46 protein-coding genes, 4 tRNA genes and 1 pseudogene are annotated in these 56,331 nt (G+C 71.3%); 43 read left to right on the top strand and 8 right to left on the bottom strand.

Annotation, left to right across the window (positions count from 1 at the left end; genetic code table 11):
- The first annotated feature begins 373 nt into the window (after nucleotides 1-373).
- The 3 genes from ACFWP3_RS25145 (at nucleotide 374) to ACFWP3_RS25155 (ending at nucleotide 2,604) form a co-directional block, all read left to right on the top strand.
- The gene (locus tag ACFWP3_RS25145) at nucleotides 374-1,813 is read left to right on the top strand and encodes a pyridoxal phosphate-dependent decarboxylase family protein (protein ID WP_384225031.1); all 1,440 of its coding nucleotides are present in this window, start codon (nucleotides 374-376) and stop codon (nucleotides 1,811-1,813) included.
- Nucleotides 1,810-2,259, top strand: a complete 450-nt coding sequence (locus ACFWP3_RS25150) for an HD domain-containing protein (RefSeq protein ID WP_384225032.1) — start codon at nucleotides 1,810-1,812, stop codon at nucleotides 2,257-2,259. Before ACFWP3_RS25145 ends, ACFWP3_RS25150 begins: the two co-directional genes overlap by 4 nt.
- A gap of 150 nt (nucleotides 2,260-2,409) precedes the next feature.
- The gene (locus ACFWP3_RS25155) at nucleotides 2,410-2,604 is read left to right on the top strand and encodes a hypothetical protein (protein WP_362296899.1); all 195 of its coding nucleotides are present in this window, start codon (nucleotides 2,410-2,412) and stop codon (nucleotides 2,602-2,604) included.
- A 62-nt stretch (nucleotides 2,605-2,666) separates the two neighbouring features.
- Here the strand turns inward: ACFWP3_RS25155 and ACFWP3_RS25160 are convergent, their stop codons facing one another.
- Both ACFWP3_RS25160 and ACFWP3_RS25165 read right to left on the bottom strand, forming a co-directional pair.
- Complete coding sequence (locus ACFWP3_RS25160; protein WP_384225035.1) at nucleotides 2,667-3,128, bottom strand: hypothetical protein; 462 nt, start codon at nucleotides 3,126-3,128, stop codon at nucleotides 2,667-2,669.
- A 128-nt stretch (nucleotides 3,129-3,256) separates the two neighbouring features.
- Nucleotides 3,257-3,327: transfer RNA gene (locus tag ACFWP3_RS25165), tRNA-Gly, on the bottom strand.
- Between the two features lie 225 nt (nucleotides 3,328-3,552).
- Between ACFWP3_RS25165 and ACFWP3_RS25170 the strand changes: the two genes are divergently transcribed.
- The 5 genes from ACFWP3_RS25170 (at nucleotide 3,553) to clpX (ending at nucleotide 8,264) form a co-directional block, all read left to right on the top strand.
- Nucleotides 3,553-3,629 (top strand) — tRNA-Pro (locus ACFWP3_RS25170).
- A gap of 187 nt (nucleotides 3,630-3,816) precedes the next feature.
- Nucleotides 3,817-5,205, top strand: a complete 1,389-nt coding sequence (tig, locus tag ACFWP3_RS25175) for a trigger factor (RefSeq protein ID WP_384225037.1) — start codon at nucleotides 3,817-3,819, stop codon at nucleotides 5,203-5,205.
- 275 nt (nucleotides 5,206-5,480) lie between these two features.
- Nucleotides 5,481-6,098, top strand: coding sequence for an ATP-dependent Clp protease proteolytic subunit (locus ACFWP3_RS25180; RefSeq protein ID WP_069920280.1), 618 nt, complete (start codon nucleotides 5,481-5,483; stop codon nucleotides 6,096-6,098).
- 60 nt (nucleotides 6,099-6,158) lie between these two features.
- On the top strand, nucleotides 6,159-6,824 hold the full coding sequence (locus ACFWP3_RS25185; RefSeq protein WP_030710839.1) for an ATP-dependent Clp protease proteolytic subunit: 666 nt from the start codon (nucleotides 6,159-6,161) through the stop codon (nucleotides 6,822-6,824).
- Between the two features lie 153 nt (nucleotides 6,825-6,977).
- Nucleotides 6,978-8,264: an ATP-dependent Clp protease ATP-binding subunit ClpX gene (gene clpX / locus ACFWP3_RS25190; RefSeq protein ID WP_361751229.1), complete on the top strand. Its 1,287-nt coding sequence runs from the start codon at nucleotides 6,978-6,980 to the stop codon at nucleotides 8,262-8,264.
- Between the two features lie 82 nt (nucleotides 8,265-8,346).
- On the opposite strand, the gene ACFWP3_RS25195 is transcribed toward clpX, so the two are convergent.
- Nucleotides 8,347-9,264, bottom strand: a complete 918-nt coding sequence (locus tag ACFWP3_RS25195; RefSeq protein WP_384225041.1) for a hypothetical protein — start codon at nucleotides 9,262-9,264, stop codon at nucleotides 8,347-8,349.
- A gap of 128 nt (nucleotides 9,265-9,392) precedes the next feature.
- Between ACFWP3_RS25195 and ACFWP3_RS25200 the strand changes: the two genes are divergently transcribed.
- Nucleotides 9,393-12,044, top strand: a complete 2,652-nt coding sequence (locus ACFWP3_RS25200; RefSeq protein WP_384225044.1) for a valine--tRNA ligase — start codon at nucleotides 9,393-9,395, stop codon at nucleotides 12,042-12,044.
- Between the two features lie 81 nt (nucleotides 12,045-12,125).
- On the opposite strand, the gene ACFWP3_RS25205 is transcribed toward ACFWP3_RS25200, so the two are convergent.
- Nucleotides 12,126-12,671: a vitamin K epoxide reductase family protein gene (locus ACFWP3_RS25205; protein ID WP_384225047.1), complete on the bottom strand. Its 546-nt coding sequence runs from the start codon at nucleotides 12,669-12,671 to the stop codon at nucleotides 12,126-12,128.
- Nucleotides 12,672-12,823: 152 nt separating this feature from the next.
- Between ACFWP3_RS25205 and ACFWP3_RS25210 the strand changes: the two genes are divergently transcribed.
- On the top strand, nucleotides 12,824-13,978 hold the full coding sequence (locus ACFWP3_RS25210) for a sensor histidine kinase (RefSeq protein ID WP_384225050.1): 1,155 nt from the start codon (nucleotides 12,824-12,826) through the stop codon (nucleotides 13,976-13,978).
- Nucleotides 13,979-13,988: 10 nt separating this feature from the next.
- On the opposite strand, the pseudogene ACFWP3_RS25215 reads toward ACFWP3_RS25210, so the two are convergent.
- A pseudogene (locus ACFWP3_RS25215) lies at nucleotides 13,989-15,023 on the bottom strand (rod shape-determining protein); the annotation flags it as partial.
- A 117-nt stretch (nucleotides 15,024-15,140) separates the two neighbouring features.
- Between ACFWP3_RS25215 and ACFWP3_RS25220 the strand changes: the two are divergent.
- The 18 genes from ACFWP3_RS25220 (at nucleotide 15,141) to galE (ending at nucleotide 39,704) form a co-directional block, all read left to right on the top strand.
- Nucleotides 15,141-16,694, top strand: a complete 1,554-nt coding sequence (locus tag ACFWP3_RS25220) for a bifunctional folylpolyglutamate synthase/dihydrofolate synthase (protein ID WP_384225053.1) — start codon at nucleotides 15,141-15,143, stop codon at nucleotides 16,692-16,694.
- A gap of 2 nt (nucleotides 16,695-16,696) precedes the next feature.
- Nucleotides 16,697-17,065 carry a DUF4233 domain-containing protein gene (locus ACFWP3_RS25225; protein ID WP_384225056.1) on the top strand — a complete coding sequence of 123 codons (369 nt, stop codon included), beginning with the start codon at nucleotides 16,697-16,699 and terminating at the stop codon, nucleotides 17,063-17,065.
- A gap of 64 nt (nucleotides 17,066-17,129) precedes the next feature.
- On the top strand, nucleotides 17,130-17,540 hold the full coding sequence (gene ndk, locus ACFWP3_RS25230) for a nucleoside-diphosphate kinase (RefSeq protein ID WP_361751243.1): 411 nt from the start codon (nucleotides 17,130-17,132) through the stop codon (nucleotides 17,538-17,540).
- Nucleotides 17,541-17,828: 288 nt separating this feature from the next.
- The gene (locus tag ACFWP3_RS25235) at nucleotides 17,829-18,848 is read left to right on the top strand and encodes a rod shape-determining protein (protein ID WP_008738981.1); all 1,020 of its coding nucleotides are present in this window, start codon (nucleotides 17,829-17,831) and stop codon (nucleotides 18,846-18,848) included.
- 134 nt (nucleotides 18,849-18,982) lie between these two features.
- Entirely contained in the window at nucleotides 18,983-19,930 is a 948-nt protein-coding gene (gene mreC / locus ACFWP3_RS25240) for a rod shape-determining protein MreC (protein ID WP_384225059.1), read from the top strand.
- A 13-nt stretch (nucleotides 19,931-19,943) separates the two neighbouring features.
- Nucleotides 19,944-20,648: a rod shape-determining protein MreD gene (mreD, locus tag ACFWP3_RS25245; RefSeq protein WP_384225062.1), complete on the top strand. Its 705-nt coding sequence runs from the start codon at nucleotides 19,944-19,946 to the stop codon at nucleotides 20,646-20,648.
- Nucleotides 20,649-20,661: 13 nt separating this feature from the next.
- Complete coding sequence (gene mrdA / locus ACFWP3_RS25250; RefSeq protein ID WP_384225065.1) at nucleotides 20,662-22,842, top strand: penicillin-binding protein 2; 2,181 nt, start codon at nucleotides 20,662-20,664, stop codon at nucleotides 22,840-22,842.
- A 14-nt stretch (nucleotides 22,843-22,856) separates the two neighbouring features.
- On the top strand, nucleotides 22,857-24,056 hold the full coding sequence (gene rodA, locus ACFWP3_RS25255; protein ID WP_384225068.1) for a rod shape-determining protein RodA: 1,200 nt from the start codon (nucleotides 22,857-22,859) through the stop codon (nucleotides 24,054-24,056).
- 61 nt (nucleotides 24,057-24,117) lie between these two features.
- Nucleotides 24,118-25,686 (top strand): CHAD domain-containing protein, encoded by a 1,569-nt coding sequence (locus tag ACFWP3_RS25260; RefSeq protein ID WP_384225071.1) that lies wholly within the window; start codon nucleotides 24,118-24,120, stop codon nucleotides 25,684-25,686.
- A 72-nt stretch (nucleotides 25,687-25,758) separates the two neighbouring features.
- Nucleotides 25,759-27,684 (top strand): TIGR03960 family B12-binding radical SAM protein, encoded by a 1,926-nt coding sequence (locus ACFWP3_RS25265; protein WP_384225074.1) that lies wholly within the window; start codon nucleotides 25,759-25,761, stop codon nucleotides 27,682-27,684.
- A 121-nt stretch (nucleotides 27,685-27,805) separates the two neighbouring features.
- Nucleotides 27,806-29,215 (top strand): hypothetical protein, encoded by a 1,410-nt coding sequence (locus ACFWP3_RS25270; protein WP_384225077.1) that lies wholly within the window; start codon nucleotides 27,806-27,808, stop codon nucleotides 29,213-29,215.
- A gap of 126 nt (nucleotides 29,216-29,341) precedes the next feature.
- Nucleotides 29,342-30,121 carry a TIGR03936 family radical SAM-associated protein gene (locus ACFWP3_RS25275; RefSeq protein ID WP_384225080.1) on the top strand — a complete coding sequence of 260 codons (780 nt, stop codon included), beginning with the start codon at nucleotides 29,342-29,344 and terminating at the stop codon, nucleotides 30,119-30,121.
- Nucleotides 30,122-30,356: 235 nt separating this feature from the next.
- On the top strand, nucleotides 30,357-34,397 hold the full coding sequence (locus ACFWP3_RS25280; RefSeq protein WP_384225083.1) for a ribonuclease E/G: 4,041 nt from the start codon (nucleotides 30,357-30,359) through the stop codon (nucleotides 34,395-34,397).
- Nucleotides 34,398-34,683: 286 nt separating this feature from the next.
- On the top strand, nucleotides 34,684-35,004 hold the full coding sequence (rplU, locus tag ACFWP3_RS25285) for a 50S ribosomal protein L21 (protein ID WP_030013082.1): 321 nt from the start codon (nucleotides 34,684-34,686) through the stop codon (nucleotides 35,002-35,004).
- Nucleotides 35,005-35,017: 13 nt separating this feature from the next.
- The gene (gene rpmA / locus ACFWP3_RS25290) at nucleotides 35,018-35,272 is read left to right on the top strand and encodes a 50S ribosomal protein L27 (RefSeq protein WP_008738950.1); all 255 of its coding nucleotides are present in this window, start codon (nucleotides 35,018-35,020) and stop codon (nucleotides 35,270-35,272) included.
- A 177-nt stretch (nucleotides 35,273-35,449) separates the two neighbouring features.
- Entirely contained in the window at nucleotides 35,450-36,895 is a 1,446-nt protein-coding gene (gene obgE / locus ACFWP3_RS25295; protein WP_384225086.1) for a GTPase ObgE, read from the top strand.
- 99 nt (nucleotides 36,896-36,994) lie between these two features.
- Nucleotides 36,995-38,611, top strand: coding sequence for a glycosyltransferase family 2 protein (locus ACFWP3_RS25300; RefSeq protein WP_384225089.1), 1,617 nt, complete (start codon nucleotides 36,995-36,997; stop codon nucleotides 38,609-38,611).
- Between the two features lie 79 nt (nucleotides 38,612-38,690).
- Nucleotides 38,691-39,704, top strand: a complete 1,014-nt coding sequence (gene galE, locus ACFWP3_RS25305; protein ID WP_384225092.1) for a UDP-glucose 4-epimerase GalE — start codon at nucleotides 38,691-38,693, stop codon at nucleotides 39,702-39,704.
- Nucleotides 39,705-39,795: 91 nt separating this feature from the next.
- Here galE and ACFWP3_RS25310 read toward each other — a convergent pair whose 3' ends face one another.
- Entirely contained in the window at nucleotides 39,796-40,968 is a 1,173-nt protein-coding gene (locus tag ACFWP3_RS25310; protein ID WP_384225094.1) for a glycosyltransferase, read from the bottom strand.
- Complete coding sequence (locus ACFWP3_RS25315) at nucleotides 40,965-43,835, bottom strand: CDP-glycerol glycerophosphotransferase family protein (RefSeq protein ID WP_384225097.1); 2,871 nt, start codon at nucleotides 43,833-43,835, stop codon at nucleotides 40,965-40,967. The genes ACFWP3_RS25310 and ACFWP3_RS25315 overlap by 4 nt, the downstream gene beginning before the upstream one ends.
- Before the next feature lie 172 nt (nucleotides 43,836-44,007).
- On the opposite strand from ACFWP3_RS25315, the gene ACFWP3_RS25320 reads away from it, so the two are divergent.
- The 7 genes from ACFWP3_RS25320 to ACFWP3_RS25350 all read left to right on the top strand — a co-directional run bounded on the left by ACFWP3_RS25320 (nucleotide 44,008) and on the right by ACFWP3_RS25350 (nucleotide 50,499).
- A complete protein-coding gene (locus ACFWP3_RS25320; protein ID WP_384225100.1) occupies nucleotides 44,008-45,033 on the top strand; it encodes a glycosyltransferase family 2 protein in 1,026 nt (341 codons plus the stop codon).
- Nucleotides 45,030-45,464 carry a GtrA family protein gene (locus ACFWP3_RS25325; protein ID WP_384225102.1) on the top strand — a complete coding sequence of 145 codons (435 nt, stop codon included), beginning with the start codon at nucleotides 45,030-45,032 and terminating at the stop codon, nucleotides 45,462-45,464. The genes ACFWP3_RS25320 and ACFWP3_RS25325 overlap by 4 nt, the downstream gene beginning before the upstream one ends.
- A 77-nt stretch (nucleotides 45,465-45,541) precedes the next feature.
- A complete protein-coding gene (gene proB, locus ACFWP3_RS25330) occupies nucleotides 45,542-46,669 on the top strand; it encodes a glutamate 5-kinase (protein WP_384225104.1) in 1,128 nt (375 codons plus the stop codon).
- A gap of 84 nt (nucleotides 46,670-46,753) precedes the next feature.
- Complete coding sequence (locus ACFWP3_RS25335) at nucleotides 46,754-47,185, top strand: hypothetical protein (RefSeq protein WP_384225122.1); 432 nt, start codon at nucleotides 46,754-46,756, stop codon at nucleotides 47,183-47,185.
- A 122-nt stretch (nucleotides 47,186-47,307) separates the two neighbouring features.
- Entirely contained in the window at nucleotides 47,308-48,591 is a 1,284-nt protein-coding gene (locus tag ACFWP3_RS25340; RefSeq protein WP_384225107.1) for a glutamate-5-semialdehyde dehydrogenase, read from the top strand.
- A gap of 77 nt (nucleotides 48,592-48,668) precedes the next feature.
- Nucleotides 48,669-49,235 (top strand): hypothetical protein, encoded by a 567-nt coding sequence (locus ACFWP3_RS25345; protein WP_384225109.1) that lies wholly within the window; start codon nucleotides 48,669-48,671, stop codon nucleotides 49,233-49,235.
- Nucleotides 49,236-49,305: 70 nt separating this feature from the next.
- On the top strand, nucleotides 49,306-50,499 hold the full coding sequence (locus tag ACFWP3_RS25350; protein WP_384225110.1) for a hypothetical protein: 1,194 nt from the start codon (nucleotides 49,306-49,308) through the stop codon (nucleotides 50,497-50,499).
- Here ACFWP3_RS25350 and ACFWP3_RS25355 read toward each other — a convergent pair.
- Nucleotides 50,483-51,586, bottom strand: a complete 1,104-nt coding sequence (locus tag ACFWP3_RS25355) for a M48 family metallopeptidase (protein WP_384225112.1) — start codon at nucleotides 51,584-51,586, stop codon at nucleotides 50,483-50,485. The genes ACFWP3_RS25350 and ACFWP3_RS25355 overlap by 17 nt on opposite strands.
- Before the next feature lie 140 nt (nucleotides 51,587-51,726).
- On the opposite strand from ACFWP3_RS25355, the gene ACFWP3_RS25360 reads away from it, so the two are divergent.
- From ACFWP3_RS25360 to ACFWP3_RS25395, 8 genes are all read left to right on the top strand, one after another.
- Nucleotides 51,727-51,894 (top strand): hypothetical protein, encoded by a 168-nt coding sequence (locus ACFWP3_RS25360; RefSeq protein ID WP_384225115.1) that lies wholly within the window; start codon nucleotides 51,727-51,729, stop codon nucleotides 51,892-51,894.
- A gap of 51 nt (nucleotides 51,895-51,945) precedes the next feature.
- Nucleotides 51,946-52,563 carry a nicotinate-nucleotide adenylyltransferase gene (nadD, locus tag ACFWP3_RS25365; RefSeq protein ID WP_384225117.1) on the top strand — a complete coding sequence of 206 codons (618 nt, stop codon included), beginning with the start codon at nucleotides 51,946-51,948 and terminating at the stop codon, nucleotides 52,561-52,563.
- 23 nt (nucleotides 52,564-52,586) lie between these two features.
- Nucleotides 52,587-54,293 (top strand): LCP family protein, encoded by a 1,707-nt coding sequence (locus ACFWP3_RS25370; protein ID WP_384225119.1) that lies wholly within the window; start codon nucleotides 52,587-52,589, stop codon nucleotides 54,291-54,293.
- A gap of 130 nt (nucleotides 54,294-54,423) precedes the next feature.
- On the top strand, nucleotides 54,424-54,870 hold the full coding sequence (gene rsfS / locus ACFWP3_RS25375) for a ribosome silencing factor (RefSeq protein ID WP_030008628.1): 447 nt from the start codon (nucleotides 54,424-54,426) through the stop codon (nucleotides 54,868-54,870).
- Nucleotides 54,867-55,523, top strand: a complete 657-nt coding sequence (locus tag ACFWP3_RS25380; RefSeq protein ID WP_384225125.1) for a histidine phosphatase family protein — start codon at nucleotides 54,867-54,869, stop codon at nucleotides 55,521-55,523. Before rsfS ends, ACFWP3_RS25380 begins: the two co-directional genes overlap by 4 nt.
- Nucleotides 55,524-55,646: 123 nt before the next feature.
- Nucleotides 55,647-55,719 (top strand) — tRNA-Ala (locus ACFWP3_RS25385).
- A 144-nt stretch (nucleotides 55,720-55,863) separates the two neighbouring features.
- Entirely contained in the window at nucleotides 55,864-56,097 is a 234-nt protein-coding gene (locus ACFWP3_RS25390; RefSeq protein ID WP_007264019.1) for a hypothetical protein, read from the top strand.
- Between the two features lie 130 nt (nucleotides 56,098-56,227).
- A tRNA-Ala gene (locus ACFWP3_RS25395) sits at nucleotides 56,228-56,300 on the top strand.
- Nucleotides 56,301-56,331 lie beyond the last annotated feature (31 nt).

Below are 56,331 nucleotides of genomic sequence, written 5' to 3' on the forward strand. Positions count from 1 at the left end.
GCGCCGGGCCCGCGCGGCGCCCGGCCCGCGCGGCGCCCGGCCCGCGCGGCGCCCGGCCCGCGAGGAGACCGGCCGGAGCCGGCGTCGGCCCTGACGCCGGCTCCCTTGCCAAGACCCCTCTGGGCACGGCCGCCTGCCGCGAGGGCCGCCCCTGACGACGGTGCCCCCGGCCCCTCCCGGCAGCCTCCTCACCTCTGTGGCCCCTGATCGGCGCTCCGCCGCTCTCCACCGCGTCTGGCAGCGGCCTTGGCGAGGCCGGGGCGTGCGCGGTCCGAGGGAGCGGGGCCCGGGGCGGGGGGCCCGGGGCGGGGGCCCGGCCACCTGGTGGGGATTGGACCGCCCCCGCGCCCCCGCCGGGGCCTAGCGTGCCCCCATGGACCGCACGCTCGCCGCCGATCTCGCCCGGCTTCCCGATCTCCTCGACGCCACCCGCCGCGCTGCCGCCGACGCGCTCGCAGCCCTGGACGCGCGTCCCGTCGTACCGCCCGCCGGGAAGGCAGGGCCGGGGCCCGACGGCGCGCCCGCCGGGAAGGCAGGGCCGGGGCCCGACGGCGCGCCCGAGCCGCTCCCGGAGCGCGGCGCCGGCGCCGAAGCCGCGCTCGACGCCTTCCGGGAGCGGTGGGAGCCGCGGCTGTCCGCCTCCGCAGGCCCCCGCTACCTCGGCTTCGTCACCGGCGGCGCCACCCCCGCCGCCCTCGCCGGCGACTGGCTCACCGCCGCCCACGACCAGAACTCCAACTCCGCCCTCGACGGCGCCGGCCAGGACCTCGAACGCGAGACCGTCGGCTGGCTGCGCGAGCTCTTCCACCTCTCCGCCGCCCACACCGGCACCTTCGTCAGCGGCGCCACCATGTCCAACACCACCGGCCTCGCCATCGCCCGGGAATGGCTCGGCGAACGCCTCGGCGTCTCCCCGGCCGAGGACGGCGCCGCGGCCCTCGGCCCCGTACGGGTGCTTTCCGGAGCCCCGCACTCCTCCATCGCCAAGGCCCTCTCCGTCCTCGGCCTGGGCCGGAGCAGCCTCGTCAAGGTCCCGACCCTCCCCGGCCGCGAGGCCGTGGACCCGGCCGCTCTGGACCGGGCCCTCGCCGACACCCCCGGACCGGCCGTAGTCGTCGCCAACGCCGGCACCGTCAACACCGTCGACTTCGACGACCTCCAGGCCGTCGCCGCCCTCAAGCCCCGCCACGACTTCTGGCTGCACACCGACGCCGCCTTCGGCGCCTTCGCCGCCCTCTCCCCGGACCACGCCCACCTCACCGCCGGCCTCGACGCCTCCGACTCCCTCTGCGTCGACCTGCACAAGTGGCTCAACGTCCCCTACGACAGCGCCGTCCAGTTCACCCGCCGCCGCGACCTCCAGGCCCGCGTCTTCCAGAACTCCGCCGCCTACCTCGGCCCCCTCGGCGACCACCCCGACCTGGTCCACCTCACCCCGGAGAACTCCCACCGGCTGCGCGCCCTCGCCGCCTGGTTCACGCTCCGCGCGTACGGCCGCCAGGGCCACCGGGAGATCGTCGAACGCGACATCGCCTGCGCCCGCGCACTCGGCGAGCAGCTCTCCGCGGACCCCGCCTTCACCCTGCCGGCCCCGGTCCGCCTCAACGTCGTCTGCTTCACCCTCGCCACCGACCCCACCCCGGCCCGGCTGGCCGCCCTGCGCGAGGCGGCGGCCGCCGAGGTGTTCGTCACCCCGACCGTCTACGAGGGAACCGCAGCCCTGCGCGCCGCGTTCTCCAACTGGCGTACCACGCACACGGATGTGGACCGGGTCGCGCAGGCCCTCAGGACAGCGGCAAGGGAGATCGCATGACGAGCAGCCCCCTGACCCTCATCGAGGTCGAGGCCCTGGCCCGCGAGGCACACGAGGGCCAGACCGACAAGGCCGGCCGGCCCTATGCCGAGCACCTCGCGGCCGTGGCCGAGGGCGTCCGCCTGCGCGGCGGCAGCCCGGAGCAGCAGGCGGCGGCCTGGCTCCACGACGCGATCGAGGACGAGGCACTCAGCCTCACCTGGCTGGATTCCGCCGCCCTGCCGCAGCCCGTCAAGGAGATGGTCCTGGCCGTCACCAAGCGCCCCGGCGAACCGGTCGAGCAGTACGCGGCCCGGATCCTCGCCACCCCGGGCGCCCTGCTGGTCAAGGAAGCCGACCTCGCCCACAACGCCGACCCCGCACGCCTCGCCGTACTGGACGCCCCCACGCGTGAGCGGTTGTCCGCGAAGTACGCGTATGTCCGCTCGCTCCTCGGCCTCACCTAGCCCGGCCGCCGCAGCCGTCGCGTAAACGGAACGATGGCGATTCGTCACGGGACGGATAGGTAGGGCCCGTTGGTGGGAGGATGGTCCATGTGGGTGTGCGTGGCCGCACGCCCCGGGCCGAGCAGGGGACGACCGAAGGTGTGATCAGTTGTGGCCATTTCGCTGTCAGTGGTGGTTCTGTTGGGGGTCATCCTGGTGGTGCTGATCCGCGGCAACCACATCAAGGCGGGCCCCGCCATCGTCGCGGCCCTCTTCGGCTTCTTCCTGGCGTCAAGCTCGATCTCGGACGACGTGAACCGTTTCCTCAACTCACTGGCGACGATGATCGCGAACATCAAGCTCTAGACGCCGCCGCCCCGTCCGGGAGCTGCGGGTCGGCGCTCGTCCAAGGTGGCCGAGTACCTCCCCTACCGGCGTCGCGGGTAAGGCGTATGGATCGTCTGAGGTTCGGATGGGCGCGGCCGGCCCGGATCAAGCCGTGGCAGTGCGTACTCGGGAACGAGGAAGCTGCTGTACGTCTCCGGAGCGGAAGACTCGCCCCAGCACACGGCGCCGGCGACCACGAACCCGCCCAACAGCCGCTCACCGAGGACGAAGGCCCGGGCGTCGTACCAAGGCCCGGGAACCGCTTCGCGCAATTCCGCCTCTTCCTCGGCGGACGCATCGCGGATGGTCAGCGAGGGGTAGCACTCCCGGACGGACAGGGCACTGACGTTCTTGAAGAGCACTTCGAGCGTCGTCGTGAGGCCCTGCTCGTCGTCCTGGCTCCCCCGGAGCAGCAGCTGACTGTGCCCGATGATGTAGGTGAACAACTGGACGGGCCGAGCGAAGTTCACCGGCAGACGGGTCAAAGCGACGTGCCGAGCCACTACTTGCTCTCCCGAACCCGCGAGAAGGCCTGCGTCATCATCCCGGCACTGTACGCCCGAGACATAAGCACGCACGACGAAGGGCCAGGTCGAGGAAGTGTCCTCTGACCTGGCCCTTTGTGCTTCAGAGCGGGTGACGGGAATCGAACCCGCGTAGCTAGTTTGGAAGACTAGTGCTCTACCATTGAGCTACACCCGCAACGCGCGCGCCGCAGGTCCGGGGACCGCGGCACGGACAGCATCCTAGCGGGTCGCGCCGGGGGAGTGCACACCGCATTCGAGCGCGTCACGAGGGCCGGGCTGCGGGTCGGTCCGGAAGTCGGCGGGGATACGGCCGGCGATGCCGCCGGGGATCCCCGTGGGAAACTCCGGAAACCCCGCGCATCGGAGGGTCTCCGGGCATGTACCCTACGTGTCGCACCGACGGGGTGTGGCGCAGCTTGGTAGCGCGTCCGCTTTGGGAGCGGAAGGTCGTCGGTTCGAATCCGGCCACCCCGACCACCAGCAGTGTCCCCTTCGAGATCTGTCGGGGGTTTCCACAAGATCGCGTTGTGGGCTGATTGCCGCTTGCGGTTACTATGCAAGCTGCGTGCCCGTGTGTCTGATGTACCGGGCCGAAGTCCGCTGAACCGCTGAATCGCAGCGTGACGGCAGAATCCCCAGCAGTCAGCCACAAGGAGACCGAACCGTGAAGAGCGCCGTGGAGACCCTGAACCCGACTCGGGTTCGGCTCACTGTTGAGGTGCCCTTCGAGGAGCTCAAGGACAGCCTCGACGCGGCGTACAAGAAGATCAACCAGCAGGTCACGGTGAAGGGCTTCCGCAAGGGCAAGATCCCGGCCCGCGTCATCGACCAGCGCTTCGGCCGCGGTGCGGTGCTGGAGGAGGCCGTCAACGACGCCCTCCCGAAGTTCTACACCGAGGCGGTCAACGAGGCCGACCTGAACCCGCTGGGCCAGCCCGAGGTCGACATCACGGAGCTGAAGGACGGCGAACTGCTGGCCTTCACCGCCGAGGTCGACGTGCGCCCCGAGATCGAGATCCCGGACTACTCCGGCATCGAGGTCGAGGTCGACGCCATCGAGGTCTCCGACGAGGACGTCGAGAAGTCGGTCGAGCAGCTGCGCGGCCGCTTCGCGTCCACCAAGGACGTCGAGCGCGCCGCCGCCGAGGGTGACGTCGTCACCCTGGACCTCGAGGCCAAGGTCGACGGCGAGGTGCTGCCCGACGGCGTCGCCTCCGACGTCTCCTACACCATCGGCTCGGGCGAGCTCCTCGACGGCATCGACGAGGCCGTCAAGGGCCTCGAGGCCGGCGGCGAGGCCACCTTCACCTCGCAGCTGAAGGGCGGCTCCGCCGAGGGCAAGGACGCCGAGGTCACCGTCAAGGTCACCAAGGTCTCCGCCAAGGAGCTCCCGGAGCTCGACGACGAGTTCGCGCAGATGGCGAGCGAGTTCGACACCCTCGACGAGCTCAAGGCCGACAGCCGCAAGCGCCTCGAGAACATGAAGCAGTACGACCAGGCCACGCAGGCCCAGGAGCGCGTCCTGGAGAAGCTGCTGGAGCTCGTCGAGGTCCCGATCCCCGAGAAGCTCCTCGCGGACGAGGTCCAGACCCGCAAGCACAACCTGGAGCACCACCAGCTCGGCCAGATGGGCCTGGACCTGGAGAAGTACCTGGAGTTCCAGGGCAAGACGGTCGAGGAGTTCGACGCCGAGACCTCCGAGCAGGCCATCAAGGGCATCAAGACCCAGTTCGTCCTCGACGCGCTGGTCAACAAGGAGAAGCTGGGCGTCAACCAGGAGGAGCTCACCGAGCACCTCATGCGCCGCGCCGCCTCCTCCGGCATGTCCCCCGACCAGTTCGCCCAGGCCGTCGTCGAGGGCGGCCAGGTCCCGATGCTGGTCGGCGAGGTCGCCCGCGGCAAGGCCCTCGCGGTCGTCGTCGAGGCCGCCAAGGTCGTCGACACCAACGGTGAGGTCATCGACCTGTCGGACGAGGACGAGGAGCAGGCCGTCGAGACGGTCGAGGCCGCCGTCGACGCCGAGGCCGAGGTGAAGGCCGACGAGGCCAAGTAACACCCCGGGCGAAGCCCACTGAGCAGTGCCCCGAAGGGCCCGGACGCCAGCGCGTCCGGGCCCTTCCGCACTGCCCCCGGAAGGGGCCGGGACCTTGCGCTCCGAGCGAACAGTTCGGGAAGCGGGATGGCGTTGTCCTACCTGCGCGTTAGGGTCCATGAATACGAGGGCACGGGAGTAACCGGATGCCGGCGGACTCGTCCGCCCGGCAGGGCCGCGCCCCAGAACGAGACGCTGAGACGGCACATGGCCGTCGGAGACGAGCAGGTGGATACGTGACGAATCTGATGCCTTACGCCGCGGGTGAGCCGTCCATCGGTGGCGGCCTCGGCGACCATGTCTACAACCGGCTGCTCGGCGAGCGAATCATCTTCCTCGGCCAGCAGGTCGACGACGAGATCGCCAACAAGATCACGGCGCAGCTCCTCCTCCTCGCGGCCGAGCCCGAGAAGGACATCTACCTGTACATCAACAGCCCCGGTGGCTCGGTGACGGCGGGCATGGCGGTCTACGACACCATGCAGTACATCCCGAACGACGTCGTCACCATCGGCATGGGCATGGCGGCCTCCATGGGCCAGTTCCTGCTCACCGGCGGCGCCAAGGGCAAGCGCTTCGCCCTGCCGAACACCGACATCCTGATGCACCAGGGCTCCGCCGGCATCGGCGGCACCGCGTCGGACATCAAGATCCAGGCCCAGTACCTGCTGCGCACCAAGCAGCGCATGGCCGAGATCACCGCGTTCCACTCGGGCCAGACCGTCGAGGCGATCATCCGCGACGGTGACCGCGACCGCTGGTTCACCGCCGTGGAGGCCAAGGAGTACGGCCTCATCGACGAGATCATCTCGGCCGCGTCCAACGTGCCGGGCGGCGGCGGCACCGGGGCCTGATCCCGGCCCACCGCCAGTACCGAGCAGCCGACAGCCCGCAGAACGCAGAACGCCACCAGGATGGTGAACACCCAGATGCAGAACAACTTCTCCGCGAGCGGCCTTTACACCGGCCCGCAGGTGGACAACCGCTACGTCATCCCGCGCTTCGTCGAGCGCACCTCGCAGGGCGTGCGCGAGTACGACCCGTACGCGAAGCTGTTCGAGGAGCGCGTGATCTTCCTCGGCGTGCAGATCGACGACGCCTCCGCCAACGACGTCATGGCGCAGCTGCTGTGCCTGGAGTCGATGGACCCGGACCGCGACATCTCGATCTACATCAACAGCCCCGGCGGCTCCTTCACCGCGCTGACGGCGATCTACGACACGATGCAGTTCGTGAAGCCGGACATCCAGACGGTCTGCATGGGCCAGGCGGCCTCCGCCGCCGCGGTCCTGCTCGCCGCCGGCACCCCCGGCAAGCGCATGGCCCTGCCGAACGCCCGCGTGCTGATCCACCAGCCGTCCGGCGGCACCGGCCGTGAGCAGCTCTCCGACCTGGAGATCGCGGCCAACGAGATCCTGCGCATGCGCGACCAGCTGGAGACCATGCTGGCCAAGCACTCGACGACGCCGATCGAGAAGATCCGCGACGACATCGAGCGCGACAAGATCCTCACGGCCGAGGACGCCCTCGCGTACGGCCTGATCGACCAGATCATCTCCACCCGCAAGAGTTCGCACTGATCCTTGCCGCCAGTTGGCGTGGACGCGCCGCCGCATTCGGCGATGTGAACCACGTCAAGGGGGCCCCGCAGGGGGCCCCCGGCAAGGTACCGTCGGATATGAGGCACCAGGAGCGCTGAACCAAGCGTCTCCCAGGCGAAGGGGAAGCACCTCGTGGCACGCATCGGTGACGGCGGCGACCTGCTCAAGTGCTCGTTCTGCGGAAAGAGCCAGAAGCAGGTGAAGAAGCTCATCGCAGGACCCGGTGTGTACATCTGCGACGAGTGCATCGACCTCTGCAACGAGATCATCGAAGAGGAGCTCGCGGAGACCTCCGAGGTCCGGTGGGAGGAACTCCCCAAGCCCCGTGAGATCTACGAGTTCCTGGAGAGCTACGTCGTCGGCCAGGAGCCGGCGAAGAAGGCGCTCTCCGTCGCGGTGTACAACCACTACAAGCGGGTCCAGGCCGGCGAGAACGGCGGCGCGCAGGGCCGCGAGGACGCGATCGAGCTCGCGAAGTCGAACATCCTGCTGCTGGGCCCCACCGGCTCCGGCAAGACCCTGCTCGCCCAGACGCTCGCGCGCATGCTGAACGTCCCGTTCGCCATCGCCGACGCGACGGCGCTGACGGAAGCCGGGTACGTCGGCGAGGACGTCGAGAACATCCTGCTCAAGCTGATCCAGGCCGCGGACTACGACGTCAAGAAGGCCGAGACCGGGATCATCTACATCGACGAGATCGACAAGGTCGCCCGCAAGAGCGAGAACCCGTCGATCACGCGCGACGTCTCGGGCGAGGGCGTTCAGCAGGCCCTCCTCAAGATCCTCGAGGGCACGACGGCGTCCGTCCCCCCGCAGGGCGGCCGCAAGCACCCGCACCAGGAGTTCATCCAGATCGACACGACGAACGTGCTCTTCATCGTGGGCGGCGCCTTCGCCGGCCTGGAGAAGATCATCGAGTCGCGTGCGGGCGCCAAGGGCATCGGCTTCGGGGCGACGATCCGCTCGAAGCGCGAGATCGAGGCGAGCGACCAGTTCCAGGAGGTCATGCCGGAGGACCTGGTGAAGTTCGGGATGATCCCCGAGTTCATCGGCCGCCTCCCCGTGCTGACCTCGGTGCACAACCTGGACCGCGAGGCCCTGCTCCAGATCCTCATCGAGCCGCGCAACGCCCTGGTGAAGCAGTACCAGCGGCTGTTCGAACTCGACGGTGTGGAGCTGGACTTCGAGCGCGAGGCCCTCGAGGCCATCGCCGACCAGGCGATCCTCCGCCAGACGGGCGCGCGCGGCCTGCGCGCCATCATGGAAGAGGTCCTGATGTCGGTGATGTACGAGGTCCCGTCCCGCAAGGACGTGGCCCGCGTGGTCATCACCTCGGACGTGGTCCGCTCCAACGTCAACCCGACGCTGGTCCCCCGCATCGTCCCGAAGGACCAGGGCCCGCACGAGAAGTCGGCGTAGCCGCACGGAACACGCAGAAGGGGTGCCCCCGGCCGGGGGCACCCCTTCTGCATGTCCGGATGTCCCGATGTCCTGCGGACCGCTACTTCTTGACGCGCGAGGTGTTGTAGAGCTTCGCGGTCAGGTCCGCGGTCTGCTCCAGGGTGTAGCCCGACTTGCCGGCGAGCACGGAGGCCATCTCCATCGAGGTGACCGTGCTCAGGGTGCTGTAGTCACCCCAGATGCAGATCGGGAGGGTGAACTCCTTGGGGCCCTTGTTCGACGCGTCCTTGGAGGTGAACTTGGCCTCCTGGCACTTCATCACGGCGCCCTTGAAGCCCGACGGGCTCATCGTCTTGGGGCTGCCGATGAGCTCGACGTTCGTCTTGCTGTCGTCCTTGGTGGCCTCCAGCTTGGCCAGGGCGAAGTAGGCGTCCACGGCCTTCTCCGGATCGGGGATCTCGCCGTAGACGCCCGAGAAGTTGAGGAGCTTGCCGGCCAGCGGATTCGCCGGGTCGCCGGACTGGTAGGTCATGCCGACCTGAGTGGGGTTCTTGACGCCCACTCCCTCGGCTTCCTTCTTGTCCTTGTCGGTGAAGGGCTTGTCCTTGTACTTCGGGTCCTTCTTGAAGTCGTCGACCGACTCCGGGGCCACCAGCTTGTAGCCCTTGGTGTCGGCGGCGATGGAGCCGCCCGCGCCGCCGCCCAGGAAGTACCAGCCGCCGCCCGCGATCACCGCGACCGCGACGACCACGCCGATGACCACGCCGGCCTTGGACTTCTTCGGCTGCTGCTGCGGGGGCATTGCGCCGTACGGGGGCTGCTGGTAGCCGTACGCCGGCTGCTGCTGGGGCTGCTGCGGGTAGCCCTGCGGCGGGACGCCCGGCTGCTGCGGGTAGCCGTAGCCGGGCTGGGGCGCGGGCTGACCGTAGGGGCCCGGCGGCGGCGGAGGAGGCTGCTGCCCGTACGGTCCGGGCTGCTGCGGCTGCTGTCCGTACGGCCCTGGCTGGTTGTAGCTCATTCCGCGTCCCCCAATGAGGTTGCTTATACGTTCCACACATCCTGTCGGAAGGCCCGGGCCGACAGGTCCCCGGGGCACCCCGATTACCGGTTTCATGACTGGACTGTTACGGCCCTAAACTGTGCCTCGTGACCGAGAACACGCAGACACCCAGCAGCCCCAACTCCGAACTGCCGACCCAGTACGCGCCGGCCGAGGTAGAGGGGAAGCTCTACGAGCGCTGGGTGGAGCGTGGGTACTTCACGGCCGATCCCAAGAGCGAGAAGCCCGCGTACACCATCGTCATCCCGCCGCCGAACGTCACCGGCTCCCTGCACCTGGGCCACGCCTTCCAGCACACGCTCATGGACGCCCTGACCCGCCGCAAGCGGATGCAGGGCTACGAGTCGCTGTGGCTGCCCGGCATGGACCACGCCGGCATCGCCACCCAGAACAAGGTCGAGCAGCAGCTCGCCGAGGAGGGCAAGTCCCGCCACGACCTGGGCCGCGAGGAGTTCGTCGAGCGGGTCTGGCAGTGGAAGGAAGAGTACGGCGGCAAGATCCTCGGCCAGATGCGGCGCCTGGGCGACGGCGTCGACTGGAGCCGCGAGCGGTTCACCATGGACGAGGGCCTGTCCAAGGCCGTCCAGACGATCTTCAAGAAGCTCTTCGACGACGGGCTCATCTACCGCGCCGAGCGCATCATCAACTGGTGCCCCCGCTGCCTGACGGCCATCTCCGACATCGAGGTGGAGTACCAGGAGGACGCGGGCGAGCTCGTCTCGATCAAGTACGGCGAGGGCCAGGACACCCTGGTCGTCGCGACGACCCGCGCCGAGACGATGCTCGGTGACACCGCCGTCGCCGTCCACCCGGACGACGAGCGGTACGCGCACCTCGTCGGCAAGCAGATCAAGCTGCCGCTGACCGACCGGACCATCCCGGTCGTCGCGGACACGCACGTCGACCCGGAGTTCGGCACCGGCGCCGTCAAGGTGACCCCGGCGCATGACCCGAACGACTTCGCCATCGGGCAGCGCCACGGCCTGCCCAATATGACGATCATGGACGAGCGCGGTGTCATCACCGTCCACGGCCCCTTCCTCGGCCTGGACCGCTACGAGGCCCGTTCCGCGGTCGTCGGCGCCCTGCGCGAGCAGGGCCGCATCGTCGCCGAGAAGCGCCCGTACCTGCACTCCGTCGGGCACTGCTCGCGCTGCCGCACCACCGTCGAGCCGCGCCTGTCCCTCCAGTGGTGGGTCAAGGTCGAGACGCTCGCCAAGGCCGCCGGCGACGCGGTCCGCGACGGCCGGGTCTCGATCCACCCCGAGGAGATGTCGAAGCGCTACTTCGACTGGGTCGACAACCTCAACGACTGGTGCATCTCGCGCCAGCTGTGGTGGGGCCACCGCATCCCGGTCTGGTACGGCCCGGCCGGCGAGGTCGTCTGCGTCGGACCGGACGACGAGGCGCCGACGGGGGAGGGCTGGGTCCAGGACACCGACGTCCTCGACACCTGGTTCTCGTCCGGCCTGTGGCCGTTCTCGACGCTCGGCTGGCCGGAGAAGACCCCGGACCTGGAGAAGTTCTACTCCACCGACGTCCTGGTCACCGGCCACGACATCATCTTCTTCTGGGTCGCCCGGATGATGATGTTCGGCCTGTACGCCATGGACGGCGAGCCCCCCTTCAAGACGATCGCGCTGACCGGCCTGGTCCGCGACGAGCGCGGCAAGAAGATGTCGAAGTCCTTCGGCAACGTGGTCGACCCGCTGGACTGGATGGACAAGTACGGCTCCGACGCCGTCCGCTTCACCCTGGCCAAGGGCGCCAACCCCGGCACCGACGTCCCGATCGGCGAGGACTGGGTCCAGGCCTCGCGCAACTTCGCCAACAAGATCTGGAACGCCACGCGCTTCGCGCTGATGAACGGCGCGACGATCGAGGGCGACCTGCCGCCGGTCGAGAAGATGTCGGCGACCGACCGCTGGATCCTGTCCCGGCTGAACAAGACCGTCGCGCAGGTGGACGCCTACTACGAGGACTTCCAGTTCTCAAAGCTCAGCGAGGCCCTCTACCACTTCGCGTGGGACGAGGTCTTCGACTGGTACGTCGAGCTGTCGAAGACGACCTTCTTCGCGGGCGGCGAGGGCGCCAAGGTCTCCGGCCGGGTCCTCGGCGAGGTCCTGGACACGACCCTGCGCCTGCTGCACCCCGTGGTCCCCTTCGTCACCGAGACCCTGTGGACCACGCTGACGGGCGGCGAGTCCCTCGTCGTCGCCGCCTGGCCCAAGACTGTGTCCGTTCCTGGGGCTGACGCCCCGGGTGGCTTCCGCGACGAGGCCGCCGAGGCCGAGATCGAGAACCTGCAGGCCGTCGTCACCGAGGTCCGCCGGTTCCGGGCCGACCAGGGTCTGCAGCCGGGCCAGAAGGTCCCGGCCCGCCTGGACCTCACCGGCACGGCGCTGGCCGCGCACGAGGGTGCCATCCGCCAGCTGCTGCGCCTCCAGCCGGAGGGCGACTCCTTCAGCGCCACCGCGACCCTCCCGGTCGCCGGCGCCACCGTCGCGCTCGACCTGTCGGGCACCATCGACGTGGCCGCCGAACGCAAGCGGCTGAGCAAGGACCTGGCCGCCGCCGAGAAGGAGAAGCAGCAGGCCGAGGGCAAGCTCGGGAACGAGGCCTTCCTGGCCAAGGCACCCGACAACGTCGTGGACAAGATCAAGGGCCGCCTGGCCAAGGCCGAGGCGGACATCGCCCGGATCCAGGCCCAGCTGGACGGGCTGCCCCCCGCCCAGTAGCCCGTGGACGCACGAGGAAGGCCCCCACGCCGTCGACGTGGGGGCCTTCCTCCGTATGGCTTCCCCGCGAGGGGGCCGGCGTCACAGCAGGCGGCTGCCGAACTCCGTCACGATCAGCACGGCCACCACCGCGTACGCGGTCAGCGGCACCAGCCAGTGGGGGAGCGCCCGCAGCCGGGAGCCGGGCCGCGACAGCTGCCGGGTGACGTACCAGAACAGCGGGATCATCACCGCCCACACGACCATGCACCACGGGCACAGCGCACCGATCACGTACAGGCACTGGCCGATCAGCCAGACCGTGAACGCGAAACCGGCGGCGACCCCGGCCCACAGCCCCCGCCACAGCCAGCGCGGGAACACCGCCCCGGCGACCAGCGCCACGCCCAGGCCCGAGAGCGCGGCGAAGCCGGCCAGGCCCAGCAGCATGTTGGGGAAGCCGAGCAGGTTGCCCTGCCAGGTGGTCATCACGTCTCCGCAGCTGAGGACGGCGCTGACATTGCATCCCGGGGTGAAGAGGGGGTCCTCGAGGGTGCGGATGCGGTCGTACGTAAGGACGCCGGAGGCCAGGGTGCCGAGGAGTCCGCCGATCAGCACGAGCAGTGACGTGCCCCGAGTGGTGGTCATTCCCCCGACGTTACGAGGGCCGGGCGGGCCCGCGGCAGGGCGGAAGGTCGCCGTGACCAGGGACCTCCGACCTGTCCGAAGTGCCCTATATCACTCGTTATCCCGTCCGCGTGGATCCCGATCCGGGGCGATGACCACGGATGATGGGGGGCATGCACGTCAAGCCCGCCGCCGCCTCGGCGCTCCACCGGGTCGTGGCCTCCGGGCGTCGGCTCGCCGAGGGCTGGGCCGGTTCACCGCGGGCACTGGACGTGCTGACGGCGCTCAGCTGCCTGGCCCTGATGGCCCTGGACATCCCCGGGCTGGCCGCGGCCGACAACTCGCTCAACGGGCCGCTCGCCGCCGTCGTGCTCACCATCGGCTGTTCGAGCCTGATGCTGCGGCGCCGGATGCCCTGGCTCTCGTACCTGGCCGCGCTGCTCTTCGTCGGCTGGCTGCACGAGCTGACCCTGATCCAGTTCGCCCTCTACTCGGTGGGCCGCTACCGCGGGCGCCGGGCCGGCATCCTCGCCACCCTCGGGTACGTGGCCTTCGCGCTGGCCCTGTTCTACGGGGTGCCGGACTGGCCCGCCTCCCGGGCCGAGACCTTCAGCGGGTTCCTCAGCGTGGTCGTGCCCATCGGGGTGCTCGCCTCGGCCGTCGGCATCGCCGCGTACCGGCACGACCTGGTGTCGGAGCTGACCGCGCGGCGGGCCGAGTCCGCCGTGCTCCAGGCCGTGCAGCAGGAGCGCACCTCGGTCGCCCGGGACGTCCACGACTTCGTCGGGCGGGAGCTGACCCTGCTGACGGTGCGCTCCGAGGTGCTGTCGTCGCGGGCCCGCGAGACGGCGTACGCCAAGGACTTCGAGGAGCTGGCCGACACCGCCCGCCGGGCCCATCTGGTGCTCAACGAGATCATCGTGCAGCGCGGCGGCCGGACCTCGACCCCCGGGGTGGAGGGGCTGGCGGCGCTGGCGGAGGAGAGCGGGCGGGCCGGTTCGCCCGTACGGCTCGTCATGGACCCGGCGGTGGCGGCCCTGTCGCCGCTGCGGCAGGCGGCGGTCTACCGGGTGGTGCAGGAGTGCCTGACCAACGCGGCCAAGCACGCCCACGGCGAGACCATCGACGTGTCGATCGCGGCGGACGGCCCGCGGCTGCGCATCGCCGTCAGCAACGCCCTGCCGGCCCGGACCCCGGGCCGGGCGCCCGTCTCGGCGGGTTCGGGCACGGCGAGCATGTGCGAGCGCGTGCGCAGCCTGGGCGGCGAGCTGACGGCGACGCGCACGGAGGACTCGTACGAGGTCGTCGCCAGCCTGCCGCGCGGCTAGAGCGCTGCGGGGCCAGCAGGCTGCTCAGGGTGTCCAGGTCCTCGACGCAGCGGCCCGAGCCCAGGGCCACACAGTCCAGCGGGTTGTCGGCGACGTAGACCGGGATGCCGGTGGCGGAGGCCATCCGCAGGTCAAGGCCGGGGAGCAGGGCGCCGCCGCCGGTCAGCACGATGCCGTGTTCCATCACGTCGCCGGAGAGCTCGGGCGGACACTCCTCCAGGGTGGTGCGGACGGCGGCGATGATCGCCTCGACGGGCTCGTCCAGGGCAGTCCGCACGTCCGGGGCGGTCAGCTCCAGGGTCTTGGGCATGCCGCCGACCTTCTCGCGGCCGCGCACGGTGAAGGTGCGGGTCTCCAGCTCCGGCCGGTCCGGGACGGGCCAGGCCGATCCGATGCCGACCTTGACGTCCTCGGCGGTGCGCTCGCCGATGAGCAGCGCGTGCTCCTTGCGGACATAGTCGATGATCGCCGCATCCAGCCGGTCCCCGCCGACGCGCAGCGACTGCGAGGTGACGATGCCGCCCAGCGAGATGACGGCGACCTCGGAGGTGCCGCCGCCGATGTCCACGACCATGGAGCCGCGCGGTTCGGCGACCGGGAGCCCGGCGCCGATGGCGGCGGCCATCGGCTCCTCGATGAGGTGGACGGTGCGGGCCCCGGCCCGGGTGGAGGCGTGGACGATGGCGCGGCGCTCGACCTGGGTGACCCCGGACGGTACGCAGATCACCATGCGGGTGCGGGTCCGCCGGCCGGGGACGGCCTTGCGGACGAAGTGCCGGATCATCTCCTCGGCGGCCTCGTAGTCGCAGATCACGCCGTCCTTGAGGGGGCGGATGGCGGTGATGGAGCCGGGGGTGCGGCCGATGGTCTCCTTGGCCTCCGCCCCGACGGCCAGCGCGGTGGTCGTGCCCGCCTTCACGGCGACCACGGACGGCTCATTGAGCACGATTCCGTGCCCCCGTGCGTAGACCAGGGTGTTCGCGGTCCCCAGGTCTATTCCTATGTCGCGGCTGGATGCTGTCTTGTTGCTGCTGGCCTGCGGCATTTGTTCCCCAATCTCCTGCCCGCAAGGCTTGCATAACGATCTGGTCGCCCCGCCCGTCGAAAGTCCCGAAACGCCCGGGCCGAAAGTCCCGCCGGTCCTCGTCCGTAGACTGGCCCCGTGAGTGAGCAGCAGCCCGAGAGCCACGACCGCGACCGCGATGCCGATTTCGCCGAGTCCGCCGAGCCCGACGAGTTCGACCAGATCGTGGCGGAAGAGTCCGAACGCGACCCCGACCTGGCGGTGATCGAGGCCGGCAGCCGCACCCTGCGCGCCCAGGCCGGACCGCCGCAGGGCGATCCGGTGCCCGCCCGGCCCGCCGATCCGGAGGTCGCGAAGGCGCTGCTGGAGGTGGAGCAGGAGCTGGCCACGCGCTGGGGCGAGACCAAGCTGGAGCCGTCGGTCACGCGGATCGCCTCGCTGATGGACGTCCTGGGCGAGCCGCAGCGCGCGTACCCCTCCATCCACGTCACCGGCACGAACGGCAAGACCAGCACGGCCCGCATGATCGAGGCCCTGCTGAACGCCTTCGAACTGCGCACCGGCCGCTACACCAGCCCGCACGTGCAGTCGGTCACCGAGCGGATCAGCCTCGACGGGGCGCCGATCACCGCGGAGCGGTTCGTCGAGACGTACCACGACATCAAGCCGTACGTGGAGATGGTCGACGCCGCCGAGGAGTACCGGCTGTCGTTCTTCGAGGTGCTGACCGCCATGGCGTACGCGGCCTTCGCGGACGCCCCGGTGGACGCGGCCGTGGTCGAGGTCGGCATGGGCGGGACCTGGGACGCGACCAACGTCATCGACGGCGCGGTCGCCGTGGTCACCCCGATCAGCCTGGACCACACCGACCGGCTCGGATCGACGCCCGGTGAGATCGCCCAGGAGAAGGGCGGGGTCATCAAGCAGGGCGCCACCGTGATCCTGGCGCAGCAGCCGGTGGACGCGGCGCAGGTGCTGCTGAAGAAGGCCGTCGAGGTCGACGCGACGGTGGCCCGCGAGGGCATGGAGTTCGGCGTGGTCTCGCGCGAGGTCGCGGTCGGCGGCCAGCAGCTGACGCTGCGCGGGGTCGGCGGGGAGTACGACGGCATCTTCCTGCCCCTGTACGGGGCGCACATGGCGCACAACGCCGCGGTGGCGCTGGCCGCGGTCGAGGCCTTCTTCGGGGTCGGGACCGGCGGCCAGGAGCACGCGCGGGTGCTGGACGCGGACACCGTGCGCAAGGCCTTCGCGTCGGTGACCTCGCCGGGCCGCATGGAGGTCGTGCGGCGCAGCCCGACGGTGGTGCTGGACGCGGCGCACAACCCGGCGGGGGCGGCGGTCACCGCGGACGCGGTCACCGAGTCCTTCGGTTTCAGCCGGCTGATCGGTGTCGTGGCCGCGAGCGAGGGCAAGGACGTCCGCGGGGTGCTCGAGGCCTTCGAGCCGATCTTCGCGGAGGTGGTGGTGACGGAGAACTCCAGCCACCGGACGATGGGCGCGGACGAGTTGGCGGCCGTCGCGGTCGAGGTGTTCGGGCAGGACCGGGTGCAGGTGGAGCCGAGGCTGGACGACGCCCTGGAGGCGGCGATCACCCTGGCGGAGGAAGAGGCCGAGTACGGAGGGGCCGGGGTCCTGGTGACCGGTTCCGTGATCACGGTGGGCGAGGCCCGCCTGCTGCTGAAGAGGGGCTGAGGATGCGCACGCTGTGTGCGAGCACGCTGATCGGCGAGTTCTTCGTGATCGGGTTCGCGGGCCTGGTGGCCATGAAGGACCCCGACCTGACCCAGGCCGCCGTGTGGACGGTATGCGGGGTCACGATGCTGCTCTCGGTGCTGCTGTGCGGGATGCTCTCGCGTCCCGGGGCGGTCCAGCTGGGCTGGGCCCTGCAGATCGGCCTGATCGTGAGCGGGTTCGTCGTCCCGACGATGTTCTTCCTTGGCGCGGTGTTTGCGGGGCTGTGGTGGTGCTCGGTGCACTACGGCCGCAAGATCGACACGATCAAGGCCCGCTGGGCGGAAACGGCGGAGGCGCCGGCGGCCCCCGGGGCGCCTGACGCTGCGTGACAGCTCGTCCGAACGGCCCTGTAGATTCGTCCCACCGCACCCGTATGCCGCAAGGAGCCGCAACATGACCCAGCGCACCCTCGTCCTGCTGAAGCCCGACGCCGTCCGTCGCGGTCTGGTGGGCGAGATCATCGGCCGTATCGAGCGGAAGGCCGGCTGGACCATCCCGGCGCTGGAGCTGCGCACCCTGGACCAGGAGACGCTCGAGGCGCACTACGGCGAGCACAAGGGCAAGCCCTTCTACGAGCCCCTGATGGGCTTCATGGCCAGCGGCCCGGTCGTGGCCCTGGTCGTCGAGGGGGAGCGCGCGATCGAGGGCGTCCGCCAGCTGGCCGGACCCACCGACCCGATCGCCGCGGCGCCCGGCTCCATCCGGGGGGATTTCGGCACGATCGTCCGGGAGAACCTGATCCACGCCTCGGACTCCGAGGAATCCGCGGAGCGCGAGCTGAAGCTCTTCTTCCCCGCGCTCTGACACTGACGAGACATCAGCCAAATAGCGCTCATGACCTGGGGCGACCGAAGTAATTTCGGTCGCCCTTCGGTATTTCCCCGCAGGAGCGGGAACGCCTGGGCAGAACACGTCGTCACCACTAAGGGGGCGGGTATCCATTCCGGCGGGATTGCCGGAGTCCCGTCGCGCGGTGTCCGTACTCGCGGCACTACGATGGGGCCTCCACCCACACACCCACCTCGCCGACCTGACAGCAGCCGCTATCAACTGGAAGGCCAGACGCTCCTCATGGGGAACAAGGGGAACAACATGTCGTTCATCGGCCGTGACATGGCGATCGACCTCGGGACCGCCAACACGCTGGTGTACGTGAGGGGCCGGGGGATCGTCCTGAACGAGCCGTCCGTGGTCGCCATCAACACGAACACCGGCGGCATTCTGGCGGTCGGCTCCGAGGCGAAGAAGATGATCGGGCGCACGCCCGGCAACATCGTCGCCGTAAGGCCCCTCAAGGACGGCGTCATCGCCGACTTCGAGATCACCGAGCGTATGCTCCGGTACTTCATCCTCAAGATCCACAAGCGCCGCTACCTGGCCCGCCCCCGCGTCGTGGTGTGCGTGCCCTCCGGCATCACCGGAGTGGAGCGGCGCGCCGTCATCGAGGCGTCCACGCAGGCCGGCGCCCGCCAGGTGCACATCATCGAGGAGCCCATGGCCGCCGCCATCGGCTCGGGCCTGCCCGTCCACGAGGCCACCGGCAACATGGTCGTGGACATCGGCGGCGGCACCACCGAGGTCGCCGTCATCTCCCTCGGCGGAATCGTCACGGCGCAGTCCATCCGGGTGGCCGGCGACGAGCTCGACAACGCGATCATCCAGCACATCAAGAAGGAGTACTCGCTCCTCCTCGGCGAGCGTACCGCCGAGCAGATCAAGATCACGATCGGGTCGGCGTACGACCTCGACAAGGACGAGCACACCGAGATCCGCGGCCGCGACCTGGTCTCCGGGCTGCCCAAGACGGTCGTCATCTCGGCCGCCGAGGTCCGCAAAGCCATCGAGGAGCCCGTCAACGCCATCGTCGACGCCGTCAAGACCACCCTCGACAAGTGCCCGCCGGAGCTCTCCGGCGACATCATGGACCGCGGCATCGTCCTGACCGGCGGCGGCGCCCTGCTGCGCGGCCTCGACGAGCGGCTGCGGCGCGAGACCGGCATGCCCATCCACATCGCCGAAGACCCGCTCGACTCCGTCGCCCTCGGCTCCGGCAAGTGCGTCGAGGAGTTCGAGGCCCTCCAGCAGGTCCTGGACGCCCAGCCCCGTCGCTGAACACAGCCCTCCGTGCCGGAGGGGCCATGCGGAACACACAAGGATCCGCCGTACGGGTGCTACCGGGCCCGTGCGGCGGATCGTTGATATACAGGCAAAACAACATTCCGACGAGGAAGGCACGGCCGCCGCACGTGAGGGACACACGAGAAAGCCGGCTGCTCCTGGTGCTTCTGATCGCCATCGCGTTCGCATTGATCACGGTGGACATCAGGGCAGGCGAGGAGTCGCCGGTCGACGGTGCCCGGCAGGCCGCCGCAGCGGTCTTCGGCCCGGTCGAGAAGGGCGTGGCCACCGCCGTCGACCCGGTCGCCAACGCCATAGGGGCCGTACGGGACTCCGGTGAGCGCCACAACCGGATCGCCGTACTGGAGCGCGAGAACGCGGCCCTGAAGGCCAAGCTCGGCAGCGAGGAGCAGACCCGCAGCCGCATCCACGAGCTCGACGAGATGCTCAAGCGGGCCGGCGCCGGGCAGTACGGCATCAAGGGCGCCGAGGTCATCGCCATAGGAGCGGCCCAGGGCTTCTCCTGGACCGTCACCATCGACGCCGGCAGCAAGGACGGCATCGAGCGCGACATGACCGTCCTCAACGGGGACGGACTCGTCGGCCGGGTCACCACCGTCGGCCCCGACACCGCCACCGTCGTCCTCGCCAACGACCCCGACTTCACCGTAGGCACCCGCCTGGAGAAGACCGGCGAACTCGGCTTCGCCACCGGCCAGGGCGACCGCGCCCTGTCCGTGCAGATGCTCAACGGCAAGGCCAAGATCGGCCCCGGAGACCGGCTCGTCACCTTCGGCTCGCACGGCAACAAGCCCTTCGTGCCCGGCGTGCCGATCGGCGAGGTCGTCAAGGTCGACGCCGCCCGCGGCGACCTCACCCGCACCGTATGGGTGCGGCCGTTCGTCGGCTTCTCGCGGCTGGACATCGTCGGCGTCGTGGTGATGCCGCCGCGCGAGGACCCGCGCGACGCCGTCCTGCCGCCGAAGCCCGAGGCCCCCAAGCCCACCCCGACGGTCACCGTCACGGTCACCCCGTCCGCGACCGCCGGCGCGCCCAGCAAGCCGGCCGACGAGTAGGAGCAGACCGACCATGCGCTTCAACCGGATCCTGCTCTCGGCCACGCTCGTCGTGGTCGCCCTCGTCGTGCAGGTCACCGTACTGGGCCGGCTCCAGCTGCCCGGCGCCGTGCCCGACCTGCTGCTGCTCACCGTCGTCGCCCTGGCACTCGTGTACGGGCACGTCAGCGGCGCCCTCATCGGCTTCGCCGCCGGCCTCCTCGCCGACCTGGCACCGCCCGCCGACCACGCCGCCGGACGGTACGCGCTCGTCCTGTGCGTCATCGGCTACGTGGCCGGGCTGGTGCGCCCCGACAGCGGACGCTTCCGCTCCGCCTGGGGCCCGATGCTCACCGTCGTCGGCGCGGCGATCGGCTCCACCCTGCTCTACGCGGGCGTGGGCGCCCTCGTCGGCGACACCGCCGCCCGCCACGTGGGCCTGACCGGGCTGCTGTTCACCGCCACCCTCTACGACCTGCTGCTCGCGCCCTTCACCGTGCCGTTCATCATGGCGCTGGCCCGGCGCGCCGAGAACGACCCGATGGCCGTCGAGGCCGGCGGCGGACCCCCCCAGGGCAAGGACGTGTCCTCCGGCTGGCTGGCCGGCGGCACCGGCCTGCGCATCGGCAGCCAGCGCGGCGGCCTGCGCCTGAAGACCGCGCGCGGCCGCGCCAACAAGGCCGTCCGCATAAAGGGCGTCAAGGCCGTCAAGAGCGTGAAGAGCGTCAGAAAGCTGTGAGGGAGGAGCCGACGTGACCAACGTTCCGGAGACCGGCCGCACCTCCCGTGTGCAGATCCGGCTCGTCATCATGCAGGTGCTCGTCCTCTCGATGCTGGTCACCCTCGGCGGGCGCCTCTGGTACCTCCAGGTCCGCAACGGCGAGGAGTACTACCACGAGGCGAAGAGCAACCACGTGCAGCGGGTCGTCCGGCCGGCCGTGCGCGGTTCGGTCCTCGACGCCCGCGGCGTCCCGCTCGCCGACAACGAGACCCGCCTGGTCGTCTCCGCGAGCCGCACGGCACTGATGAAGATGAAGGACCGGGGCAAGGGGGTCATGACCCGCCTCGCCGACGTCCTGGGCATGAGCCCCAAGGAGGTCATGGACAAGGTCCGGCTCTGCGACTCCCAGACCCCGAAGCCCTGCTGGAACGGCTCTCCGTACCAGCCGATCCCGATCACCCTCGAAGCCAGCACGCAGCAGGCGCTGCAACTGCGCGAACGCCCAGAGGACTTCCCCGGCATCACCGCGGAGCCCACCGCCGTCCGCCGCTACCCGGCCCCCGGCGGGGCGCGCACCTCGCAGGTGCTCGGCTACCTCTCGCCGGTCACCGACGACGAGATCCAGAAGGCCAAGGACACCGACTCGCCGCACCTGCGGTCCGATCAGGTCGGCCGCTCCGGCATCGAGCGCACCTACGACAAGCAGCTGCGCGGCAAGGCGATGGTCACCTCGTACGAGGTCGACAACCTCGGCCGGGTCATGCACCAGACCGAGTCCGACCCGGGCGTGCCCGGATCCACCCTGGTCACCAGCATCGACGCCCGGGTCCAGTCCGTCGCCGAGTACGAGCTCCAGCAGGCGATGAAGACCGTCCGCCAGGAGACCGACAAGATCACCGGCCGCAAGTACGAGGCCGACTCGGGCGCCGTCGTCGTCATGGAGGCCAAGACCGGCCGGATCGTCGCGATGGCCTCCCAGCCGGACTACGACCCCAACGCCTGGGTCGGCGGCATCTCCGCCAAGGACTACGCCAAGCTCACCAGCAAGAACTCCAACTACCCGCTGCTCAACCGGGCCATCCAGGGCCAGGCCCCCGCGGGCTCCATCTTCAAGGTGGTGTCGGCGAGCGCGGCCGTCCGGGCCGGCTACCCCTTCGACAGCAAGTACAACTGCAGCAGCTCCTACAGCCTGGGCGGCCGGAGCTTCGCGAACTTCGAGTCCAAGGGGCACGGCCCCATCACCCTCGGCGAGGCGCTGAAGTTCTCCTGCAACACGGTCTTCTACGCCCTCGGGCACAAGGAGTGGCAGCGCGACGGCGGCCTCGAGCCCAAGAAGGACGCCCACGACTGGTTCTACCGGACCGCCCGCGAGTTCGGGCTCGGCTCCGAGACCGGCGTCGACCTGCCGAACGAGGAGACCGGCCGCATCCCCGACCGCCGTTGGAAGAAGAGCTTCTGGGCGGCCAACAAGGACTCCTGGTGCAAGCAGGGCAAGAAGGGCGGCACCTACGTCGAGCAGATCGCCTACGAGAGCTGCCTCGAGGGCAACCAGCTGAAGGCGTTCGACAGCATCAACTTCGCCATCGGGCAGGGCGACGTCCTGGTTACCCCCATCCAGATGGCCACCGCCTACTCCGCGATCAGCAACGGCGGCACCCTCTTCGACCCCACGGTCGGCAAGGCCGTCATCAGCCCCGACGGCAAGCACGTCCAGATGATCAAGCCCAAGTCGCACGGCAGGCTGCCGATCGACGCCCGGACCGTCAAGGACCTCGACAAGGGCCTGCGCATGGTCGTCGAGCCCGGCGGCACCGCCGCCTGGAGGTTCGGCGGCTGGCCGCTGGACAAGATCCCGATGCGGGCCAAGACCGGCACCGCCCAGGTCTACGGCAAGCAGACCACCTCGTGGCTGGCCACCTACACCGACGACTTCACCATCGTCATGACCATCTCCCAGGGCGGCACCGGCTCCGGAGCCTCCGGCCCCGCCGTCCGCAACATCTACAACGCCATCTACGGCCTCGACATGGCCGGCAAGCAGGACGTGACGAAGGCCCTGCTGCTGGGGCCCGAGACGAAACTGCCCAGGATCCGCCCCGACGGCTCCATCGACTCCCCCGAGATCAGGCCGTACGTGCCGCCGTCCCCGGAGGAGCTGGCGCCGCCCGCGCTCGCCGGCCCGCCCGCCCAGCGCCCCGCGCAGCACGACTGAGGACCGAAACCGACATGCAGACCGCCAACAAGTTCTCCGTCTCCCGGTACGCGCCCGAGCGCGGGGCGATGGCCAAGCTCACCGCCCGCGACTCGGTGCTGCGCCGGCTCGACTGGCCGATACTCCTCTCCTCGCTGGCCCTGTCCTTCATCGGCGCCCTGCTGGTGTGGTCGGCGACCCGCAACCGGACCTCCCTGAACCAGGGGGACCCGTACTACTTCCTGGCCCGGCACGCCCTGAACACCGGGATCGGCCTGGTCCTGATGATCGGCACCATCTGGCTCGGCCACCGCACCCTGCGCGGTGCGGTGCCGATCCTGTACGGGATCTCGCTCCTGCTGATCATCGCGGTGCTCACCCCGCTCGGCGCCACCATCAACGGCGCCCACGCGTGGATCGTGATCGGCGGCGGATTCTCCCTCCAGCCCTCCGAGTTCGTGAAGATCACGATCATCCTGGTCATGGCGATGCTGCTGGCGGCCCGGGTGGACGCGGGCGACCTCGCCCATCCCGACCACCGCACGGTCGTCAAGGCCCTGTGCCTGGCGGCCGCCCCCATGGGCATCGTCATGCTGATGCCCGACCTCGGCTCCGTCATGGTCATGGTCGTCATCGTGCTCGGCGTGCTGCTGGCCTCCGGCGCCTCCAACCGCTGGGTGCTGGGCCTGATCGGCTCCGGCGCCGGCGGCGCCATCCTGATCTGGCAGCTCGGCGTCCTCGACGAGTACCAGATCAACCGCTTCGCGGCCTTCGCCAACCCCGAACTCGACCCCGCCGGCGTCGGCTACAACACCAACCAGGCGCGCATCGCGATCGGCTCGGGCGGGCTGACCGGCTCCGGGCTCTTCAAGGGCTCGCAGACCACCGGCCAGTTCGTGCCCGAGCAGCAGACCGACTTCGTCTTCACGGTGGCGGGGGAGGAGCTGGGCTTCGTCGGGGCCGGGCTGATCCTGCTGCTGCTGGGCGTGGTGCTGTGGCGGGCCTGCATGATCGCCCGCGAGACCACCGAGCTCTACGGGACGATCGTGTGCGCCGGGATCATCGCGTGGTTCGCCTTTCAGTCCTTCGAGAACATCGGGATGACCCTCGGGATCATGCCGGTGGCCGGGCTGCCGCTGCCGTTCGTCTCGTACGGAGGATCGTCGATGTTCGCCGTGTGGGTGGCCATCGGACTACTTCAGTCGATCAAGGTGCAACGGCCATTGTCGGCCTGATCCCCGGCCTGATCGCCCGTTCACCCTGCCGTCGCCGTCCGTTCAGGACTAAGTTCGGTCTATGGCGGACACGAAGCGCGAGATCGAGCGGAAATTCGAGTTCACTAAGGCGTCGGCGGCCCGGCGCGGGGTGCCGGATCTGACGGGCACGGCCGCGATCGCGGCTGTCTCCGACCAGGGCACGGTCGACCTGGACGCCGTCTACTACGACACCCCGGACCACCGGCTCGCCGCCGACGGCCTCACCCTGCGCCGCAGAACCGGTGGCGCCGACGCGGGCTGGCACCTCAAGCTGCCCGTCTCCCCGGGCGTGCGCGACGAGATCGCGGCCGCCCTCAGCGACACCGTCCCGGTCCAGCTGTCCGCCCTGCTGCGCTCACGGGTGCGCGGGGCCGGGCTGGAACCGCAGGTCAGGCTGGTCTCCTCGCGCAGGGTCAGCCACCTCCTCGACGCCGACGGAGCCCTCCTCGCGGAGCTGAGCACCGACACCGTCCGGGCGGAGCGCGGCGCGGCCACCGCCGCCTGGACCGAGGTCGAGGTGGAACTCGCCGACGGGATCGACCCCCGGCTGCTCGACGCGGTCGAGAAGGCCTTCCGCAAGTCCGGGCTCCGCGTCTCCGACGCCCCCTCGAAACTCGCCCGGGCGCTCACCGAGACCGAGGCCGAGGCGGGATCCGGGGCCGAGTCCGAGTCCGGGACCGAGGCCGGCGCCGAAGCCCCGGCACTGCCCGCGGCGGATCCCGGTGACGGCACGGCAGGCGCGTACGTGCTCGCGTACCTGCGCGAACAGCGCGACGCCCTGGTCACCCTGGACCCCGCCGTGCGCCGCGGCCTGCCGGACTCCGTCCACCAGATGCGGGTCGCCACCCGGCGGCTGCGCAGCGCCTTCAAGACCTACCGCAAGGTGCTGGACCGGGCCGTCACCGACCCGATCGGCGAGGAACTGCGGTTCCTCGCCGCGGAGCTCGGCGTCGACCGCGACCAGGAGGTCCTGCTCGACCGGATCCAGGGCCACCTGGACGAGCTGCCGCGCGCCCTGCTGATCGGCCCGGTCCGCGGCCGGCTGCGCACCTGGAACAACTCCCGCCGCTCCGGATCCCGCCGCCGGGCGCTGGCCGCGCTCGACAGCGCCCGCTACCTCGCCCTGCTGGACTCCCTCGACGCCCTGCTGGCCGAGCCGCCGCTGCGCAAGGCCGCCGGCGGGCGGGCGGAACGCGTCCTGCCCACGGCGGTGCTGCGCGACTACGAGCGCCTCGCGGGCCGGGTCGAGGGCGCGCTCGCCATGGAACCGGGCGGGGAGCGCGACGTGGCCCTGCACGAGGCCCGCAAGGCGGCCAAGCGCGCCCGCTACGCGGCGGAGGCGGCCACGCCCGCCGTCGGCAAACCGGCGAAACGCCTCGCCAAGGCCGTGAAGAAGGTCCAGACCCTGCTCGGCGACCACCAGGACAGCGTGGTCGCCCGCGAGGCCCTGCGCGGCCTCGGCGTCCAGGCGGCGGGCGCGGGCGAACCCTCCTTCACCTGGGGCGTGCTCTACGCCCGCGAGGAAGCCCTGGCCGAGCGGCGCGAACGGGAGCTTCCGGACGTCTGGGCCAAGACCTCCGAGCCGGGGCTGCGGGCGGCCCTGGGATGATCATGTGGCTGGGGGCGGCCGAGCCTAGAGGTACGCTTGAGAGCTGCCCCCTGCCCGCTTCACGAAAGTCGCGTGATGACCGAGTCGGTCTTCCCTCAGCTTGAGGCTCTGCTTCCGCACGTGCAGAAGCCCATCCAGTACGTCGGCGGTGAGCTCAACTCCACGGTCAAGGAGTGGGAGAGCTGCGACGTCCGCTGGGCCCTCATGTACCCGGACGCGTACGAGGTCGGGCTGCCCAACCAGGGCGTCATGATCCTGTACGAGGTGCTCAACGAGCGCGAGGGCGTGCTCGCGGAGCGCACCTACAGCGTGTGGCCCGACCTCGAGGCACTGATGCGCGAGCACAAGGTGCCCCAGTTCACCGTCGACAGCCACCGCCCCGTCTCGGCCTTCGACGTGTTCGGCCTGTCCTTCTCCACGGAGCTGGGCTACACGAACATGCTCACGGCCCTGGACCTCGCGGGCATCCCGCTCGAGGCCAGGAACCGCACGGTCGACCACCCGATCGTTCTCGCGGGCGGCCACGCGGCCTTCAACCCCGAGCCGATCGCGGAGTTCATCGACTGCGCCGTCATCGGCGACGGCGAGCAGGCCGTCCTCGACATGACCGAGATCATCCGCGCCTGGAAGGCCGAGGGGCGGCCGGGCGGGCGCGAGGAGGTCCTCCTGCGCCTGGCGAAGACCGGCGGGGTCTACGTACCGGGCTTCTACGACGTCGAGTACCTGCCGGACGGCCGCATCGGCCGTGTCGTGCCCAACCGCTCCGGCGTGCCGTGGCGGGTCTCCAAGCACACGGTCATGGACCTCGACGAGTGGCCCTACCCCAAGCAGCCGCTGGTCCCGCTCGCCGAGACGGTCCACGAGCGGATGTCCGTCGAGATCTTCCGCGGGTGCACCCGCGGCTGCCGTTTCTGCCAGGCCGGCATGATCACGCGCCCCGTGCGGGAGCGAAGCATCACCGGCATCGGCGAAATGGTGGAGAAGGGCCTCAAGGCGACCGGCTTCGAAGAGGTCGGCCTGCTCTCGCTCTCCTCGGCGGACCACACCGAGATCGCCGACATCGCCAAGGGCCTCGCGGACCGCTACACCGACGACAAGGTGGGCCTGTCCCTCCCGTCGACCCGCGTGGACGCCTTCAACGTGGACCTGGCCAACGAGCTGACCCGCAACGGGCGCCGCTCCGGCCTGACCTTCGCCCCCGAGGGCGGCTCCGAGCGCATGCGCAAGGTCATCAACAAGATGGTCTCGGAAGAGGACCTGATCCGCACGGTCTCCACGGCGTACGGCAACGGCTGGCGGCAGGTGAAGCTGTACTTCATGTGCGGCCTGCCCACCGAGACCGACGAGGACGTGCTCCAGATCGGCGACATGGCGGTCAACGTCATCGCCAAGGGCCGCGAGGTCTCCGGCCAGAACGACATCCGCTGCACGGTGTCCATCGGCGGGTTCGTGCCGAAGCCGCACACCCCCTTCCAGTGGGCGCCGCAGCTGTCGGCCGAGGAGACGGACGCCCGCCTGGGCAAGCTCCGCGACAAGATCCGCGGCGACAAGAAGTACGGCCGCTCCATCGGCTTCCGCTACCACGACGGCAAGCCGGGCATCGTCGAGGGCCTGCTCTCCCGCGGTGACCGCCGCATCGGCGACGTCATCCGCGCCGTGTACGAGTCGGGCGGCCGCTTCGACGGCTGGCGCGAGTACTTCTCGTACGACCGCTGGATGGAGGCGGCCGAGAAGGCGCTGCCCGCCTACGGCGTGGACGTGGCCTGGTACACGACCCGCGAGCGCACCTACGAGGAGGTCCTGCCCTGGGACCACCTGGACTCCGGTCTCGACAAGGACTGGCTCTGGGAGGACTGGCAGGACGCCCTCGACGAGACCGAGGTCGAGGACTGCCGCTGGACCCCGTGCTTCGACTGCGGCGTCTGCCCGCAGATGGACACCAGCATCCAGATCGGCCCGACGGGCAAGAAGCTGCTCCCGCTGTCGGTCGTGAAGTGATCCAGGGCTGATCCAGGCCCCGCAACGCGCCCCCCGCCGCTCCCGGCGGGGGGCGCGTTCTCGTGGGGGCGGCCCCCGTCCCCCGTGCAACGGCCGGGGCCCGTCCTGCGTCGTCAAGGGCATGGACCTGGAGAAGCACGGCAGGCACGAGCCCCCACCCGCCGGGCAGGGGTGCGTGTACGCGCTGGTCCGGATCCCGGTGCGGATCCTGGCCGTGGTGATCGTGCTGCCCGTGCGGGTGGTCTGGGACCTGCTCGTCCTCGGGGCCCGCTCCGTGTACCGGCGCGCCCTGCGCCCGGCCGGGGACGTGGCCGGCCGGGCCTTCGCCTGGCTGGGGCGGTACGTGCTGGCTCCGGCCGGGCGCGCGCTCGCGTGGCTGGCGCGGGGGACCGGGCTGCTGCTGAAGTGGGCCGCGCTCGCCGTCCTCTACTGGCCCTGGGCGGCGCTGTGGCGGTACGTACTGGCGCCCGCCGGGTCCGTCCTGTGGCGCCGGGTCCTGCTACCGCTCGGGCACGGGCTCGCCCTGCTGGGCCGGGGAGCCGCCGTCGCGCTGGGGTGGCTGGCCAAGGCGCTGTTCGTATGGCCGTGGGCCGCGCTGTGGCGGCACCTGCTCGTCCCCGGCGCCGGCGCCCTGTACCGGTACCTGCTGAAGCCGGCCGGCAAGGGGCTCGAACGGGTGGTCCTGGCCGCGGTCCGCCACCTGCTGAAGCCGTCGGCCGCCGCAGTGCTCTGGACCCTCGGCGCCCTGTGGCGGTACCTGCTGAAGCCGTCGGGCGCCGCCGTGCTCTGGACCCTTGCCGCCCTGTGGCGGTACCTGCTGAAGCCGTCGGCCGCGGCCGTGGTCTGGACCCTCGCGGCCGTCTGGCGGTACCTGCTCGTGCCGCCGGCCAGGGGCGCTGCCTGGCTGGTCGGCGCGCTCTACCGGTACGTCCTCACCCCGGCCGGGCACGCCCTGACCTGGTTCGTGCCGCGCGCCCTCGCCGCCGTGTTCGTATGGCCGTGGGCCGCGCTGTGGCGGTACGTCCTCGTGCCGGCGGCCACCGGCACCCACCAGTACCTGCTGGCCCCGCTCGGGCGCGGCGCCGCCCGGCTGGCCCGGGGCCTGTACCGGTACCTCCTGACGCCCCTCGGCCACTTCGCCGCAGCCACCTGGCGGCTCGCCGGCCGCGTCAGCCGCGCCCTGGGGCGCGGGCTCCTTTGGCTCTGGCGCGGCTGCGTCGCCCGCCCCGCGGCCTGGGTCTACCGGCAGGTGGCCACGCCCGTGGGGCATCTGGTCCGCGAGGTGTGGCGGGCCGCCCGTACCGCGGCACGCGTGGCATGGCGCACCTCCCGCAGCGCGGCGGGCGAGGTGTGGCACACCGCCCGCGGCGCCGTCCGGGACGCGCGGGCCGGGGTACGGCAGGCGCTCTTCGGTACTCCTCCCCGGGAACCGGCGAGGTCACGGGCGCGTACTCTGGGTAGTACGAAAGCCGCAGGCAACGCGCCCGCCGAACCGATCCCAGCGAGCCCCCTCCACAAACGGCAGGGGTGAGCCGAGGGCAGGGCGCGGCCCGCAGGCCCCCAGACGCTCAGGGCGACGCGCGAGCCGCGGAGCCCCGCACAAGGAGAAGAACCACTGGGCAAGCGACAGCCCGAAGGCCCGCCTCCCGCACCGGTGGTGCAGCGCATCCGACTGCGCTACACCAAGCGCGGCCGCCTCCGGTTCACCAGCCACCGCGACTTCCAGCGAGCCTTCGAGCGGGCCCTGCGCCGCGCCGAGGTGCCGATGGCGTACTCGGCCGGCTTCACCCCGCACCCCCGCGTCTCGTACGCGAACGCCGCCCCGACCGGGACCGGCAGTGAGGCGGAGTACCTGGAGATCGCCCTCGCCGAGCCCCGCGACCCCGAGAAGCTCCGAGAGCTGCTCGACGAGTCGATGCCGGCCGGGCTCGACATCACCGACGCCGTGGAGGCCCGCACCTCGGGCCTCGCGGACCGGCTCACGGCCTCCGTGTGGGAGCTGCGCCTGGACGGCGTGGAGCCCGCCGACGCCGGGCGCGCGGTGACGGCCTTCATGGCCGCCGAGACCGTGGAGGTGCAGCGACGGACCAAGAACGGCATGCGGACCTTCGACACGCGCGGCGCTGTAGTCAGCCTCGAGGCCCTTCCTGCCCCGGCTGATACGCCCCTGGACAATGCCTGTGCGATACTGCGCCTGGTTGTTCGGCATCTGACACCTGCCGTGCGACCCGACGACGTCCTGTCCGGTCTCCGAGCTGTGGCCGACCTGGCGCCGCCGGTCCCCTCTGCGGTGACCAGGCTGGCGCAGGGGCTCTTCGACGAGGAGTCCGGCACGGTGACCGACCCGCTCGCGCCCGACCGCGAGGCTGACACGGCCGCCCCACCCACGGCCGCCGTAGCCGCCGACGCGAAGGCGCCGGAAGGTCCCGCCGCGTAGGGATCGTCGTCGTCGCGCAGCCCTGGCACTCGGGAGCCACCTGGGTCGGGCCGCGCACTGACCTGAAGACTTCCGCCAGGCCGTACGGACAACACGTACGGAACCGGCGGCCATGGACTACAGCTCCCGTGTGGCGAACGCGCCCCGGAGGCCGGTTCCGCGCTCATCGCGCGGAACCGTGCCGGACCGGAAGTCAGCCGCGGCGCCCGGGAGCGTGACGGGAGAACCGCCCGCAATGCCCAACAACGAAAACGACACCACCGACAACACCAGCCCGAGTGACAACCTGCCCCCGCGCAGGCGTCGCCGCGCCGCATCCCGGCCCGCCGGCCCGCCCGGTGCCACCGCCGCAGAGACGACCCCGGTGACCGAGGCCGCCCCGGCCGCACCCGTGGAGGAGGCCGCTCCGGCCGCCGCCCCCGCCCGTACCCGCCGCCGCGCCACCCGTGCCGTGGCCGCCCCCGAGACCCCGGCCGCCGAGGCCGCCGTGGTCGAGGCCCCGGCCGCTCCGGCCGTCGCCGAGGAGGAGCCCGCCGCTCCCGCCCCGCGTGCCCGCCGCCGCGCCACCCGCGCCGTGGCCGCCCCCGAGGCCCCGGCCGCCGAGGCCGCGCCCGTGGTGGAGGAGGAGGCTCCGGCCGCTCCCGCCCCGCGTGCCCGCCGCCGTGCGACCCGTGCCGTGGCCGCCCCCGAGACCCCGGCCGCCGAGGCCGCCGTGGCCGCCGTGGCCGAGGCTCCGGCCGCACCCGTGGAGGAGGCCGCTCCGGCCGCCGCCCCCGCCCGTACCCGCCGCCGCGCCACGCGCGCCGTGACCGCCCCGGCCGCCGAGGCCGCGGAGGTCGTGGAGGCGCCCGTCGCCGAGGCCCCGGCCGCTCCGGCCGTCGCCGAGGAGGAGCCCGCCGCTCCCGCCCCGCGTGCCCGCCGCCGTGCCACCCGCGCCGTCACCGCCCCGGCCGCTCCGGCCGAGGCCCCCGTCTCGGACGAGGCTCCCGCCGCCGTGGAGGAGGCCCCCAAGGCCGCCGCCCGCGCTGTGACCGTCGCCGACGCCGTGGACTCCCCGAAGCGCGGCGGCCGCCGCCGCGCCACCCGCTCCGCCGCTCCGGCCGCCGCGCCGCAGCCCGCCGCCGAGCCCGAGGCGCCCGCCCCGGCCCGTGCCCGCCGCGCCGCGCGTCCCGCCGTCGCCGTGTTCCAGGCCCCGGTGTTCGCCGAGCCGATGTTCCAGACCCCCGAGACCGCCGCCATGGCCGCCGCGGCCGCTGCCGCCGCCGTACAGGCAGAGGAAGCGGAGGAGGAGGCCGAGACCGAGCTCGAGGCCGAGGTCGAGGCCGAGGTCGTCGAGACCCCCGCCCCGCAGCCGTCGGGCCGCCGCCGTCGCCGTGGCCGCGGCGCCGCCGCCGAGAGCGCGCCGGTGTCGCTGCCCGAGGTGCTCGCCGAGGAGGAGCCCGAGGCCGAGGCCGTCGAGCTCGAGGACGAGTCCGCCGACTTCGAAGAGGGCGACGAGTCGGGCGAGCGCCCGTCCCGCCGCCGTCGCCGCGGTGGCCGCCGCCGTCGCCGCGGCGAGGCCGCCGAGCTCGACGAGGCCGCCGAGGAGGAGACCGGAGCCCCGGCCGCCGAGCAGGAGACCGACGAGGACGAGGGCGAAGAGGACGAGGGCGAGGAGACCGAGGCCCTGGGCTCCAGCTCCAGCCGTCGCCGCCGCCGTCGCCGCCGCCGCAGCGGGGAGCCCGCCGACGTCACCGCCGAGTCCGCCGAGGGGGGCGAGGAGGACGGCGTACGCACCGTCGTCAAGGTCCGCGAGCCCCGTCCGGCCCGCGAGCGCGCCGAGTCCACCTCCTCCGACGAGGTCCAGTCCATCAAGGGCTCGACCCGCCTGGAGGCGAAGAAGCAGCGCCGCCGCGAGGGCCGCGAGCAGGGCCGCCGCCGCGTCCCGATCATCACCGAGGCCGAGTTCCTGGCCCGCCGCGAGGCCGTCGAGCGCGTCATGGTCGTCCGCCAGAACGGCGACCGCACGCAGATCGGCGTCCTCGAGGACAACGTGCTCGTCGAGCACTACGTCAACAAGGAAGAGGCCACCTCGTACGTCGGCAACGTCTACCTGGGCAAGGTCCAGAACGTGCTGCCGTCCATGGAGGCCGCCTTCATCGACATCGGCAAGGGCCGCAACGCGGTCCTGTACGCCGGCGAGGTCAACTTCGAGGCGCTCGGCATGGCCAACGGGCCGCGCCGCATCGAGTCCGCCCTCAAGTCCGGCCAGTCCGTCCTCGTGCAGGTCACCAAGGACCCGATCGGCCACAAGGGCGCCCGCCTGACCAGCCAGGTCTCGCTGCCCGGCCGCTACCTGGTCTACGTGCCCGAGGGCTCGATGACCGGCATCAGCCGCAAGCTGCCCGACACCGAGCGCGCGCGCCTGAAGACCATCCTCAAGAAGATCGTCCCCGAGGACGCGGGCGTCATCGTGCGCACCGCCGCCGAGGGCGCGAGCGAGGACGAGCTGCGCCGCGACGTCGAGCGCCTGCAGGCCCAGTGGGAGGACATCCAGAAGAAGTCGAAGCAGATCTCGACCTCTTCGCCGAGCCTGCTGTACGGCGAGCCGGACATGACCGTCCGCGTCGTGCGCGACATCTTCAACGAGGACTTCTCGAAGGTCATCGTCAGCGGTGACGGCGCCTGGGAGACCATCCACGGCTACGTCAACCACGTGGCCCCGGACCTGGCCGACCGGCTGTCCCGCTGGACCTCCGAGGTCGACGTCTTCGCGACGTACCGGATCGACGAGCAGCTCGCCAAGGCTCTCGACCGCAAGGTGTGGCTGCCCTCGGGCGGCTCGCTTGTGATCGACAAGACCGAGGCGATGATCGTCATCGACGTCAACACCGGCAAGTTCACCGGTCAGGGCGGCAACCTCGAGGAGACCGTCACCAGGAACAACCTGGAGGCGGCCGAGGAGATCGTGCGCCAGCTGCGGCTGCGCGACCTGGGCGGCATCGTCGTCATCGACTTCATCGACATGGTCCTGGAGTCCAACCGCGACCTGGTCCTGCGGCGCATGCTGGAGTGCCTGGGCCGCGACCGCACCAAGCACCAGGTGGCCGAGGTCACCTCGCTGGGCCTGGTCCAGATGACCCGCAAGCGGGTGGGCCAGGGTCTGCTGGAGTCCTTCTCCGAGACCTGCGTCCACTGCAACGGCCGCGGCGTCATCGTGCACATGGAGACGCCGACCGCCATCGGCGGCGGCAACGGCAAGCGCTCGAAGCGGCGCGGCGGCAAGGCCGACTTCGACCAGCACGACCACGAGGTCGAGACGGTCGAGGCGGAGTTCGAGACCGCCGAGGAGCTGGCCGCCGAGGTCGCGGCGCCGCGCGCCCTGCCCGAGCCGGAGTTCGTCGCGGACGAGGAGCTGTACAGCAGCCCGGCCGAGGCGGAGGCCGCCGCGGGTCTGAGCGGCCGTCGCAACCGTCGCCGTGCCACCCGCAAGGCGACCGCCCCGGCGGGCGCCCCGCGCGGTGCGGTCGCCCCGGCCCCGGCCCGTGCCGAGGCCCCGGTCGCGGCGCCCGTCGTCGAGGACGAGCCGGTCACCGAGCCGGCCGACACGGTCCTGGAGCCGGCCGCCGAGGTCGTCGCCGAGGCCGTGGAGGCCGCGGAGACGGTCGAGGCCGCCCCCGTCGAGGAGGCCGCGCCGAAGGGCCGTACCCGTCGCCGCGCGACCCGCAAGGCCACCGCCCCGGCGGGTGCCCCGGCCCCCGCGGCCGAGGCGGCCCCGGAGCCGGTCGTCGTGGCGGAGCCCGAGCCGGTCGTGGAGCCCGAGCCGGAGCCGGTCGCCGTGGCGGCCGAGCCCGAGCCCGAGGCCGTCGCCGAGGCCCCCGCGGCCGAGGCCGCACCGGCCCGTCCGCGCCGCCGTGCCACCCGTAAGGCCACCGCACCGGCCGGTTCCCCGGCGGGCGCGGCCGAGGCGGCCGTGCTGGTCGTCGAGGCCCCGGCGGCCGAGGAGAAGGCGGACAAGGCCGAGAAGGCGGAGAAGGCCGACAAGGCCGACAAGGCCGAGGACGCCGAGGAGAAGGCCGAGGCCGCTCCGGCCAAGAAGGCCGCCCGCAAGGCTCCGGCCAAGAAGGCGACCGCGGCGAAGAAGACCACCACCGCCAAGAAGGCGACGGCGGCGAAGAAGACCGTGGCCAAGAAGGCGGCCACGACCAAGAAGACCGCGACGAAGCGGGCGACGAAGAAGACCGCGGCGGCCGAGCAGCAGACGCTGCCGTCCGTCTCGGCTCCGGCCGAAGCCTGATCCGTCCATGACCGTGGGCCCCGCCGCGAGGCGGGGCCCACGGCCGTGCGGGACCCGGTTTGACCCCCTGGAACCGGCCCCGTAACCTAGACCGTCGGCGTGTCCTGTACGAATCCGTGCAGCGTGCGCCGCGCTCCTGAGCACCTTCCTCCCGGTCCGTACGCGCAAGCGTCGTGCGGGAGAGGCCGCTCGTCCAATCCGGATCAGTGCGGTCCTGTCGCAAGACGGGGTCCCGACTGAGCGGCTGGCTTCAGGAGCATCCGTCCCGAGTGAGAGAGAGATCCGCGTGTACGCCATCGTGCGCAGCGGTGGTCGCCAGCACAAGGTTGCTGTCGGCGACATCGTTGAGGTTGACAAGATTTCCACTGCCAAGGTTGGCGACACGGTCGAGCTCTCGACCCTGCTCGTTGTCGACGGCGAAGCCGTGACCAGCGACCCGTGGGTCCTGGCCGGCATCAAGGTCACGGCCGAGGTCGTGGACCACCACAAGGGCGCCAAGATCGACATCCTGCGCTACAAGAACAAGACCGGCTACCGCCGTCGCCAGGGTCACCGCCAGCAGTACACGGCGATCAAGGTCACCGGTATCCCCGCGGCTGCGAAGTAAGAGGGACTGAGACATGGCACACAAGAAGGGCGCATCGTCCACCCGGAACGGGCGCGACTCCAATGCCCAGCGGCTCGGCGTGAAGCGCTTCGGCGGTCAGGTCGTTTCCGCTGGTGAGATCCTCGTCCGCCAGCGCGGCACCCACTTCCACCCGGGCGCGGGCGTCGGCCGTGGCGGCGACGACACGCTGTTCGCGCTGCAGGCCGGTGCCGTGCAGTTCGGCACGCACCGTGGCCGCAAGGTCGTCAACATCGTTCCGGCCGCCTGATCCAGCCTCGGCTGATCGAGCGTTCGTAACTTCCCGAGGGCGGATCTCAGCTCTTTCCGGCGTAAGCCGGGAAGAGAGGTCCGCCCTCGGCGCGTTGTCACATAGACACGTTTAATGGGCAGCAAGGCCTGCCACCGGATTTTCCGGACTATTCCCGCTGTATCTGGAGGAACACCCATGACCACCTTCGTGGACCGCGTCGAGCTGCACGTCGCCGCGGGTAACGGGGGCCACGGCTGCGCCTCCGTTCACCGGGAGAAGTTCAAGCCGCTCGGCGGCCCCGACGGCGGCAACGGCGGCCGTGGCGGCGACGTCATCCTGGTCGTCGAGCAGGCGATCACCACCCTGCTGGACTACCACCACAGCCCCCACCGCAAGGCCACCAACGGCAAGCCCGGCGAGGGCGGCAACCGCTCCGGCAAGGACGGCCAGGACCTGGTCCTGCCCGTACCGGACGGCACCGTCGTCCTCGACAAGGAGGGCAACGTCCTCGCCGACCTCGTCGGCCAGGGCACCACCTACGTCGCCGCCGAGGGCGGCCGCGGCGGCCTCGGCAACGCCGCGCTCTCCTCCGCCCGCCGCAAGGCCCCCGGCTTCGCGCTCCTCGGCGTCCCCGGCACCACCGGCGACATCGTCCTGGAGCTCAAGACCGTCGCCGACGTGGCGCTGGTCGGCTTCCCGAGCGCCGGCAAGTCCTCGCTGATCTCGGTGCTCTCCTCGGCCAAGCCGAAGATCGCGGACTACCCCTTCACCACCCTCGTCCCGAACCTGGGCGTCGTCACGGCCGGCTCGACCGTCTACACCATCGCCGACGTCCCCGGCCTGATCCCCGGCGCCAGCCAGGGCCGCGGCCTGGGCCTGGAGTTCCTGCGCCACGTCGAGCGCTGCTCGGTGCTCGTGCACGTCCTGGACACCGCCACCCTGGAGTCCGACCGCGACCCGATCGCCGACCTCGACGTCATCGAGGAGGAGCTCAAGCTCTACGGCGGCGGCCTGGAGAAGCGTCCGCGCCTCGTCGTCCTGAACAAGGTCGACATCCCGGACGGCCAGGAGCTCGCCGACATGGTCCGCCCGGACCTGGAGGCGCGCGGCTACAAGGTCTTCGAGGTCTCCGCGGTCGCCCGTACGGGCCTCAAGGAGCTCTCCTTCTTCCTCGCCGAGGTCATCGCCAAGGCCCGCGCCCGCAAGCCGAAGCAGGAGGCGACCCGCGTCGTCATCCGCCCGAAGGCCGTGGACGACGCCGGCTTCACCGTCACCTACGACGAGGTCGAGGACGTCTACAACGTGCGCGGCGAGAAGCCGGAGCGCTGGGTCCGCCAGACCGACTTCAACAACGACGAGGCCGTGGGCTACCTCGCCGACCGCCTCAACCGCCTCGGTGTCGAGGACGCGCTGAAGAAGGCCGGCGCCCGCGCCGGTGACGGCGTGGCCATCGGCTCCGACGAGAACGCGGTCGTCTTCGACTGGGAGCCGACCGTCATGGCCGGTGCCGAGATGCTGGGCCGCCGCGGCGAGGACCACCGTCTGGACGCCCCGCGTCCGGCCACCACCCGCCGCAAGGACAAGGAAGCCCAGCGCGGGGACTCGGCGCAGAAGGAGTACGACGAGTTCCGGCCGTTCTAGTTCCGGCCGTTCTTGTTCCGGTCGTTCCAGCCCCTTTTCCCCAAGGGCCACCCGGCGGCTTTGAAGGCGTCTTTACACGGGTCGCCTAGGATCCACCAGGTGAACAGCTCCAACCTCCCCACCGTTTCCGTCGTGGTGATCGCGTACAACGACGCCGGGCTCGTGGGCGAGGCCGTCTCCTCGGCCCTCGCCCAGGGCCCGGTGGTCGCCGAGGTCATCGCCGTGAACGACGCCTCGTCCGACGGCACCGCGCGGGTGCTGGACGAGCTGGCCGCCGCACACCCCCGCCTGAAGGTCGTCCACCGCACGGAGAACAGCGGAGGGTGCGGCACCCCGCGCAACGACGGGATCGCCCTCGCGAGCGCCCCGTACGTCCTGTTCCTCGACAGTGACGACGTCCTGCCGGCGGGCGCGGCCGAGGCGCTGGTGCGGGCCGCCGTGGAGCACCGCGCCCCGGTCACCGTCGGCGCCGCCGTACGGCGCGAGCTGCCGCTGGGCCACGACGTGCCGTGGATGCCGGGCCTCTACACCCCCGGCGACGTCATCGAGCGGCCCGCCGACCGCCCGGAGCTGGTCCGGGACACCCTCTGCGTCAACAAGCTGTACGAGCGCGCCTTCCTCGAGGAGCACGGACTGCGCTTCCCCGACGGCCGGTTCGTCTACGAGGACTTCGTCTTCACCTCACGGGTGCTGGCCACGGCCCCGCGCATCGCCGTCATCGGCGACCTCGTCTACGTGTGGCACGTGCGCCGCGCGGCCGCCCAGGTGTCGATCTCCCTGGACCGCAAGGACGTCTCCAACTGGCGCTCGCGCATCGAGGCCCACCGCACGGCCTCCCGCACCCTCGCGGCGGCCTCCCCGGTGCTGGGCGGCGCCTGCCAGGTGAAGTTCCTCGAGTACGACCTGCGCATGTACCTGCGCGAGCTCGGCCGGGACCCCGAGTACCAGGCCGCCTGGTGGACCCTGACCCGCGAGTACCTCGACACCTTCGCCGACGCCGACATCGAGGCCGCCGCCCCCCACGCCCGCTGGATCGCCCGGGTGCTGCGCGCCAGTGCGAGCCCGCCGTCCGACACCGAGCGGCTCACCCGGCTGGCCGCCGAGCCGCCGCGCCTGCTGCCCCCGTACGCGGCAGCCGCCGACGGGACCCCGGTGTGGAGCGAGGAGCTCCCGGTGGAGCTGGACGGCCTGGCGGGGCTGCCGACGGACCGGCTGCCCGTCACCGTCGACGCCGAGCCGGCCGGCCGCGGAACCGTCCGGATCCGCCTGCACGACCTGTACGGGCGCCTCGCCGAGGCCGGTCCGCGGACCGTGCAGCTGCGCTTCCTGCCCCGCGCGGGAGGCGAGCCGGTCCTCGCCCAGCCCGTGGAGCTGCGCCCCGACCCGCAGGGCGGCTGGGCCGCGCTGCTGCCGTTCCGCCTGGCCGACGTGGCCGCCACCGGCCGCCGCCGGGGGCTGCGCCGGATGCAGGCGTGGAACGTGGGGGTGGGCGTGCAGTGCGCCGACGGCACCTCCGTGTTCACCTCGTTGCGCCCCCGGGGCCGGCTGCTCCGCCGCCGGGCCCTGCCCAGCAGCCGGTACGGTGTGCTGCTGGCGCAGCCCTACCGCACGGGGACCGGCGCGCTCGCGCTGCGCCTCGCCCCCGGCGCCGAGGGCGCGCTGTACCTCGTACGCAACCGCCTCCACCGGGCCCGGGCAGGCCACGGGGCGGGCTGAAGACCGACCGCCTGTTCCACGGCAGGCACGGCACGCCGAGCTCTTCACACCGAAATCGGACAGGACCAGGGAGATACACATGACGTTTCTGATCACCGGTGGCGCCGGATACATCGGCGCGCACGTCGTCCGGGCGATGCTGCTCGCCGGGGAGAAGGTGGTCGTCCTCGACGACCTCTCCACGGGCAACGAGAACCGTGTCCCGGAGGGCGTACCGCTGGTGGTCGGCTCGGTCCTGGACCGGCTGATCCTCGACAAGACCATCGCCGAGCACAAGATCACGGGTGTGGTGCACCTCGCGGGCAAGAAGCAGGTCGGCGAGTCCGTCGAGAAGCCGCTGTACTACTACCACGAGAACGTGCAGGGCCTGACGGTCCTGCTCCAGGCCGTCGCGGCCGCGGGCGTCCGCAACGTCCTGTTCTCCTCCTCCGCCTCCGTCTACGGCATGCCCGACGTGGACCTGGTCACCGAGGACATCCCGTGCGCGCCGCTGAGCCCGTACGGCGAGACCAAGCTGGCCGGCGAGTGGCTGATCCGCGCCGCGGGCAAGGCCCACGGCATCTCCACGGCCTGCCTGCGCTACTTCAACGTGGCGGGCGCGGCCACCCCCGAGCTCGCCGACACCGGTGTGTTCAACCTGGTCCCGATGGTCTTCGAGCGGTACGACGCCGGCCAGGGCGCCAAGATCTTCGGCGACGACTACCCGACGCCGGACGGCACCTGCATCCGCGACTACATCCACGTCGAGGACCTGGCGGAGGCCCACGTGGCGGCCGCCCGCAAGCTCGCCGAGTGGGCCGCGGCCGGGGACTACAAGGACCTGACCGTCAACATCGGGCGCGGCGAGGGCGTTTCCGTCGCGGAGATGGTCCAGCTGCTGAACGAGAACACCGGGCACGACTACGCCCCGGTGATCAGCCCGCGCCGTCCCGGCGACCCGGCGAAGGTCGTGGCCTCGGCCGACAAGATCACCGCCGAGCTGGGCTGGAAGGCCCGGCACGACGTCCGCGAGATGGTCGTCTCGGCCTGGGCGGGCTGGGAGGCCAACAAGGCCGCCCGCCCGGACGCCCACAGCGACGTCCACCAGGCCTGACGCCACCGGCGCGACCCCTACACACGAAACCGCCCGCCCCGGACGCATCCGGGGCGGGCGGTTTCGTGTGTGCGCGCTCGCGCCGGTGCGGTCAGCGCTCGAGGAAGGCGAACAGGGCTTCCCAGCGGTCGGTGATCTCGGCGCTGGAGTAGCGCTTCACCGACTCGAAGGCGGTGTCGCCGAGCCGGTCGCGCATCTCGCGGTCGGACATCAGCGCGTCCAGGTGCCCGGCCAGCTCCATCGTGTTGCCCAGCCGGGCCAGCAGCCCGTCCTCGCCGTGCGTGACGATCTCCCGTACGCCCGGCGCGCAGTCGAAGGCGGCCACCGGCAGGCCCGCCGCCATCGCCTCCAGCAGGGTGATCGGGAAGCCCTCGGCGCGGGAGGCCTGGGCGAAGACCGAGGCGCCGCGCAGCGCGCCCAGTACGTCGCCCGTGCTGCCCATCCACTCCACCGAGTCGTCCAGCCCCAGCGTCGTGCAGTGCGCCCGCAGGGCCGCCTCCTCCAGGCCCGCCCCGTAGATCCGCAGGACCCAGTCGGGGTGGTGCGGGGCGGCGTCGGCCCACGCGTCCAGCAGCAGGTCGACGCCCTTCTCGAAGGCGAGCCGGCCGACGCTGGCGACGACCTTGGCGGTGCGCGGGGCGGGGGCCTGCGGCATGAAGGGCAGCGGGTTCGGCATGCTGCCGACGTTCTCCATGCCCGCCCGGATCCACAGGTCCGCGTCCTCGGCGGTCAGCACCAGCAGCCGGTCGACCTCGGGGTAGTGGCGGCGGACCCGCTCACCGCGGGTGGACTTCTGGCTGGCCTCGAAGGACTCGTGGCTCATGCCGACGACACTGAGCCCCTTGGTGTCGGCGAGGGCCACCCACTCCATCGCCCAGACCTGCGTGACGATCACCACGCCGCCGGGGCGGGCGGCCCGGAAGAGCTCGCTCAGCTTCTCCGCCTTGGCCCGCATCCCCGCCCGCCGGGCCGCCTGGCGGCGCCGCTCGGGCGCGTTCAGCCGGCCCTTGATCCCGTGCAGCCGGCGCGCGGCCGGCGGGTGGGCGTCGTACAGGGTGGTCATCTCGTACGGGAGGTCCGCGGGCAGCTTCTGCCGGATCTCCTCGGCGACCGGGGCGATGCCGACGATGTGGACCGTGTGCCCGCGCTCGGTGAACAGCCGGGCCATCTGGTGGGACCAGGTGGTCACGCCGCCGAGCTCGTCGACGTTGTTGGAGACGAGGAAGATGTCACGGCCGCCCGGGGTGGCGGTCTGCTGGCTCACTTGCCGCTCCTGGTGAAGAACTTCTCTACGATCTGGCGGGCCGCGTCCCCGCGGTCGTACTCGCCGAACTCGGTGAGGAAGCGCTGCCGCGCCTCCGCGTACTTGGCGTCCGCCTCCTCGAAGGCGGAGAGCGCCTGCAGGAGTTCGTCGGCCGTGGCCACCACCGGGCCCGGGGCCTTCTCCTTCAGGTCGAAGTACGTGCCGCGGATGTCGTTGGCGTACTTCTCGTAGTCGTACGCGAAGAACAGCATCGGCCGGTCCAGCACCGCGTAGTCGAACATCACGGACGAGTAGTCCGTGATCAGTCCGTCGGCGAGGGCCAGCAGCGGGGTGATGTCGTGGTGCCGGGACACGTCGATGACCCGGCCCGCGACGGACGGAGGCAGCGAGACGCTGTTGAGGTAGTGGGTGCGCACCAGCAGCGTGAAGCGGTCGCCGAGCCGTTCGGCGAACTCCTCCACGTCGAAGGGGAAGGCGAAGCCCTCCACCGTGCCGTCCGCGGCCGCCCGGAAGGTCGGCGCGTACAGCAGCACCTTCTTCTCCGGGTCGATCCCGAGCTCGGCCGCCAGCGGACCGCGGACCCGCTCACCGCTGTCCGCCTCGCTGCGGTGCGCCTCGACGAGGGCGTCGTTGCGCGGGTAGCCGGTGCGCAGCAGCACCTCGTCGCGCAGCCTGAACCCCTTGGCGAGGGTCCGGGTGTCGTGCTCGGAGCGGATCAGGAAGTGGTCGAAGCGGTCGACGGCCGCCTGGAACCGGGCCTGGCCCGCGCGGCCCTGCGCCTTGGTGCGGGGCTCGTGGAAGCCCATGCGCTTGAGCGCCGAGCCGTGCCAGGTCTGGATGTACGTCGTACCGGGCCGCTTGGCGAGGGCCAGCGGGAAGCCCTGGTTGTCGACCCAGAACTCGGCCTGGGCCAGCGCCCGCAGGTAGGGCCAGCTCCAGCGGCGCACCAGGGTGGCCTCCTTGGGGAAGCCGGTGGGCCGGGCGCCCGCGTAGGACCAGATCGCCTCGAACGGGGCGCCCTGGCGCACCAGCTCCTCGTAGATCGCCTTGGGGCTGTCGCTGTACTGCTTGCCCATGTGGCTCTCGAAGACGACCGTGCCCTTCTTGACCGGCAGCTTCGAGAAGACCTCGTGGTAGACCTTCACCTTCTGCTCGCCGGATCCCATGCTCCGGCGCATCCGCAGGGCCTTGCGCAGGCCCCGTTTGACCACGTTGGCCGTCCTGCCCTGTATGGCGTTGTTGAGCAGGTTCTGGGTGCGGACGGCGGCGGCGCCCTCGGCGGCCAGGACGTAGGAGAGGTTGCCCTTCTTGGTGACCTCCGGCTCGAAGCGGTCGGAGACCAGCCGGGTCAGCCGCGGCCGCACGCGCAGGCGGGCCGCCGCGTCCAGGTCGAGGCCGCCGACCGAGACCCGGGTGATGATCTTGTCGCTTCCGGCGGTCAGCTTCAGCCGGACGTCCCAGACAGCGTCGATGATGCCGAGCGGGCGGACGGTGCTGCCGATGTCGGCCGTACCGGTCCACTCGATCGTGTCACCGGCGTGCCGGACGGTTGCCACCGGGAAGCTGAAAGAACGCACGCCGATCTGCCGGCGGGCCCGGAGCTCGAGCGAGGCCTTCAGCTCCGCGTCGGCCGGGATCCGGCCGAGCGGGTTCACGATGGTCCCGGAGAGCGTGACGCTGCCGCGCCCGTCGTCCTCGTAGGAGGTGAGACGGTTCCCCAGGGTGAGGGAGGTGAGCGGGGTGGTGTGGAAGCCCTGCTCGGTGACGTCCAGTATCCGGCGGGCCTCCTCGTCGGCGAGGTGCTCGCCGCACCAGTAGACGCGCCCGTCCCGCTCGGCGAGCGGCGAGGTGAGCCGGCCCTTGTTGGTCATGGCGTCGGCGGCCGGGAGCAGGTTGTCCCAGTCCTCCTTGCCCAGCAGGTAGGCGCAGATGGCCTGGAGGTGCGTGACGTTCTCGTACGCGGCCGGGTCGATGCCGGCGAGGTAGCCGTTGGCGAGGCGGGCGAACTCCTGGCGGTACGCGTCGCTCAGCAGCGGCAGGTCGCGCAGGTGCAGGACCAGGTCGTGCTTGAGGAACTTGGCGTCCTTCGCGGACTTGATGTCCGTGTGGCCCTTGGCCGCCAGCAGCTCGTCGACACGCCGGTGGATCTCCATCCGGTGGACGAAGTTCGCGATCTCGTGGCGCCGGTTGCTGATCGACTTCGCCGCGGCCTTCTCGACCACGTTCCAGAAGTAGACGTGGTTCGGGATCAGCGTGATGCGGCGGGCGGCCACGTAGGCCTGCGCGGAGAACAGCAGGTCCTCGTAGTGGATGCCGACCGGGAACTCCAGGCCCTGTTCCAGCAGGAACTCGCGCCGGTAGCACTTGTTCGTGGAGAGCGTGTCGTAGACCAGCAGGTCGGGGAACTCGGTGATCGACTCCAGCGTGCGGGTGCGGGCGTAGATCCAGGGGTACCACTCGGTGGTCTTCTCCCACCGGTTGTCCAGGTGCACCCGGACGCACATGCCCGAGACCAGGTCGGAGCCGGTGCGCTCGGCGGCGTCCAGCATGTTCCGGCAGGCGTTGCGCTCGAGGACGTCGTCGCTGTCCAGGAACATGACGTACTTGCCGGTGGCCTGCCGGATGCCGTGGTTGCGGGGCGCGCCGCAGCCGCCGCTGTTCTCCGGCAGCCGGAAGGCGCGCACTCTCCCCGGATGCGCGGATTCCAGTTCCTGGGCGACCGCGTACGACCGGTCCTTGCTGCAGTCGTCGACGATCACGACCTCGACCCCGTGCAGGGTCTGGTCCAAAACCGACTGGACTGCTGTCGACAGACGCTCTGCGTCGTTGTAGACGATGACGACCACGGAGACGTCGGGCACGTGCACCTCGATCCCTTCGTTTCGTTTCGTTCAGCTCATTCCGCTTATCTCGTCCACGCTACCGTGCGCCGCACTCGTCTCCGGCAGGCCGACTCCCGGCGTGCATACTTCTAAGGAAGAGGTGAGTGGCGGGTCCGGTCGCCGACAATCACCCGTTCGGACCCAGCAGGAAGTGTTCATGACGAAGCTGTCCGTAGTTGTCCCGTGCTACAACGAAGAGGCCGTCATCGACAGCTTCGACGTGGAGATCCGCAGGGTCCTGGACACCCTGTCCGTCGAGTACGAGGTCTGCTACGTCGATGACGGAAGCCGTGACGGTACCCTCGGCAAGCTCCGGAAGATCGCGGCCGAGCACGGCGAGCAGACGCGGTACGTCTCCTTCAGCCGCAACTTCGGCAAGGAGGCCGGCATGCTCGCCGGCCTGCGCGAGGCCACCGGCGACGCCGTGGTGATCATGGACGCGGACCTCCAGCACCCGCCGGAGCTCATCGCGACCATGCTCGACCACTACCGCCAGGGCCACGACCAGATCATCGCCCGCCGCTCGCGCGAGGGCGACAAGAAGGTCCGCTCCGCGCTCAGCCGCCTGTACTACCGGGGCGTGAACCGCTGGGTCGACGTCGAACTCACCGACGGGGTCGGCGACTTCCGGATGCTCTCGCGGCCGGCCGTGGACGCGCTGCTGTCGCTGCCCGAGTACAACCGCTTCTCCAAGGGCCTGTTCTCCTGGGTCGGCTTCGACACCGTCCACTTCGACTACCGCAACGCGCAGCGCGAGGCCGGCGAGACCAAGTGGAAGTTCGGCTCCCTGCTGAACTACGGCATGGACGGCCTGATCTCCTTCAACAACCGGCCGCTGCGGATCGGGATCTGGCTCGGCGTGTCGCTGGTCGCCCTGACCGGCCTGTACGCGCTGTGGATCACCGCCATGGCGATCACCAACGGCGTCGAGTCCCCGGGGTACGTCACCCTCGTGGCGATCATCACCGGCCTGGGCGGCGTACAGATGATCATGCTGGGCCTGATCGGCGAGTACATCGGCCGCATCTACTACGAGACCAAGCGCCGGCCGCACTTCCTGGTGAAGGAAGCGCACGGGGCGGAGCGCGCGGACGGCGTGGCGCGTGTGATGCAGACGGTGCAGCCGGCGCAGACGGTGCAGACCGCGACCGCCGAGCGCGGCTCGGAGCGCGGCGCCCGATGAACAGCAGCCGCAAGGACCAGCTGGGCCAGATCTTCCGCTTCGCCCTCGTGGGCGGGGTCAACACCGGCACCTTCTTCGGCATCTACCTGCTCCTGCACCCGTGGATGCCGTACTTCGCCGCCTACTCGCTCGCCTTCGTGCTGGCGATGATCGGCTCGTTCTTCATGAACACCTACTTCACCTACCGGACCCGGCCGACATGGAAGAAGTTCCTCCTCTTCCCGCTGACGAACGTCACCAACTACGTGATCCAGTCGGTCGGCCTGTACGCCCTGGTCGCCTGGGCCGGGATGGACACCCGGATCGCCCCGCTGGTCGCGGCGGTCGTGGCCATCCCGTTCACCTTCCTGATCTCGCGCAGGATCCTCGTCCCGGGCGCCGCCCGGGCCGCGGAGTCCGAGCCCGTGCGGGCCGGGCGGTCCAGCGTCTGAAACCCCCGCGCAGCCGTCCCGCGCCACCCCGTAGATTTGAGCAGGCAGGCATTCCGGCAAGGGGCAAGGGGACAGACGTGTCAGCGGCTAGGCAAGGTGTCGTGGACGCCCGCAGGATCGTGGTCAAGGTCGGCTCCTCCTCCCTGACCACCGCGGCCGGGGGACTCGACGCCGACCGGGTGGACGCGCTCGTCGACGTCCTGGCCAAGGCGCGCAGCGGCGGGGAGAAGGAGATCGTCCTCGTCTCCAGCGGAGCCATCGCCGCCGGACTCTCCCCGCTCGGGCTGCGCCGCCGCCCCAAGGACCTGGCCCGCCAGCAGGCCGCCGCGAGCGTCGGGCAGGGGCTGCTCGTCGCCCGGTACACCGCCTCCTTCGCCCGGTACGGCGTCCGCGTCGGCCAGGTGCTGCTCACCACCGACGACACCAGCCGGCGGGCCCACTACCGCAACGCCTACCGGACCCTGGACCAGCTGCTGGCGATGGGCGCGCTGCCCGTCGTCAACGAGAACGACACCGTCGCCACGGACGAGATCCGCTTCGGCGACAACGACCGGCTCGCGGCCCTCGTCGCCCACCTGGTCCGGGCCGACCTGCTGGTGCTGCTGTCCGATGTGGACGGCCTCTACGACGGCGACCCCTCCCAGCCCGGCACCACCCGCATCGACGAGGTCCGCGGCCCCGAGGACATCGCGCACGTCTCCATCGGCAGCGCGGGCAAGGCGGGCGTGGGCACCGGCGGCATGGTCACCAAGGTCGAGGCGGCCCGGATCGCGGCCGCCGCCGGCATCCCGGTGGTACTGACCTCCGCGAGCCAGGCCGCCGACGCGCTGGCCGGACGCGCCACCGGCACCCACTTCCACGCCACCGGCCGCCGCTCCGCGGACCGGCTGCTCTGGCTCCAGCACGCGTCCACGCCCCAGGGGCACCTGGTCCTCGACGACGGCGCGGTGCGCGCCGTCACCGAGCGCGGCAGCTCGCTGCTGCCCGCCGGGATCGCGGCGGTCGAAGGCGACTTCGTCGCCGGGGACCCCGTGGAACTGCGCTCCGCCGACGGCCGCGCCGTGGCCCGGGGCCTGGTCAACTTCGACGCCAAGGAGCTCCCGCAGCTCCTCGGCCGCTCCACCCGAGAGCTCGCACGGGAACTCGGACCCGCGTACGAGCGGGAGGTCGTCCACCGGGACGATCTGGTCCTGCTCGAGGGCTGAGGTTCGGCAAAACCGCCGCGCGGCGCGCCGTGGGCTGGTCAACTGTGAAGGGCGGGCGACACGCGTGGCAGAGACAGGAGGCGGCTGGTGAGACGAGCGCTGACCAGTGTCGGTCCGGGGGACGGTGACGGCGGTGGCGGTGGCGGCGGCGGTGGCGGGGACGAGCAGGAACACGACTCCCGCCTCTGGCACGTGACCCTGAGCGTCTCTGGCAAGCCGGCCCGGCTGTCGGACGTCCGGCGCGGACTGGAACAACTGGCCCACGACCATCCCTTCCTGCTGACCAGCCGCTACGCCGACGACCACGCCGAGATCCGGTACTGGGAGGAGGCCCGCGACCTCCACGACGCGGCGGCCGTCGCCCTGCGGCTCTGGGGCGAGCACCGCTCGTCGGCGCAGCTCCCGCCCTGGGAGATCGTCGGCCTGGAGGTCATCGACCGCGCCACCTACCACCAGCGCGTGGCCGAGGGCTACGGCCCGCCCCCGGCCCACCCGGTGGGCGTGCACCCGTACTGACCGTCCGGCCCCGCCTGGGGGTCCCCCGGACGGAGTCTGCGGGAGTATGAGGCGCGGTCCGGCCGTCTCGGAGGCTGGAAACCCCATCGGCCGGGGTTTGACCGGGGACTACCCTGGGCGGCATGACCTCGCTCGATGCCGCCACCGCCCCCTCGCCCGTCCTCGCCACCGCGCAGCGGTCCCGCACCGCGGCCGCCGCCATCGCCCCGCTCCCGCGCTCCGCCAAGGACGCGGCCCTGCTGGCGATCGCCGACGCGCTGGAGGCCCGTACGGCCGAGATCATCGCGGCCAACGCCGTCGACACCGACAAGGCCCGCGCCGCCGGCACCAGCGAGACCGTCATCGACCGCCTCACCCTGACCCCGGAGCGGGTCGCGGCCATCGCCTCCGACGTACGGGACGTCGCCGCCCTCCCCGACCCCGTCGGCGAGGTCGTCCGCGGCAGCACCCTGCCCAACGGCATCGACCTCCGGCAGATCCGCGTCCCCCTCGGCGTCGTCGGCATCATCTACGAGGCCCGCCCCAACGTCACCGTCGACGCCGCCGCCCTCTGCCTCAAGTCCGGCAACGCCGTCCTGCTCCGCGGCAGCTCCTCCGCGTACGCCTCCAACACCGCGCTCGTCGGCATCCTGCGCGACGCCGTCGCAGCCGCCGGGCTCCCCGCCGACTCGGTCCAGCTCGTCCCCGGCGAGTCCCGCGAGTCCGTCCGCGAGCTGATGCGCGCCCGCGGCCTCGTCGACGTCCTCATCCCGCGCGGCGGCGCCTCCCTCATCAAGACCGTGGTCGAGGAGTCCACCGTCCCGGTCATCGAGACCGGTACCGGCAACTGCCACGTCTACGTCGACGCGCAGGCCGACCTCGACATGGCCGTGGAGATCCTCGTCAACTCCAAGGCCAGTCGGCCCTCCGTCTGCAACTCCGCCGAGACCCTCCTCGTCCACCGCGACATCGCCGACGCCTTCCTCCCGCGCGCCCTCGACGCCCTCGCCGACGCGGGCGTCACCGTCCACGGCGACGCCCGCGTCCTGGCCGCCGCCGCGGACACCAAGGCCACCGCGCTGCCCGCCACCGACGAGGACTGGGCCGCCGAGTACCTCTCCTACGACATCGCCGCCGGGGTCGTGGACTCCCTCGACGACGCCGTCGCCCACATCCGCCGCTGGACCTCCGGCCACACCGAGGCGATCGTCACCACCTCGCAGGCCGCCGCGCGCCGCTTCACCCAGCTGGTCGACTCGACCACGGTTGCCGTGAATGCCTCCACCCGGTTCACGGACGGTGGCCAGTTCGGCTTCGGCGCCGAGATCGGCATCTCCACGCAGAAGCTGCACGCCAGGGGCCCGATGGGCCTTCCCGAGCTGACCTCGACCAAGTACATCGTCACCGGCGACGGTCACGTCAGGTAATCGGAGACCGAACACGGTGTGGCCGGATTTCGGCGCACACCCTGCCCAAAGCAGCCCCCCAGGTCTAGGCTGGTCCCGTGCCGGACGACGTGGGGGGCAAGTTCCCGGACGACGGGACCCCCGAAGACCATGCAGACGACCGCGGAGGCGCGGACAAGGACTTCGCCTCCGTGGTGTTCGACGAGGCCTTCGTCCGGAACGCCGAGATCCATGAACCGAGCGCCGCGGAGCGCCAGCGGGCGGCCGACCGGTCGCGCGCCGAGGCCGAAGCGGCCCGCGCCGTCGCCGGGGGCTGGACGGGCGACGACGACTACGACAGCTACGGATACGGCCACCCCGACGGGTACGGCCTCGACGACGGCTGGGACCACTACCGCGGCTACGGACCCGCCGACGGCTCCTACGGCCCGTACGGGGCCTACGGCGGCAGCCTGCGCCCCTACCGCGGCCGCTCACCCTGGCTGCGCCCCGTCGCCTGGGTGCTCGCCTTCGTGATGGGCCTCGGCATGGTCGCGCTCGCCTTCAGCGCCGTCTACCGCAGCGCCGCGGGCGAGGCGGAGCCCGCCCCGGCGCCCGCCAGCACCCCCCTGAGGGAAGTCACCGGCGTCGGTGCGTTTACGTACCCCTCCGACCGCCAACCCTGAAGGTACGACCCCACTCGCGTACACGTCGGAGCAGGGGGCTTCTCTGAAGCGGGGACAGCGGGGAGAAGCGATGGCCGTGCCAGGAGATCCACCCAACGGCACCCCCGAGGGCATCGGCGGGGGTGACGACGAATTCCGGTCGGAAGAGCTCCGCTCGGTGGTGTTCGACGAGGACTTCGTCCGCGCTGCCCGGCTCCAGGAGTTTTCCGCGCAGGAGCGCATGGGCCTGCACGCCCGGGCCGTCCGCAGCCGCTCCATGTGGTCGAGCGGCGGCTCCGGCCCCCGGACCAGCACCCCGGGCCGGGGCGCCCGTCAGGGCATGCTGCTCGTACTGCTCATCGCCACGGCCTTCGCCTGCGCCGTCTACATGGGGCTGCGCAACCCCTACGTCCCGCCGCCCGGCGGCCCCGCCGAACCGCTCAGCAGCACCGTCATCCCGCTCGCACCCGCCGTCGCCGTGCCCGGCGGGCGGCCCGCCGACCTCTACGCGAACAGCCCCGCCGCCGAATACCGCGTCGGGGCGGCCGGGATCACCCTGCCGGCCGTGCGCCGCACGCACCACTTCACCGACGCCCAGGTCGTCACCGCGCTGTCCATCGCCAAGGACTACCTGGTGCAGTCCTCGCTGGACCCCGACGTCCTGGCCGGAACCGCCTCCCGGCCGGTGCGGGTGCTGCTCGACCCCGACCAGCTGGACCAGTTCGACCGCAGCATCACCTCGCCCTCGGGCGACGGCAGGCACGCCGCCACCGGCTGGCTGGTCCGCTTCGACCCGGCCACCGCCGTCGTGGCCGACTCGCGGGTACGGGTCAACGGCACCCTCGCCTTCGCCGAGGTGAACCCGGACGCGCTGGAGGTGCTCACCGACCACACCTTCGTGTACGCCGTACGCCCGGCCACCGGAGCCCCGGCCGCGGTCGACGGCGCCTCGCTGTTCACCGTCCGCCGCGAGCTCCGGCTGCGCTTCGACCGGGAGGACCTGGCCGCCCGGCGGGCCGAGCTGGCCTCGGCCTATGTGATGGCCGGGCCGCAGGCCTGCTCCAGCGACCCCGCGGAAGCCTTCCGCCCGCTGCCGGCCGGGGCCGGACCGACGACGGTGGGCCCGGCCCCGAGCGATCCGTACGCCAGCGGGCACCCGCGGCGCACGGCCGGGCTGTGCGGCGTGCTCGCCCCGCCGGGGACCGAGCCCGCGGCCGAGCCCCCGACCGGGCCCGCGACCGGGCCCACGACCCCTCAGGGCACCCCGGTCAGCCCTGCTCCGTAGACCCGCCCTTGCCCTCGGAGCCGCCGCCGGAGGCGTTGCCGGAGCCGGACGCGGAGGACCCGGGGGCCGCGCCGGTGAACTTGTCGCGGAGCTTGCCGCCCATGTCGGCCGCGCCGCCCGCGATGTCGCCGACCAGCTTGAACAGCGGGTCCTTGCTGGTGCGCACCGAGTCGGCGTAGTGCGCGGCCGACTGGCGGAAGGAGTCGGCCACCGAGGTGTCCTTGTCCTCCTCGCGCCGCGGGTAGTGGCCGTCCATGATGCGCTGGTGGTCGCGGCTCTCCGACCACTTCTTCAGCTCGGCCGCCCGCACCGTGGTGAAGGGGTGCGTCCGCGGCAGCATGTTCATGATCTTCAGGACGGAGTCGCGCAGATCGCCGCTCGACTCGTACTCCTCGGCCTGGGCCAGGAAGGCGTCCACGTTCATCTCGTGGATGTGGTTGCCGCCCGCGAGCTTCATCAGGCCGCGCATCGAGGCCTGGAGGTCCTGCCCCACCAGCAGCCCGGCCCGGTCCGCCGAGAGCTCCGACTTGCGGAACCACTCCCGCAGCGCGGTCACGATCGCCATGATCGCCACATTGCCCAGCGGGATCCACGCGACCTTCAGCGCCAGGTTCGTCAGGAACAGCAGGATCGTGCGGTAGACGGCGTGCCCCGACAGCGCGTGGCCCACCTCGTGGCCCACCACCGCCCGCATCTCCTCCTCGTCGAGCAGCTCGACCAGGCTCGTCGTCACCACGATGATCGGCTCGTCCAGCCCGATGCACATGGCGTTGGGCTTCGGGTCCTGCTGCACGTACATCTGCGGGACCTTCTCCAGGTCCAGGATGTAACAGGCGTCGCGGAGCATCTCGTACAGGTGCGGGAACTGGGTCTCGCCCACCCGCACCGAGTCCGACAGGAACAGCAGCCGCAGGCTCCGCTCCGGAAGCAGCCCGCTCAGCGCCTTGAACACCGTGTCGAAGCCGCTCAGCTTGCGCAGCGCGACCAGCGCCGAGCGGTCCGCCGGGTGCTCGTACGCCCGCGAGGAGATGCCGGGGAACCTCCTGCGGTCCCGCGCCGGCACCTTCTCGAACCCTGTCTGCGTCATTGCGCCCTCCCCTGGATCGACCTGCGTGGCCCTGCGTCTATCCTCTCCAACGCCTGAGTCGGCGTGAGCGTGCCCCAGGCCCCCGCATACGATGTGAGCGAAATCTCCGCCCGCTCCCCGACTCGATAGGTACCTGCCTGATGAGCCTCTCCTCCACCGCCCACAACCTGGTCGTCCTCGCCTCGGAGGGGGCCGAACAGCACGGCGGCAACCACGACAGCCTGAACCCCTACCTCACCGGCGGCGCCGCGCTCGTCATCCTGCTCCTGATGCTCTGGATCACCACGCGCCTGAACCGCGACCGCTAGGTCCTCCCGACCTGGACCGCCGAGTCGTCCGGGCCAGTAGGCTCTGCGCTCATGGGAGAGCAGGAGACGCCTACCGGCCCGGTCAAGCGCCGGCTCGGGGTGATGGGCGGCACATTCGATCCGATCCACCACGGACACCTGGTGGCCGCCAGCGAGGTGGCCTCGCTGTTCCACCTCGACGAGGTGGTGTTCGTGCCGACCGGCCAGCCCTGGCAGAAGTCGCAGCGAGCCGTGTCGCCCGCCGAGGACCGCTACCTGATGACCGTCATCGCCACGGCGTCGAACCCGCAGTTCTCGGTGAGCCGCATCGACATCGACCGCGGCGGGCCGACGTACACGATCGACACCCTGCGGGACCTGAAGGCGCTGAACGACGACGCGGACCTGTTCTTCATCACCGGTGCCGACGCGCTCGCCCAGATCCTGACCTGGCGGAACGCCGAAGAGCTGTTCTCCCTCGCCCATTTCATCGGGGTCACCCGGCCCGGCCACGTCCTCACCGACGACGGACTGCCCGAGGGCGGCGTCTCCCTGGTCGAGGTGCCCGCGCTGGCCATCTCCTCCACGGACTGCCGCGCCCGGGTCGCCGAAGGGGATCCCGTCTGGTACTTGGTGCCCGACGGCGTGGTGCGCTACATCGACAAGCGTGAGCTGTACCGGGGAGCCTGAGCTTCCGGAGAGAGGGGCCCGCGGTGAACGACCGACAGGATCCGTACGACCCGTACGCCGGACACGAGCAGCAGCTCATCGGCTACGACGCGTACGGGCGGCCGGTGTACGGCCAGGCGCCCGCGCAGCCCGCCCAGCCCGCCCAGGACTACCCACAGCAGCAGTACGGCTACGACTACCAGGCGCAGGCCCCGTCGTACGGACAGCAGCAGCCCCAGCAGCAGTACTACGCCGACCCCGCGCAGGACTACGCGCAGCAGGCCCCGGCCTACGGGTACGACACGCAGCAGACCCAGCAGGCTCACCAGGCCCAGGCGCAGCAGACCCAGGCCCAGCAGTGGATCCCGCAGCAGACGGCCCCCGAGCCCCCGTACCAGCCGGAGCCGGAGCCGGAGCCCCAGCCCGAGCGGCAGCGCAGTGCGCAGGTCCCCGAGCCGCGCCGGGCCGAAGGCGAGTCCCAGGCCGGGCGGGACTACCGCACCGAGATGTTCGCCTTCATCGACCAGCCGGACGAGGACTCCGAGGACGTCATCGACTGGCTCAAGTTCACCGAGAGCCGGACCGAGCGCCGTGAGGAGGCCCGCCGCCGCGGCCGCAACCGGGTGGTGGCGCTGATCGTCGTCCTCGCGGTGTTCGTCGTCGCCGGCCTCGGCTACCTCTGGTACGCGGGCAAGCTGCCCTTCCTCGACGGCCCCGGCAAGCGGGACAACGGCGCGGCCGCCGCCGACGGGCCGCAGAAGCGCGACATGATCGTCGTCCACGTGCACGACACCAAGAAGGGCGGCTCCTCCTCGGCGCTGCTCGTCGACAACGTCACCGCCAAGCAGGGCGCCACCGTCCTGCTGCCCGACACCCTCGGGGTCCCCGGCCCGGACGGGACCGCCACCGGCCTCGGCAAGGCCGTGGAGGGCGGTCTCGGCACCCGCGAGGCCCTCGACTCCGTGCTCGGCACGCACATCGGCGGCACCTGGCGGCTGGACACCCCCTTCCTGGAGAACCTGGTCGAGCTGGTCGGCGGCATCGAGGTGGACACCGACACGGCCGTCCCGGCCGACGACGCGGCCAAGATGCCCGCCGTGGCCCAGGGCCAGAAGCAGAGCCTCAGCGGCCCGATGGCCGTCGCCTACGCCACCTACCAGGCCCAGGGCGAACCGGAGGCCAAGCAGCTGGAGCGCATGGGCAAGGTCCTCTACGCGGTCCTGCGCAAGGTCCCGAGCGACCCGAAGGCGGCCGCGGTGACGGTCGAGAGCATGGGCCAGATCCTCGACCCGGCCCTGAACGCGCAGACGCTCGGCGCCCTGCTGTCGCGGCTCGGCGCGCACGCCAAGGTGGGCGCGTACCGCACCGACGTCCTCGGGGTGAAGGCCGACGGGGCCCTGACGGAGGACGCCACCAAGAAGGTCGTCAAGGAGGTCCTCGGCGGCTCCGTCACGGCCGGTCAGCCGGGCGCCGCCCCGCGCGTCGGCCTCAAGGACGCCACCGGCGACGAGAAGACGCAGGTCGCGGCGAAGGCGGCGCTGCTGAACGGCGGCTACGACTTCGTGGACGGCGGCAAGGCGGACAAGACCGCCGCCGCCTCGCAGATCACGTACCAGGACGACGCCCAGAAGGACCGGGCGCTCGAGGTCGCCAAGACGCTGGGGCTGCCCGAAACGGCCGTGAAGAAGGCCGAGAACGCCGTGAACGCGGACGTCGTGGTGATCCTGGGCAAGGACTACAAGGCGTCCTGACCCGGCTCCGGAGGCCCTGTCACCAGGCCTGACACGGGTGCACCGCCCGCGCGGAACGTTCCGCGCGGGCGGCGTCGGCGGTACATGAGACCCTTGTAAGGATCTGCCCGCCAACCCGAAAGCATGGCCAGTGACCGCCACGGACCGCTCCATCGAGCTCATCACCGCCGCCGCCCAGGCCGCGGCCGACCGGCTCGCGCACGACATCATCGCGTACGACGTCAGCGACGTGCTGTCGATCACCGACGCCTTCCTGCTCGCCTCGGCGCCCAACGACCGCCAGGTCAAGTCGATCGTCGACGAGATCGAGGAGCGCCTCCTCAAGGAGCTCGGCGCCAAGCCGGTGCGCCGCGAGGGCGACCGCGACGCCCGCTGGATCCTGCTCGACTACGTCGACATCGTCGTCCACGTCCAGCACAGCGAGGAGCGGGTCTTCTACGCGCTGGAGCGCCTGTGGAAGGACTGCCCCGAGATCGAGCTCCCCGAGGACGCCAAGCTCACCATCGGCAAGGCCGAGGAGCACGCCAAGCTGCGCGAGGCGGCCGGCGACGACGAGCTGGACGGTGATCTGTTCTGAGCACGACCACCTCGGGCAAGTCCGGCAGGAAGATCGTTCTCTGGCGGCACGGTCAGACGTCGTGGAACCTGGAGCGCCGCTTCCAGGGCTCCACGGACATCGAGCTGACCGAGACCGGAGTGGCGCAGGCGCGCCGCTCCGCCCGGCTGCTCGCCTCGCTGCAGCCGGACGCCATCGTGGCCTCCGACCTGCGGCGCGCGTCGGCCACCGCCGCGGAGCTGGCCGCCGTCACGGGGCTGCCCGTCACGCACGACGCGGCGCTGCGCGAGACGTACGCCGGTGAGTGGCAGGGCCTGACGCACGACGAGATCCTCGCGAAGTACGGCGAGCAGTACGCGGCGTGGAAGCGCGGCGAGCCGGTCCGCCGGGGCGGCGGTGAGCTGGAGACCGAGGTCGCCGACCGCGCCGCGCCGGTGGTGCTCGAGCACGCCGGCCGGCTGCCGGAGGGCGGCACGCTCGTCGTGGTCAGCCACGGCGGCACCATCCGTACGACCATCGGCCGCCTGCTGGGCCTGGAGTCGTACTACTGGGAGGGCCTGGGCGGGCTCTCCAACTGCTGCTGGTCCGTCCTCGGCGAGGGCGCGCGCGGCTGGCGCCTGCTGGAGCACAACGCCGGCACGCTGCCGGAGCCGGTGCTCGGCGACGACGACTGAGCGGCTCCGCGCCGCTCCCCGCGGGGGCCTCCACCCGGATTTCACTTTCCGGCTGGTCACAGGCTAGAGTTCTTCTTGTTCGCAGCGCGGAACACCGGAGACGGGGGGAGCGCGGCGGAGAGCGGGGCTATAGCTCAGTTGGTAGAGCGCCTGCATGGCATGCAGGAGGTCAGGAGTTCAATTCTCCTTAGCTCCACAATCAGGATCCCGTCCCCAACAGGGGGCGGGATCCTTGCTTTTGTACCCTTTGCGATTGCTGACCTGGCCCGTACCGGCATGGCAGAATCGGACGGCCGGAGGGGGGAGACGACGGCCCGATGCGGGAGGGAGTCGCTGACGGATGGGTGCACACCGGCGGCGGTGCGACTGGTGCAACAACGGCACGCCGATCGTGCGGGACATGGAACCGGTCAACCCCGACTACCAGTACTGGTGCGAGGAATGCGCGCGGGCGCTGATCATAAAGGGCGACCCGATCGAGACGTACCGGGAGCTGGAGGGGGAGCCGATCTACGGCCGGCTGCTCGACGAGCACTGCACGCTCAAGAGGTTCTACCAGTTCGCAAGAGCGTGACGAGATAGGTCAAACCGGGCATGGCCTGCGGTCGACGGAAACCGATTTTTGGACCAGGGCCATGACCGTGTAATGTTTGGGACGTCGCCAAGGGGAACCGGAAACGGAAGCCGGGCGGCAGGCAAGACAAGGGGCTATAGCTCAGTTGGTAGAGCGCCTGCATGGCATGCAGGAGGTCAGGAGTTCAATTCTCCTTAGCTCCACAGTGAAGAAGCGGGCCACCCGGATCGGGTG

It is taken from the genome of Streptomyces sp. NPDC058525 (assembly GCF_042719495.1).
Classification (GTDB): Bacteria; Actinomycetota; Actinomycetes; order Streptomycetales; family Streptomycetaceae; genus Streptomyces.

Bases quoted from the DNA above. Each gene is read 5' to 3' on its own strand.
- ACFWP3_RS25280 (WP_384225083.1), top strand. From the start codon at position 30,357: ATGCCCAACAACGAAAACGACACCACCGACAACACCAGCCCGAGTGAC.
- rodA (WP_384225068.1), top strand. From the start codon at position 22,857: ATGCAGACCGCCAACAAGTTCTCCGTCTCCCGGTACGCGCCCGAGCGC.
- ACFWP3_RS25195 (WP_384225041.1), bottom strand. From the start codon at position 9,264: ATGAGCTACAACCAGCCAGGGCCGTACGGACAGCAGCCGCAGCAGCCC.
- ndk (WP_361751243.1), top strand. From the start codon at position 17,130: ATGACCCAGCGCACCCTCGTCCTGCTGAAGCCCGACGCCGTCCGTCGC.
- ACFWP3_RS25355 (WP_384225112.1), bottom strand. From the start codon at position 51,586: ATGACGCAGACAGGGTTCGAGAAGGTGCCGGCGCGGGACCGCAGGAGG.
- ACFWP3_RS25270 (WP_384225077.1), top strand. From the start codon at position 27,806: ATGGACCTGGAGAAGCACGGCAGGCACGAGCCCCCACCCGCCGGGCAG.
- rpmA (WP_008738950.1), top strand. From the start codon at position 35,018: ATGGCACACAAGAAGGGCGCATCGTCCACCCGGAACGGGCGCGACTCC.
- ACFWP3_RS25150 (WP_384225032.1), top strand. From the start codon at position 1,810: ATGACGAGCAGCCCCCTGACCCTCATCGAGGTCGAGGCCCTGGCCCGC.
- ACFWP3_RS25340 (WP_384225107.1), top strand. From the start codon at position 47,308: ATGACCTCGCTCGATGCCGCCACCGCCCCCTCGCCCGTCCTCGCCACC.
- nadD (WP_384225117.1), top strand. From the start codon at position 51,946: ATGGGAGAGCAGGAGACGCCTACCGGCCCGGTCAAGCGCCGGCTCGGG.
- ACFWP3_RS25260 (WP_384225071.1), top strand. From the start codon at position 24,118: ATGGCGGACACGAAGCGCGAGATCGAGCGGAAATTCGAGTTCACTAAG.
- obgE (WP_384225086.1), top strand. From the start codon at position 35,450: ATGACCACCTTCGTGGACCGCGTCGAGCTGCACGTCGCCGCGGGTAAC.
- ACFWP3_RS25185 (WP_030710839.1), top strand. From the start codon at position 6,159: ATGGTGAACACCCAGATGCAGAACAACTTCTCCGCGAGCGGCCTTTAC.
- ACFWP3_RS25390 (WP_007264019.1), top strand. From the start codon at position 55,864: ATGGGTGCACACCGGCGGCGGTGCGACTGGTGCAACAACGGCACGCCG.
- ACFWP3_RS25360 (WP_384225115.1), top strand. From the start codon at position 51,727: ATGAGCCTCTCCTCCACCGCCCACAACCTGGTCGTCCTCGCCTCGGAG.
- ACFWP3_RS25225 (WP_384225056.1), top strand. From the start codon at position 16,697: ATGCGCACGCTGTGTGCGAGCACGCTGATCGGCGAGTTCTTCGTGATC.
- mreD (WP_384225062.1), top strand. From the start codon at position 19,944: ATGCGCTTCAACCGGATCCTGCTCTCGGCCACGCTCGTCGTGGTCGCC.
- ACFWP3_RS25350 (WP_384225110.1), top strand. From the start codon at position 49,306: ATGGCCGTGCCAGGAGATCCACCCAACGGCACCCCCGAGGGCATCGGC.
- ACFWP3_RS25210 (WP_384225050.1), top strand. From the start codon at position 12,824: ATGCACGTCAAGCCCGCCGCCGCCTCGGCGCTCCACCGGGTCGTGGCC.
- galE (WP_384225092.1), top strand. From the start codon at position 38,691: ATGACGTTTCTGATCACCGGTGGCGCCGGATACATCGGCGCGCACGTC.
- ACFWP3_RS25320 (WP_384225100.1), top strand. From the start codon at position 44,008: ATGACGAAGCTGTCCGTAGTTGTCCCGTGCTACAACGAAGAGGCCGTC.
- ACFWP3_RS25235 (WP_008738981.1), top strand. From the start codon at position 17,829: ATGTCGTTCATCGGCCGTGACATGGCGATCGACCTCGGGACCGCCAAC.
- ACFWP3_RS25205 (WP_384225047.1), bottom strand. From the start codon at position 12,671: ATGACCACCACTCGGGGCACGTCACTGCTCGTGCTGATCGGCGGACTC.
- ACFWP3_RS25145 (WP_384225031.1), top strand. From the start codon at position 374: ATGGACCGCACGCTCGCCGCCGATCTCGCCCGGCTTCCCGATCTCCTC.
- ACFWP3_RS25325 (WP_384225102.1), top strand. From the start codon at position 45,030: ATGAACAGCAGCCGCAAGGACCAGCTGGGCCAGATCTTCCGCTTCGCC.